The organism is Pantoea rwandensis (assembly GCF_002095475.1).
In the GTDB taxonomy this organism is placed as follows: domain Bacteria; phylum Pseudomonadota; class Gammaproteobacteria; order Enterobacterales; family Enterobacteriaceae; genus Pantoea; species Pantoea rwandensis.
Window position 1 is genome coordinate 1 of the sequence record NZ_MLFR01000017.1, and the last position, 57,671, is coordinate 57,671.

The 57,671-nt window shown below is 52.6% G+C and carries 53 protein-coding genes and 1 riboswitch (1 of these 54 running past the window's edge); of the genes, 24 read left to right on the plus strand and 29 right to left on the minus strand.

The window, feature by feature from the left end; genetic code table 11:
* Positions 1-231: 231 nt before the first annotated feature.
* On the minus strand, positions 232-1,083 hold the full coding sequence (murI, locus tag HA51_RS15985) for a glutamate racemase (RefSeq protein ID WP_084935613.1): 852 nt from the start codon (positions 1,081-1,083) through the stop codon (positions 232-234).
* A complete protein-coding gene (gene btuB / locus HA51_RS15990) occupies positions 1,028-2,899 on the minus strand; it encodes a TonB-dependent vitamin B12 receptor BtuB (protein ID WP_084935614.1) in 1,872 nt (623 codons plus the stop codon). Before btuB ends, murI begins: the two co-directional genes overlap by 56 nt.
* A gap of 70 nt (positions 2,900-2,969) precedes the next feature.
* Positions 2,970-3,150, minus strand: a riboswitch (cobalamin riboswitch).
* A 112-nt stretch (positions 3,151-3,262) separates the two neighbouring features.
* Between btuB and trmA the strand changes: the two genes are divergently transcribed.
* Positions 3,263-4,366 carry a tRNA (uridine(54)-C5)-methyltransferase TrmA gene (trmA, locus tag HA51_RS15995; RefSeq protein ID WP_084935615.1) on the plus strand — a complete coding sequence of 368 codons (1,104 nt, stop codon included), beginning with the start codon at positions 3,263-3,265 and terminating at the stop codon, positions 4,364-4,366.
* 34 nt (positions 4,367-4,400) lie between these two features.
* Here the strand turns inward: trmA and HA51_RS16000 are convergent, their stop codons facing one another.
* Together HA51_RS16000 and fabR are read right to left on the minus strand one after the other, a co-directional pair.
* Entirely contained in the window at positions 4,401-4,757 is a 357-nt protein-coding gene (locus HA51_RS16000; RefSeq protein ID WP_084935616.1) for a YijD family membrane protein, read from the minus strand.
* 18 nt (positions 4,758-4,775) lie between these two features.
* Complete coding sequence (gene fabR, locus HA51_RS16005) at positions 4,776-5,420, minus strand: HTH-type transcriptional repressor FabR (RefSeq protein WP_034823706.1); 645 nt, start codon at positions 5,418-5,420, stop codon at positions 4,776-4,778.
* 192 nt (positions 5,421-5,612) lie between these two features.
* Here fabR and sthA point away from each other — a divergent pair, with 192 nt between their 5' ends.
* Positions 5,613-7,013, plus strand: a complete 1,401-nt coding sequence (gene sthA, locus HA51_RS16010) for a Si-specific NAD(P)(+) transhydrogenase (RefSeq protein ID WP_084935617.1) — start codon at positions 5,613-5,615, stop codon at positions 7,011-7,013.
* Here the strand turns inward: sthA and oxyR are convergent.
* From oxyR to argC, 5 genes are all read right to left on the minus strand, one after another.
* A complete protein-coding gene (gene oxyR, locus HA51_RS16015) occupies positions 6,996-7,913 on the minus strand; it encodes a DNA-binding transcriptional regulator OxyR (RefSeq protein WP_084935618.1) in 918 nt (305 codons plus the stop codon). The genes sthA and oxyR overlap by 18 nt on opposite strands.
* A gap of 262 nt (positions 7,914-8,175) precedes the next feature.
* Positions 8,176-9,549, minus strand: a complete 1,374-nt coding sequence (gene argH, locus HA51_RS16020) for an argininosuccinate lyase (RefSeq protein ID WP_084935619.1) — start codon at positions 9,547-9,549, stop codon at positions 8,176-8,178.
* Positions 9,550-9,625: 76 nt separating this feature from the next.
* A complete protein-coding gene (locus tag HA51_RS16025) occupies positions 9,626-10,843 on the minus strand; it encodes an argininosuccinate synthase (RefSeq protein WP_084935620.1) in 1,218 nt (405 codons plus the stop codon).
* A gap of 15 nt (positions 10,844-10,858) precedes the next feature.
* The gene (argB, locus tag HA51_RS16030; RefSeq protein ID WP_084935621.1) at positions 10,859-11,632 is read right to left on the minus strand and encodes an acetylglutamate kinase; all 774 of its coding nucleotides are present in this window, start codon (positions 11,630-11,632) and stop codon (positions 10,859-10,861) included.
* A 15-nt stretch (positions 11,633-11,647) separates the two neighbouring features.
* A complete protein-coding gene (gene argC / locus HA51_RS16035; protein WP_084935622.1) occupies positions 11,648-12,652 on the minus strand; it encodes an N-acetyl-gamma-glutamyl-phosphate reductase in 1,005 nt (334 codons plus the stop codon).
* A gap of 169 nt (positions 12,653-12,821) precedes the next feature.
* On the opposite strand from argC, the gene argE reads away from it, so the two are divergent.
* Positions 12,822-13,970, plus strand: coding sequence for an acetylornithine deacetylase (gene argE, locus HA51_RS16040; protein WP_084935623.1), 1,149 nt, complete (start codon positions 12,822-12,824; stop codon positions 13,968-13,970).
* A gap of 246 nt (positions 13,971-14,216) precedes the next feature.
* Positions 14,217-16,868: a phosphoenolpyruvate carboxylase gene (gene ppc, locus HA51_RS16045; RefSeq protein WP_084935624.1), complete on the plus strand. Its 2,652-nt coding sequence runs from the start codon at positions 14,217-14,219 to the stop codon at positions 16,866-16,868.
* A 476-nt stretch (positions 16,869-17,344) separates the two neighbouring features.
* Here the strand turns inward: ppc and metF are convergent, their stop codons facing one another.
* The 3 genes from metF to metB all read right to left on the minus strand — a co-directional run bounded on the left by metF (position 17,345) and on the right by metB (position 22,052).
* Positions 17,345-18,241: a methylenetetrahydrofolate reductase gene (gene metF, locus HA51_RS16055; RefSeq protein WP_084935626.1), complete on the minus strand. Its 897-nt coding sequence runs from the start codon at positions 18,239-18,241 to the stop codon at positions 17,345-17,347.
* Positions 18,242-18,456: 215 nt separating this feature from the next.
* Positions 18,457-20,889 (minus strand): bifunctional aspartate kinase/homoserine dehydrogenase II, encoded by a 2,433-nt coding sequence (locus HA51_RS16060; protein ID WP_084935627.1) that lies wholly within the window; start codon positions 20,887-20,889, stop codon positions 18,457-18,459.
* A gap of 2 nt (positions 20,890-20,891) precedes the next feature.
* Positions 20,892-22,052, minus strand: coding sequence for a cystathionine gamma-synthase (metB, locus tag HA51_RS16065; protein WP_084935628.1), 1,161 nt, complete (start codon positions 22,050-22,052; stop codon positions 20,892-20,894).
* Positions 22,053-22,329: 277 nt separating this feature from the next.
* Here metB and metJ point away from each other — a divergent pair, with 277 nt between their 5' ends.
* A complete protein-coding gene (metJ, locus tag HA51_RS16070) occupies positions 22,330-22,647 on the plus strand; it encodes a met regulon transcriptional regulator MetJ (protein WP_034823729.1) in 318 nt (105 codons plus the stop codon).
* 76 nt (positions 22,648-22,723) lie between these two features.
* Here the strand turns inward: metJ and rpmE are convergent, their stop codons facing one another.
* Positions 22,724-22,939 carry a 50S ribosomal protein L31 gene (gene rpmE, locus HA51_RS16075; RefSeq protein WP_084935629.1) on the minus strand — a complete coding sequence of 72 codons (216 nt, stop codon included), beginning with the start codon at positions 22,937-22,939 and terminating at the stop codon, positions 22,724-22,726.
* Positions 22,940-23,160: 221 nt separating this feature from the next.
* Here rpmE and priA point away from each other — a divergent pair, with 221 nt between their 5' ends.
* The 6 genes from priA to rraA all read left to right on the plus strand — a co-directional run bounded on the left by priA (position 23,161) and on the right by rraA (position 30,377).
* Entirely contained in the window at positions 23,161-25,359 is a 2,199-nt protein-coding gene (gene priA / locus HA51_RS16080) for a primosomal protein N' (protein WP_084935630.1), read from the plus strand.
* Positions 25,360-25,483: 124 nt separating this feature from the next.
* Entirely contained in the window at positions 25,484-26,557 is a 1,074-nt protein-coding gene (gene cytR, locus HA51_RS16085; protein WP_425435753.1) for a DNA-binding transcriptional regulator CytR, read from the plus strand.
* A 176-nt stretch (positions 26,558-26,733) separates the two neighbouring features.
* Entirely contained in the window at positions 26,734-27,654 is a 921-nt protein-coding gene (ftsN, locus tag HA51_RS16090; RefSeq protein ID WP_084935632.1) for a cell division protein FtsN, read from the plus strand.
* Between the two features lie 205 nt (positions 27,655-27,859).
* Positions 27,860-28,390, plus strand: a complete 531-nt coding sequence (gene hslV / locus HA51_RS16095; protein ID WP_071885763.1) for an ATP-dependent protease subunit HslV — start codon at positions 27,860-27,862, stop codon at positions 28,388-28,390.
* 10 nt (positions 28,391-28,400) lie between these two features.
* Positions 28,401-29,738 (plus strand): ATP-dependent protease ATPase subunit HslU, encoded by a 1,338-nt coding sequence (gene hslU, locus HA51_RS16100; protein ID WP_084935633.1) that lies wholly within the window; start codon positions 28,401-28,403, stop codon positions 29,736-29,738.
* A gap of 153 nt (positions 29,739-29,891) precedes the next feature.
* On the plus strand, positions 29,892-30,377 hold the full coding sequence (rraA, locus tag HA51_RS16105) for a ribonuclease E activity regulator RraA (RefSeq protein WP_039328319.1): 486 nt from the start codon (positions 29,892-29,894) through the stop codon (positions 30,375-30,377).
* 53 nt (positions 30,378-30,430) lie between these two features.
* Here rraA and zapB read toward each other — a convergent pair whose 3' ends face one another.
* A complete protein-coding gene (zapB, locus tag HA51_RS16110) occupies positions 30,431-30,670 on the minus strand; it encodes a cell division protein ZapB (protein ID WP_034823745.1) in 240 nt (79 codons plus the stop codon).
* A gap of 421 nt (positions 30,671-31,091) precedes the next feature.
* On the opposite strand from zapB, the gene HA51_RS16115 reads away from it, so the two are divergent.
* The 3 genes from HA51_RS16115 (at position 31,092) to glpX (ending at position 34,589) form a co-directional block, all read left to right on the plus strand.
* On the plus strand, positions 31,092-31,940 hold the full coding sequence (locus tag HA51_RS16115) for an MIP/aquaporin family protein (protein WP_084935634.1): 849 nt from the start codon (positions 31,092-31,094) through the stop codon (positions 31,938-31,940).
* Positions 31,941-31,969: 29 nt separating this feature from the next.
* Positions 31,970-33,481: a glycerol kinase GlpK gene (gene glpK, locus HA51_RS16120; RefSeq protein ID WP_084935635.1), complete on the plus strand. Its 1,512-nt coding sequence runs from the start codon at positions 31,970-31,972 to the stop codon at positions 33,479-33,481.
* 97 nt (positions 33,482-33,578) lie between these two features.
* Positions 33,579-34,589: a class II fructose-bisphosphatase gene (gene glpX / locus HA51_RS16125; protein ID WP_084935636.1), complete on the plus strand. Its 1,011-nt coding sequence runs from the start codon at positions 33,579-33,581 to the stop codon at positions 34,587-34,589.
* Here glpX and emrD read toward each other — a convergent pair.
* Positions 34,579-35,775: a multidrug efflux MFS transporter EmrD gene (gene emrD, locus HA51_RS16130; protein WP_084935637.1), complete on the minus strand. Its 1,197-nt coding sequence runs from the start codon at positions 35,773-35,775 to the stop codon at positions 34,579-34,581. The genes glpX and emrD overlap by 11 nt on opposite strands.
* A gap of 290 nt (positions 35,776-36,065) precedes the next feature.
* Here emrD and fpr point away from each other — a divergent pair, with 290 nt between their 5' ends.
* The 3 genes from fpr (at position 36,066) to tpiA (ending at position 38,395) form a co-directional block, all read left to right on the plus strand.
* Complete coding sequence (fpr, locus tag HA51_RS16135) at positions 36,066-36,812, plus strand: ferredoxin--NADP(+) reductase (RefSeq protein WP_084935638.1); 747 nt, start codon at positions 36,066-36,068, stop codon at positions 36,810-36,812.
* Between the two features lie 105 nt (positions 36,813-36,917).
* Positions 36,918-37,508 (plus strand): YiiQ family protein, encoded by a 591-nt coding sequence (locus HA51_RS16140; protein ID WP_084935639.1) that lies wholly within the window; start codon positions 36,918-36,920, stop codon positions 37,506-37,508.
* Between the two features lie 119 nt (positions 37,509-37,627).
* The gene (tpiA, locus tag HA51_RS16145) at positions 37,628-38,395 is read left to right on the plus strand and encodes a triose-phosphate isomerase (protein ID WP_084935640.1); all 768 of its coding nucleotides are present in this window, start codon (positions 37,628-37,630) and stop codon (positions 38,393-38,395) included.
* 112 nt (positions 38,396-38,507) lie between these two features.
* On the opposite strand, the gene HA51_RS16150 is transcribed toward tpiA, so the two are convergent.
* The 5 genes from HA51_RS16150 to cpxP form a co-directional block, all read right to left on the minus strand.
* Positions 38,508-39,266: a CDP-diacylglycerol diphosphatase gene (locus HA51_RS16150; protein ID WP_084935708.1), complete on the minus strand. Its 759-nt coding sequence runs from the start codon at positions 39,264-39,266 to the stop codon at positions 38,508-38,510.
* A gap of 130 nt (positions 39,267-39,396) precedes the next feature.
* Positions 39,397-40,386: a sulfate ABC transporter substrate-binding protein gene (locus HA51_RS16155; protein WP_084935641.1), complete on the minus strand. Its 990-nt coding sequence runs from the start codon at positions 40,384-40,386 to the stop codon at positions 39,397-39,399.
* Positions 40,387-40,533: 147 nt separating this feature from the next.
* On the minus strand, positions 40,534-41,496 hold the full coding sequence (gene pfkA / locus HA51_RS16160; RefSeq protein ID WP_084935642.1) for a 6-phosphofructokinase: 963 nt from the start codon (positions 41,494-41,496) through the stop codon (positions 40,534-40,536).
* Positions 41,497-41,702: 206 nt separating this feature from the next.
* Complete coding sequence (fieF, locus tag HA51_RS16165; RefSeq protein ID WP_084935643.1) at positions 41,703-42,605, minus strand: CDF family cation-efflux transporter FieF; 903 nt, start codon at positions 42,603-42,605, stop codon at positions 41,703-41,705.
* Between the two features lie 200 nt (positions 42,606-42,805).
* Complete coding sequence (cpxP, locus tag HA51_RS16170) at positions 42,806-43,318, minus strand: cell-envelope stress modulator CpxP (protein WP_084935644.1); 513 nt, start codon at positions 43,316-43,318, stop codon at positions 42,806-42,808.
* Positions 43,319-43,468: 150 nt separating this feature from the next.
* Here cpxP and cpxR point away from each other — a divergent pair, with 150 nt between their 5' ends.
* The 3 genes from cpxR to trmL are packed head-to-tail and all read left to right on the plus strand — an operon-like array spanning position 43,469 to position 46,049.
* On the plus strand, positions 43,469-44,167 hold the full coding sequence (gene cpxR, locus HA51_RS16175) for an envelope stress response regulator transcription factor CpxR (protein ID WP_084935645.1): 699 nt from the start codon (positions 43,469-43,471) through the stop codon (positions 44,165-44,167).
* Positions 44,164-45,540 (plus strand): envelope stress sensor histidine kinase CpxA, encoded by a 1,377-nt coding sequence (gene cpxA, locus HA51_RS16180; protein WP_084935646.1) that lies wholly within the window; start codon positions 44,164-44,166, stop codon positions 45,538-45,540. The genes cpxR and cpxA overlap by 4 nt, the downstream gene beginning before the upstream one ends.
* A 35-nt stretch (positions 45,541-45,575) precedes the next feature.
* The gene (gene trmL / locus HA51_RS16185) at positions 45,576-46,049 is read left to right on the plus strand and encodes a tRNA (uridine(34)/cytosine(34)/5-carboxymethylaminomethyluridine(34)-2'-O)-methyltransferase TrmL (RefSeq protein WP_084935647.1); all 474 of its coding nucleotides are present in this window, start codon (positions 45,576-45,578) and stop codon (positions 46,047-46,049) included.
* Here the strand turns inward: trmL and cysE are convergent.
* The 5 genes from cysE to HA51_RS16210 all read right to left on the minus strand — a co-directional run bounded on the left by cysE (position 46,046) and on the right by HA51_RS16210 (position 49,155).
* The gene (gene cysE, locus HA51_RS16190) at positions 46,046-46,861 is read right to left on the minus strand and encodes a serine O-acetyltransferase (protein ID WP_084935648.1); all 816 of its coding nucleotides are present in this window, start codon (positions 46,859-46,861) and stop codon (positions 46,046-46,048) included. The two genes, trmL and cysE, sit on opposite strands and share 4 nt — an antisense overlap.
* Positions 46,862-46,928: 67 nt before the next feature.
* Complete coding sequence (gpsA, locus tag HA51_RS16195) at positions 46,929-47,948, minus strand: NAD(P)H-dependent glycerol-3-phosphate dehydrogenase (protein WP_084935649.1); 1,020 nt, start codon at positions 47,946-47,948, stop codon at positions 46,929-46,931.
* Entirely contained in the window at positions 47,948-48,412 is a 465-nt protein-coding gene (gene secB, locus HA51_RS16200) for a protein-export chaperone SecB (protein ID WP_084935650.1), read from the minus strand. Before secB ends, gpsA begins: the two co-directional genes overlap by 1 nt.
* Before the next feature lie 39 nt (positions 48,413-48,451).
* Positions 48,452-48,706 carry a glutaredoxin 3 gene (gene grxC / locus HA51_RS16205; protein ID WP_084935651.1) on the minus strand — a complete coding sequence of 85 codons (255 nt, stop codon included), beginning with the start codon at positions 48,704-48,706 and terminating at the stop codon, positions 48,452-48,454.
* Positions 48,707-48,723: 17 nt separating this feature from the next.
* Positions 48,724-49,155, minus strand: coding sequence for a rhodanese-like domain-containing protein (locus HA51_RS16210; RefSeq protein ID WP_084935652.1), 432 nt, complete (start codon positions 49,153-49,155; stop codon positions 48,724-48,726).
* Positions 49,156-49,404: 249 nt separating this feature from the next.
* Here HA51_RS16210 and envC point away from each other — a divergent pair, with 249 nt between their 5' ends.
* The 3 genes from envC to HA51_RS16225 all read left to right on the plus strand — a co-directional run bounded on the left by envC (position 49,405) and on the right by HA51_RS16225 (position 52,824).
* Positions 49,405-50,706: a murein hydrolase activator EnvC gene (envC, locus tag HA51_RS16215; RefSeq protein ID WP_084935653.1), complete on the plus strand. Its 1,302-nt coding sequence runs from the start codon at positions 49,405-49,407 to the stop codon at positions 50,704-50,706.
* A 3-nt stretch (positions 50,707-50,709) separates the two neighbouring features.
* Positions 50,710-51,615, plus strand: a complete 906-nt coding sequence (locus tag HA51_RS16220) for a divergent polysaccharide deacetylase family protein (protein ID WP_084935709.1) — start codon at positions 50,710-50,712, stop codon at positions 51,613-51,615.
* A 129-nt stretch (positions 51,616-51,744) separates the two neighbouring features.
* Positions 51,745-52,824 carry a glycosyltransferase family 9 protein gene (locus tag HA51_RS16225; protein ID WP_084935654.1) on the plus strand — a complete coding sequence of 360 codons (1,080 nt, stop codon included), beginning with the start codon at positions 51,745-51,747 and terminating at the stop codon, positions 52,822-52,824.
* Positions 52,825-52,862: 38 nt separating this feature from the next.
* Here HA51_RS16225 and HA51_RS16230 read toward each other — a convergent pair whose 3' ends face one another.
* From HA51_RS16230 to rfaD, 4 genes are read right to left on the minus strand one after another with little or no spacing between them, the layout of a single operon-like run.
* Positions 52,863-53,768 (minus strand): hypothetical protein, encoded by a 906-nt coding sequence (locus HA51_RS16230; RefSeq protein ID WP_084935655.1) that lies wholly within the window; start codon positions 53,766-53,768, stop codon positions 52,863-52,865.
* Positions 53,769-54,731 carry a lipopolysaccharide heptosyltransferase RfaC gene (rfaC, locus tag HA51_RS16235; RefSeq protein WP_084935656.1) on the minus strand — a complete coding sequence of 321 codons (963 nt, stop codon included), beginning with the start codon at positions 54,729-54,731 and terminating at the stop codon, positions 53,769-53,771. It lies immediately after the preceding gene.
* Positions 54,732-54,733: 2 nt separating this feature from the next.
* The gene (gene rfaF / locus HA51_RS16240; protein WP_084935657.1) at positions 54,734-55,777 is read right to left on the minus strand and encodes an ADP-heptose--LPS heptosyltransferase RfaF; all 1,044 of its coding nucleotides are present in this window, start codon (positions 55,775-55,777) and stop codon (positions 54,734-54,736) included.
* A gap of 17 nt (positions 55,778-55,794) precedes the next feature.
* Entirely contained in the window at positions 55,795-56,727 is a 933-nt protein-coding gene (gene rfaD / locus HA51_RS16245) for an ADP-glyceromanno-heptose 6-epimerase (protein ID WP_084935658.1), read from the minus strand.
* Between the two features lie 231 nt (positions 56,728-56,958).
* On the opposite strand from rfaD, the gene HA51_RS16250 reads away from it, so the two are divergent.
* A protein-coding gene (locus HA51_RS16250) for a glycine C-acetyltransferase (protein WP_084935659.1) crosses the window boundary here: on the plus strand, positions 56,959-57,671 show its 5' portion. 496 nt of this gene lie beyond the right edge of the window; only the first 713 of its 1,209 coding nucleotides appear in the window; the start codon lies at positions 56,959-56,961; its stop codon lies beyond the right edge, outside the window.

A 57,671-nucleotide genomic window follows, 5' to 3' on the forward strand; every position in this document is an offset into this window, starting at 1 on the left:
ATGCCGCGATTTCTCTAGCGGCGCGGGATGCGTATATTACGCTTTCCGCATTCTCAGTCAAGCATTTATTTTTGCTTTTCTGAAGGTTGCCTTGAAGACTACCTCCTGAACACTTCGCTTCGTAAGCCGTTGTTCCGTGTCAGTGGAGGCGCAGTATAGGGATTTCTTTTGGGCTGACAAGTGCTAATTACAAATTAAATTCTGAGTGTTGTTTTTTTCGACGAAACCCCACTAAATCGCCAGTTTTTCCAGCAGCGGGAAGCCATAACGCTGTAGAACTGGTGATAATTGCATCACCTCATCATCCATACGGGTGCAAAATGCCATATTTTGACCAGAAGAAACTGCATGAGGCGATTCATGCTCTAAAAGCCATACCGTACGACGAGCAATAGCCGCGCCTGAATCCACTAAACGTGTGCCTTCAGGCAACACCATTTGAAGCTCATCGCGTAATAGAGGGAAATGCGTGCACCCTAATACCACCGTGTCAGGTGGTTCTTTCATGCGCAGCCAAGGTTGTACAGCGCGACGCACATCATCCAACTTAACCTCTTCACCATGCAGCTTCGCTTCCGCCAGCTCTACCAGTTCAGCAGAACCCAGCATTTCGATTTTGCACTCGCGCGCAAACTGCGCCACCAGCTCATGAGTATAAGGACGTTTTACCGTGCCGCGTGTCGCCAACAATCCCACGACACCATTACGCGTGAGGCGCGCAGCTGGTTTGATCGCCGGCACAACACCGACAACCGGAAACTCGAATCGCTCACGCAATGCAGGTAAAGAAACGGTGCTGGCAGAGTTACAGGCGATAATCACTAATGCCAGTGGATAGCGCTGAGTAATCGCATCAACGACGGCAACCACTCGCTCGACAATAAAGTCTTCGGTTTTTTCGCCGTAAGGGAAACCTTCATTATCGAAGGCATACAAATAGTGAAGATCCGGCAATAACTGCCGGACCTCATCATGGACCGAGAGCCCACCGACGCCAGAGTCAAATACCAGCACGGTGGGACGCAGATCAGAAGCTGTAGCTGGCGCTGAGGTAGTACTCCGTTCCTGGAGTTTGATAGCCATACACTGTCTCGTAGTCTTTATCGAACAGGTTGGCAATTCTACCACGAACGGTGAGTTGTGATGTGACCGGATACGACACTGCGAGATCCCACAAGCTTACACCGCCCAATTTCACACGCTGCGGAGTATATGAGTGGTTATAGTCGTTATCGTAGCGGTCGCCGAGATAGTGATAGGTCACAGACCAGTCAAAATTATAAATTGTCCAGTCGAGTTGGTATTTCACTTGTTGCTTAGCACGGCGCACCAGCTGCTGATTGGTCTCAGCATCGCGTGCATCAACATAGTCATAAGAGATTTGATGGCTCAGCGGGCCGGTATCAAAGGACGCTGTGGCTTCTACCCCTTTAATACGTGCTTTGTCGATATTGTAGTAAACGTAGGTGCTTGGGTCGCTATCGATCAGGTTGTCGATATCATTGCGGTAACCCGATACACGCCAGTTTACCGGGCCCGTCAGGCCTTCAAAACCCCCTTCCCACTGCTTGCTCTTCTCAGGCTTCAAATCTGGATTGCCGTAGGTCTGGCTGTAGAGTTGTCCCAGATTCGGCGATTTAAATGCCGTGCCATAAGAAGCGAAGACACTGTAGCCGTCAACAAACTCCCACGCGGCGCTACTTTGCCAGGTGTTGTGCCAGCCAAACGCATCATTGTCATCGCCACGCACTGCCCCTTCCAGCGTTACGCTGCCGAACTGCTGCTGCGCAGTGGCATAAATACCTGTATTACGTTGTTCCTGGCCTTGAATAGTGGAGTTCGTACCCGGTTCCGAAGTCTGTTTCTGCCAGTCCACGCCACCACTGATTGCACCGTGTCCAACCTGTACAGTATTGCCCCACTGCAGGTTGTACTGCTGCACATCATTTAATGAGGCAGTCGCATCGTATTTACCGAGCTGCGGGCTGTAGTTGTAATCTTTGGTGTGGCTGTAGCTGGCGATCAGCTGGGAAGAGTAAATGCCCTGATTGAAGCGCAGACCCGTATCCCAGGTTTGGCTGTAAAGCTGGCGAGTATCGACAAAGGTGTTTGGCTCTACGTAGGTTGGATAACCATCGTAAGCGGTACGGTTGTCAAAGCCATAACCGCGGACGAAGCCGCTGAAATCATCGCTGAACTGATGCTCCAACGATCCATACAACGTTTTACTCATAAAACCATCACGGTCTTTCTGTGCTGGGTCACCGTAGACGTCAGGCAAGTTTGCCACGACATCGTAGCCTTTAGTGTAAGTATAGTTACCCGCCATGGTGAGCTTAGTGGCATCGCCCAACATCTGCTGCGTGGAGCCATCATAGCTTTGGTAGCCGTTTGAACCGACACCCGCCGTTAAAGTCGTACCTGGTTTATCACGACCGGTAATGATGTTAACCACGCCACCAATCGCATCCGAGCCATACACCGCAGAACGTGCGCCCCGGATATATTCGATGCGCTGCACCAGTGACAGCGGAATCTGGCTTAGATCAGATGAACCAGAAATACCCGCCTGATTGAGGCGAACGCCGTCAATTAATATCAGCACATGACTGGAGTTAGTACCACGGATAAACATCGAGCTGGATTGACCGAGGCCACCGTTCTGCGCGATATCCACGCCCGGCAAACGGCGCATCACATCAGTCAGGCTTTTGGCCTGCCAGCGATCTATCTCATCACGAGTGACAATGGTCGTCGGGGCCAGCACCGATGAAACTGGCTGGGCGAAACGGTTAGCGGTGACGATTTGCGTATCATCATCCTGAGCGTAGCCATACGCAGCCCAGAGTGAAAGCGCCGTTGCACTGAAGGCACACAGCGTAGTTTTGCTTTTATTCATTGTTGTAAGCATCCAAAAGACGAAGCAGGATGCCGCAGGCCTACAACCGATAGCACGCGATGGTTGTAGTGATTGCGACGACACACCGGCAGGTCTTCGGGCTGAGAATCATAAATGGTGAAAAACTTCCCATCCCGCAGGACAGTGTTTGTGGATACGACCACCATGACATTCTTTTACCGCTGCGCGTCAGCTCCAGATTCACACTGGATTCCCTTTTAACTCAAGGAGGCCGGCTGTCGCAGTCTACGGTTAAGAAGGCCGGGAATCCAGACTGCTCGCCATCATCTTTGCACAGAACTGGACATCAGCAGGTGAATGCCTACAATCGCCCGGCAAGTAGGCTTATTACCAGGATGAACGATGACACCCGAACAACTCCCAATTGAACAATACGACGCGCAACTGGCCGAAAAAGTCAGCCGTTTACAGGCGATGATGTCTCCCTTTGCGGCGCCTGACGTGGAGGTGTTCCGCTCACCGGTTAGTCACTATCGCATGCGCGCCGAATTCCGCATCTGGCATGATGGCGACGATCTTTACCACATCATCTTTGATCAAGAGACCAAGCAGCGCATCCGTGTGGATCAATTCCCTGCGGCGAGTGAATTGATCAATCAGTTGATGCCAAAACTGATCGACGCGATCCGTGATAACCAAGCGCTGCGTTTCAAGCTTTTCCAGATCGACTACCTGTCAACCATGAGCAATCAGATTGTGATCTCGCTGCTTTACCACCGCAAGCTGGAAGCGGAGTGGACAGAAGCCGCCACAATACTGCGTGACAAGCTGCGCGCCGAAGGTATTGATGTACAGCTGATTGGTCGTGCGACCAAAACTAAAATCTGCCTTGACCGAGACTACGTCGATGAATGCCTGCCCGTAGCGGGTAAAGAGATGATTTACCGTCAGGTAGAGAACAGTTTCACCCAGCCTAATGCGGCGATGAATATTCAAATGCTGGAATGGGCGTTGGATGTGACCAAAGGTTCACGTGGCGACCTCTTGGAACTTTATTGCGGGAACGGCAATTTCTCGCTGGCGCTGGCACGCAACTTCCATCGCGTACTGGCGACGGAAATTGCGAAACCTTCGGTAGCATCAGCGCAGTACAACATTGCAGCCAACCATATCGATAACGTGCAGATTATCCGTATGGCAGCAGAAGAGTTTACCCAGGCAATGAATGGCGTACGCAGCTTCAACCGCTTAGAAGGTATCGACCTGAAGAGCTATCAGTGCGAGACCATCTTTGTTGATCCGCCGCGCAGTGGATTAGATGAGGAAACCGTGAAGATGGTGCAGGCGTATCCACGCATCCTTTATATCTCCTGTAATCCGCAAACCCTGTGCGATAACCTCGCCACACTGTGTGAAACGCATGAGGTGTCGCGGCTGGCACTGTTCGACCAGTTCCCGTATACCCATCACATGGAATGCGGCGTCTGGCTGACGCGCAAAGCATAAACAAAAAGGGAACCTCGCGGTTCCCCTTTTTATATCAGTTCTTACTCTTTGCCCGGCGGAAGCGGGTAGCAATCCAGAACACCAGCGCCACCATCAGAATGGTCGGGATGAAGTTGGAACCGATATCCGGATACTCGGCACGTACCAGCGCGCTATACACCAGAATGCCCAGCAGGAAAAATGCCGCCGCCAGCGAAGGCATGCCATCGGGCATATTTCGGTTGAGATAACGCTGATGCAGGCACCAGGCCGCTAAGCCTAGCGCAATCAATGGGAAAATCGAAAAGGGTACAAAAGTACTGAACAGCACCGAAAAGGAGCCGTTGATAGCTAAACCGGTGATAAAAGCCAGTAACAGCGTTCCTTTATCGCGAGGGTTTTGCTCGATCATTTCATTATCCTTATCACATTACTCTTCGGGTTTTTCCAAGGTAACCGCCAAGCGTTCCTGCTCCCGGCGATACCAGTAATAAGCACCTTTGGCGATCATGCGTAATTGCAGCACCAGACGATCTTCCAATTTGCGACGTTGTTCGATGTCTACATCCAGCGCTTCCGCACCCGCACTGAACACTATCGTGACCATCGCTTCGGCTTGCGCTTCAGTGAAGCTGCGCGGCATGCGATTTTCCAGCTCAAGATAATCGGCTAATTCGGCGATAAAATGTTGGATTTCACGTGCAACTGCGGCACGAAACGCGGCGGAGGTTCCGGAGCGCTCGCGTAGTAAGAGACGAAAAGCGTTGGGATTGTTCCCGATAAATTCCATAAAAGTGGAAACCGATGTCTTGATGATGCTGCCGCCCTTCGCGATGCGCTGGCGTGCCTGACGCATCAGCTGGCGCAACATCAGGCCGCTTTCATCGACCATGGTCAGACCCAGTTCATCCACATCTTTAAAGTGACGATAAAATGAGGTAGGTGCAATTCCGGCTTCACGCGCAACTTCACGCAAACTCAGGCTGGCAAAACTCCTTTCTGCACTTAACTGACTGAAGGCTGCTTCAATCAGCGTACGTCTTGTACGTTCTTTCTGTTGCGCCCTAACGCCCATTGTTCCGGCCTTTTGAGTGATCTGAAGGGCACTATAACAAAATTTTCAGCGTACAGTGGGGCAAACTTGTGAACGTCTGTGAACCTCACGCTTTGTCAAAACTGAGCATTTTTCGCTGTTAGAATTCAGAAGTGCGCGGCGAGATGTTAGAATCTCGTTGTAAAAATGTATAGAAACATAGGACGTACTGGTATGCAAAAGTCTTACGATTACGATGCCATTGTGATTGGCTCCGGTCCGGGCGGCGAAGGTGCGGCAATGGGCCTGGTAAAGCAGGGAGCGCGCATTGCAGTGATCGAACGCTACCATAACATCGGCGGCGGTTGTACTCACTGGGGAACCATCCCTTCAAAAGCTTTGCGTCACGCTGTTAGCCGTATTATCGAGTTCAATCAAAACCCCCTTTATAGCGACCACACCCGACTCCTGCGCTCTTCATTTGCTGACATCCTGAATCACACTGAAAACGTTATCAGTCAGCAAACTGCGATGCGTCAGGGTTTTTATGAGCGCAACCGCTGCGAGCTTTATCAAGGCGATGCGCATTTTGTTGATGCCAACACCATTGAAGTGGAGCAACCGGACGGCACCCGCGAGCGCTTAACCGCAGAAAAATTCGTGATTGCATGCGGTTCACGTCCGTACCACCCTGCAGACGTCGACTTTACGCATCCACGTATTTACGACTCCGACTCCATTCTCAATCTGCATCATGAACCCGGCCACGTGATTATTTATGGCGCCGGTGTGATTGGTTGCGAATACGCGTCGATTTTCCGCGGCCTCAACGTCAAAGTTGATCTGATTAACACCCGCGATCGTCTGTTGGCCTTCCTCGACCAGGAAATGTCAGACTCGCTCTCCTATCACTTCTGGAACAGCGGCGTAGTGATTCGTCACAATGAAGAGTTCGAGAAGATTGAAGGGGTGAGCGATGGCGTGATCATGCACCTGAAGTCGGGCAAAAAAGTGAAAGCGGATTGCCTGCTGTACGCCAACGGCCGTACCGGTAACACCGATTCACTGGCGCTGGAAAATGTCGGGCTTGAAGCTGATGGTCGTGGTCTGTTGAAAGTGAACAGCATGTACCAGACTGCCCAGCCGCACATTTATGCCGTGGGTGACGTAATTGGTTATCCGAGCCTGGCATCTGCCGCATACGATCAGGGCCGTATTGCCGCACAAGCGATCATCAAAGGTGAAGCCTCCGCCCATCTGATCGAGGATATTCCTACCGGGATTTATACTATTCCGGAGATCAGCTCAGTGGGTAAAACCGAGCAGCAGCTGACCGCGATGAAAGTGCCTTACGAAGTGGGTCGTGCTCAGTTCAAACATCTGGCGCGTGCGCAGATTGTGGGGATGCACGTGGGCAGTCTGAAAATCCTGTTCCATCGCGAAACCAAAGAGATTTTGGGCATTCACTGCTTTGGCGAGCGTGCGGCGGAGATTATTCACATCGGCCAGGCCATCATGGAGCAGAAGAACGGCGGCAACACGATTGAGTACTTCGTGAATACCACCTTCAACTATCCGACAATGGCCGAGGCTTATCGTGTGGCCGCGTTGAACGGTTTAAACCGCCTGTTTTAACGAGGTGTCCAGATAACCCTTCATATGGGTTTTAATTGCTTCTGCCAGCTGCTCATAGCGGCTGCGCAGAGGTGATCCTGGACGATACACCAAAGCAATCGTGCGCTGTGGTACCGGCTTGTAACATGGCAAATAACACACGCCATCACGCACACGCTCCTTCGGCACCGCCAACGATGGCAGCAAAGTAATACCGCTTCCTGCCGCAACCATATTACGCAGCGTTTCCAGACTGGTTGCGCGGAAATGAGTATCTTCATCCGCACCCGCTTCAAAGCAGAAGCCCATTGCCTGATCGCGCAAGCAGTGACCATCTTCCAACATCAGCAGCTTTTCACCGGCCAGATCCGACATCGGCACACGATCGCGATCGTGCCATGGGTGATCTTTATAGATCGCCAGCTTCATCGGCTCGTCAAACAGCGGTACCTCAATAAAGGCTTCGCTCTCTTTCACCAGCGCCAGAATCGCACAATCCAGTTTGCCACTGTCGAGCTGTGCCAGCAGTTGCTGCGTCTGTGCTTCGTGCAGGTACATTTCGAGTTTAGGGAACGTTTGATGCAGCATTGGAATAATCTGCGGCAGCAAATACGGGCCAGTAGTCGGAATCAGACCAATATGCAGCGGTCCGGACATCGCTTCGCCCTGTTGGCTCGCCATCTCCTTCAGCACTTTGACTTCACGCAGCACAGTTCGCGCCTGATCCACCAGCAACAGTCCAGCTTGGGTAAATAACACCTTACGGCTGGTACGCTCCAGCAGCATCACACCGAGCTCATCTTCCAGCTTACGAATCTGCCCGCTTAAGGTAGGTTGGCTGACATGACAAGCATCAGCTGCACGCCGGAAATGGCGATGCTCCGCAAGCGAAACCAGATACTCCAGATCACGAATGTTCATTGATTTCCTCCAAACCACGATAGCCCGTGGCGATAGATAGAATAGCAATGAACGATTAGCCTATCAAGCGATAGACGGGAATAATACCGGCCATAGCAAGCAATGTTGAAAATGAAGTTGAGATGACATCGAGCATCACCTGCAATGAGCTCGAAAAATCATAGTGTTGGCCGGGAGTGCCAGCCCTTGATGATGTGCCTATAACAATATGTATTTCTGAAGCTAGAGGTTGGCGGGCTACCGAAAAGGAGCCCGCTTTTTTTTACGCCAAACGCTTTTTCGCTTCAGCGATGGCAAATGCCACCTGCTGTGGTGACACGCCACCTTGCGCATTGCGCTTGTCGAGGCAGGATTGCAGCGACAGAATCGGATAAACGTCATCCTCAATCACCGCACTGAACTGCTTCAATTGCGCCAGGCTTAACGCTTCCAGCGCCACGCCCTGCTTGATCGCTTCAATCACGGTTTCACCGACAATGTGGTGCGCTTCACGGAATGGGACACCCTTCGCGACCAGATAATCCGCCAGTTCGGTGGAGTTGGCGTAACCCTGCTCGGCCGCTTCCTGGCAGCGTGGGCGTTTTACCTGAATGCCATCCAGCACCAGTACCGACATGTGCAGACAGTCGACCCAAGTATCAAGCGCATCGAACAGGCCTTCTTTGTCTTCCTGCATGTCTTTGTTGTAGGCCAGCGGCAAGCCTTTCAACGTCATCATCATGCCGGTCAGTGCACCCTGTACACGACCACATTTGCCGCGAATCAGCTCCAGTGCATCTGGGTTTTTCTTCTGTGGCATCAGTGAAGAACCTGAGGTGACCTTGTCGGACAGCTCGAGGAAACCGGCTTCTCCGGTGTTGAAGAAGATCAAATCTTCAGCAAAGCGCGACAGGTGTACCATACCGATTGACGCATCTGACAGCAGTTCCAGCACGTGGTCACGATCCGATACGGTATCAAGACTGTTGCGTGTGGCAGACGCGAAGCCTAACCAGCCCGCCAGCTGCTGACGGTCGATTTCGTACGCGGTACCCGCCAGCGCGCCACAACCCAGTGGACTCACATCAAGACGCTTCAGGGTGTCCTGCAGACGGCTCTCATCACGCGCCAGCATTTCTACATAGGCGAGGCACCAGTGAGCAAACGTCACCGGCTGTGCACGTTGCAGGTGCGTATAGCCCGGCATCACTGCATCCTGATTAGCTTCTGCGGTAGCAACCAGTGCAGATTGCAGCTCACGCGTCGCGTCCAGCAATACTACAACCTGCTCTTTGCACCACAGTTTCAGATCGGTAGCGACCTGATCGTTACGGCTACGGCCTGTGTGCAGTTTTTTGCCCAAGGCACCCACTTTGTCGATCAGCTTGCCCTCGACCCAGCTATGGATATCTTCGGCATCGCTTTGCAGAATCTGCTCTGGATTGGCGCGCACTTCTGCCAGCAGTTCATTCAATGCGGCTTCCAACTGCTGCTGCTCATCGCTGCTCAATACATTGACGGTCACCAGCGCTTTAGACCACGCAATCGAACCGGTGATGTCTTGCTCTGCCAGACGATAATCAAAACGCAATGAGTCGTTGAACTGTTTGAACCGTTGGTCTGCTGCCTGCGAAAAACGTCCGCCCCAAAGTGCCATCTGCTTTACTCCTGAATGCTGTTATAGAAAGGGCGGCCCGAAGCCGCCCTTGCAAAATGTGTTATCTGCTGCGGTGTTACTTCTTCTGCTCGTTCAATGCACGAATGCGTGAAGAGAGAGAGAACAGACGGATGAAGCCGCCCGCATGGCTGTGGTCGTACACTTCGTCTTCGCCAAATGTCGCGAACTCTTCCGAGTACATGCTGTTAGCTGAAGTTTTCTGCGTAGCGATAGCCTGGCCTTTATACAGCTGCAGCACCACTTCACCGTTCACGTCTTCTGCCAGTGATTCGGCAGCAGCTTGGATAGATTTACGCAGCGGCGCGAACCAGCGACCGTCGTAAACCACGTAAGACATTTCATGGCCCAACTGCTCACGCCATTTGAAGCTATCACGATCCAGTACCAACTGCTCAACCGCACGCAGCGCGTTGACCATGATGGTGCCGCCAGGGGTTTCGTAGCAGCCACGAGATTTGATACCGACCAGACGGTTTTCCACGATGTCGATACGGCCCACGCCGTGTTTCGCACCCAGCACGTTCAGTTTTTCCAGACACTGGAACGGGCTCAGCTTCTCGCCGTTTACCGCAACCACACGACCTTTCTCAACGGTCACGGTGACGTTCTCAGGCTGATCTGGCGCTTCCAGTGGGTCAACGGTCCACACCCAGCAATCTTTGTTCGGTGCATTTGCTGGGCTTTCCAGCACGCCACCTTCGGTAGAGATATGCCACGCGTTCTCATCACGGCTGTAGATTTTTTCCAGCGACGCAGTGGTCGGGATGTTGCGCTCTTTCAGGTAGTCCAGCAGCGCTTCACGTGAACGCAGATCCCACTCACGCCATGGCGCAACCACTTTCAACTGTGGAGCCAGTGCGGTGTAGGTGGTTTCGAAACGCACCTGGTCATTACCTTTACCGGTCGCACCGTGGCACAGCGCATCTGCGCCCACTTTCAGCGCCAGCTCAACCTGCGCTTTTGCGATGATAGGACGCGCCATTGAGGTACCCAGCAGGTAAGTGCCTTCGTACAGCGCACCGGTCTGCAGTACCGGGTAAACGTATTCACTGATGAATTCTTCACGCAGGTCAGCCACGTGACACTCAGATGCACCAGACTGTAGCGCCTTCTTCTCAACGCCTTCCAGATCGGCTGGATCCTGACCAATGTTGGCCACGAAAGCGACCACTTCACAGCCACCGTAGTTCTCTTTCAACCATGGAATGATGGCTGAAGTATCCAGACCGCCTGAATAGGCCAGAACGATTTTCTTGATGTTTTGCGTGCTCATGTCTTAAATCCTTGATTATGCGAGAATCCGGGTGCCAATAGACACGCCGTTGAAAAGGGTTGGCAGCTGTTCAGCATGGCGCCAGCTGGCGATATCGACCGGGCGACCTAATGTACGCGCTGCATCGAGTGCCGCGTTAACTTTAACGATCATGCCATCAGTGATAATGCCCTGATCGATCAGCTGCTGTGCTTTCTCGGCCGTCATCTCTTCGATGCGCTGACCTTTGCCATCGAGAATACCGCTAACATCTGACAGCAGCACTAAATCAGCACCGATGGTCGCCGCCAGCGCGGTCGCCGCCTGGTCAGCGTTGACGTTCATCAGCTCGCCGCCATCGGTAATACCGATTGAGCTGATCACCGGCATATATCCGGCGCTCAGTAAGGTGTTCACCAGCGCAGCATTGCCCGGTGTGGCATTGCCCACATGGCCAAGTTCTTCGTCGAACTGCGCCACATTCACCAAGCCTGCATCGCCAAGGCACAAGCCCACCGCACCGATGCCGTATTTCTTCGCCCAAGCCAGCAGCGTTTTGTTCGCTGTGCCCGCTAAGGCACCGGTAATAATGTCAATCTGATCGGCCGGCGTCACGCGTAAACCGTTCTTCTTTTTCACTGGCAGTGCGAGCTTCTTCATCAACTCGTCAACCAGGCAGCCGCCGCCGTGCACAATGATCAGCGGGCGCTGATACTCATTGCGGTAGGCCAGCAGTGCATCAAACAGACGAGCCAGCGCTTCTTCGCTATCCAGCAGTACGCCGCCCAGTTTAATGATCAATGGATTCATTGCAGTTTCCGTCCGTTAAATCAGTGACAGCGTTTCGGGGAAGCCGAAACGAATGTTTAAGCATTGAACCGCCTGCGAAGAGGCACCTTTCAATAGGTTGTCTTCGGCAGCGACCACGATCAGGTGTTCACCCTGCATCGCAAAGCCGATGTCGCAGAATGGCTGGCCGACCACCGCTTTGAGTGCCGGTACACCTTTGTCATACACGCGCACCAACGGTTTGTCGTGGTACGCCTTGTGGAAAGCATCCGCCACATCTTGCTGCGTCACACCCGCTTTCAGGCGGCAGGTGGTGGTGGACAGAATTCCGCGTGGGAAGCTGCCCAGATGTGGGGTGAAGATCACGGGCGTACCGAGATGCGCCACGATTTCAGGATGATGACGATGATTGAACAGGCCATACGGCTGCAGGCTCACTTCACAGAAGCTGGTACCGACATTGGCTTTACGCCCTGCGCCGCTCACGCCGCTGGTGGCATTAATCACCGGCCATTGTGCATCGTTAAGCAAACCGGCTTCGATCAGCGGCTTCAATGACAATTGTGCAGCCGTTGGGTAGCAACCTGGCACAGCAACCAGCTGTGCATCTTTAATCTTGTCGTGCTGCCATTCGGCCAAACCATAGACGGCTTTATCCAGCCAATCCTGATGTTGATGGCTGAAACCATAATACTGGGTATAGAAGGCATCGTCGTTGACGCGGAACGCACCGGAAAGGTCGAACACCACGCAGCCCGCTTTAAGGAATTCAGGCGCCAGATCGTGGCTCACTTCATGGGCGGTACACAGGAATACCACATCAACTTTATCGGCCCATTCGGCGGCATCGCTCAGTGGCTGCAGAGGCATATCCACAATGCCTTTGAGCTGCGGATGCAAATCCGACAGTAATTTTCCGGCATCCGGGCTTTGCGCTGAAACCGCCAAAGCGGTTATGTTCATATGCGGATGGCGATTCAGGTAGGTGGCAAGCTCTACGCCAGCATAACCACTGGCACCAACGATCAGCGTATTCAACATCAGGCTGTATACCTTATTACAGTCACACATTCCGGGTCGCGGCCTTGCCCCGTTGCCCACGATGCCGTTTGCAGAAGATTTCATCCTTCACAAGCAAGCGACGTTATTGTATTTTTATTCACTATTAATGCATGAATATTGATACATCCTAACCCAAGGACCGTCAACAGTGAAGACAAAATTACCACCTTTTATCGAACTCTACCGCCAGTTGATTGCCACACCATCGATCAGCGCTACCGACAGCGCGATGGATCAGAGCAATGAAACTTTAATCAATTTACTGGCAAGCTGGTTCCGCGATTTGGGCTTCAGTGTTGAGGTGCAACCGGTGCCTGGCACACGCCATAAATTCAACATGCTGGCGCGCAGCGGATTGGGTGCGGGCGGCCTGCTGCTAGCCGGTCATACCGACACCGTTCCTTACGATGATGGCCGCTGGACGCGTGATCCTTTCACCCTGACTGAACACGACAACAAGCTATACGGTTTAGGTACCGCAGACATGAAAGGCTTCTTTGCCTTTATTCTGGATGCGCTGCGTGACGTTGACGTGACCAAACTCAGCAAGCCGCTGTATATCCTCGCCACCGCCGACGAAGAAACTACCATGGCCGGTGCGAAATATTTTTCAGAAACCACCCAGCTGCGCCCGGATTGCGCCATCATCGGTGAGCCAACGTCACTGAAACCTGTGCGTGCGCATAAAGGCCACCTGTCACATGCCATCCGCATTCAGGGCCAGTCTGGTCACTCCAGCGATCCCGCGCGCGGTGTAAACGCCATTGAATTGATGCATGAGTCGATTACTCACTTGATGCAGCTGCGTAACACGCTGAAAGAGCGTTACAACCATGATGGTTTCGCTATCCCCTATCCGACCATGAACTTTGGCCACATTCACGGTGGCGATGCAGCGAACCGTATTTGCGCCTGTTGCGAATTACATATGGATATTCGTCCGCTGCCGGGATTAACCCTGAGCGATCTGGACGGCCTGCTGAACGAAGCGCTGGCGCCAGTGAGCGAGCGTTGGCCGGGGCGTTTAACGGTTGGTGAGTTACATCCACCGATTCCTGGCTACGAATGTCCGGCCGATCATGAATTGGTGAAAGTGGTGGAGAAACTGCTGGGTGTGCCGACTGAAGTGGTGAACTATTGCACCGAAGCGCCTTTTATCCAGCAATTGTGTCCAACCCTGGTATTAGGACCAGGATCGATCAATCAAGCCCACCAACCTGATGAGTTTATTGATACCGCATTTATTAAGCCAACTCATGCGCTTATCACGCAGGTTGTGCAGCATTTTTGTCGCTGATGAATAATGGATGGGGCAATTCACTGTGAAAACAGCAAATTGCCCGGTCATTGTTCGGGATTTGATAATAAGAATAACTTATCTCGCTTCACCTCAAGTTAATTCTATGAATTTCCGTGAGTTAGCAGCGAATTATTGTCAATTTAAGTCAATTGACGAACAGTCAGAACCATGGCTAGATAAAAGACGATGTTATGCCCGTTGGGTGTAAGGGTACTTTCAAGACGATAAGGGTGTCAGGGTCAAATGAACGAACAATATTCCGCAATGCGAAGTAATGTCAGTATGCTCGGCAAACTGCTCGGGGATACGATTAAGGATGCACTGGGAGAGAACATTCTCGACAAGGTGGAGACGATCCGTAAGCTCTCTAAGTCATCCCGCGCAGGCAATGACACCGATCGTAAGGAACTGCTGCACACGCTGCAAAACCTGTCTAATGACGAGTTACTGCCTGTTGCACGTGCCTTTAGCCAGTTCCTCAACCTGACCAACGTGGCCGAACAGTACCAGACCATTTCCCGCAGCGGCGATGGCGCAAATAACCCTGAGCTGTTGAAAAAAACCTTTGAGCACCTCAAGCAGCAAGGCGATCTGAGCGAAGCGGCTATTCGTAAAGCCATTGAATCACTGTCGCTGGAGCTGGTGCTGACTGCGCACCCAACCGAAATTACGCGCCGTACGCTGATCCATATGCTGGGCGAAGTTAACAGCTGCTTGCAGCAACTCGACCACAGCGACATCTCCGATTATGAGCGCACGCAGGTGATGCGCCGCTTGCGTCAACTGGTGGCACAAGCCTGGCATACCGATGAAATCCGTAAGTATCGCCCAACGCCTATTGATGAAGCGAAATGGGGGTTTGCCGTGGTTGAAAACAGCCTGTGGCAAGGCGTACCTGCTTTCCTGCGTGAGCTGAACGAACAAGTCGAAGAGACCTTTGGCATCAAACTGCCTGTGGATTTTGTGCCGGTGCAATTCACCTCATGGATGGGCGGTGACCGCGACGGTAACCCGAACGTGACTGCGCCTATCACGCGCCACGCGATGCAACTGAGCCGCTGGAAAGCCGCCGATCTGTTCCTGCGTGATGTCGGTGTGCTGATCTCAGAGCTGTCGATGGCAGAATGCAACGACGAAGTCCGTGAACTCTGTGGCGATCCTGAAGCCATGGAACCTTATCGCATGATCCTGAAGCGCATCCGCAGCCAGCTGATGACCACCCAAGCCTATCTGGGCCGTCGTTTGAAAGGCGAGCGCCTGCCGCGCCCTGCCGATCTGCTGGTCTCCAACGATCAGCTGTGGCAGCCGCTGTTCGCTATCTATCAATCGCTGCAGCAGTGCGGCATGGGCATTGTCGCCAACGGTCAATTACTGGATACGTTGCGCCGCGTGAAGTGCTTTGGTGTGCCACTGGTGCGCATCGATATTCGTCAGGAAAGCACACGCCATACTGAAGCCATTGCGGAAGTCACGCGTTACCTCGGCCTTGGTGATTATGAAAGCTGGTCAGAAGCCGATAAGCAGGCATTCCTGATCCGTGAACTGAATTCCAAGCGTCCGCTACTGCCACATCAATGGGAGCCAAGCGACAACACCCGTGAAGTGTTGGATACCTGTAAAGTGGTGGCCGAAGCGCCACAAGGTTCCATCGCTTCCTACGTGATTTCGATGGCCAAAACACCATCAGACGTGCTGGCGGTTCATCTGCTGCTGAAAGAAGCGGGCATTCCTTATGCAATGCCAGTTGCACCGCTGTTCGAAACGCTCGACGATTTGAACAACGCCAATGACGTGATGACGCAGTTGCTGAATATCGACTGGTATCGCGGTTTCATCAACGGCAAACAGATGGTGATGATTGGCTATTCCGACTCAGCGAAAGATGCCGGTGTGATGGCGGCGAGCTGGGCGCAATACGAAGCACAAGATGCGCTGATCAAAACCTGTGAAAAAGCGGGCATCACCCTGACGCTGTTCCACGGACGCGGTGGTTCGATTGGCCGTGGCGGCGCACCTGCGCACGCAGCACTGCTGTCGCAACCGCCGGGCAGCCTGAAAGGCGGCCTGCGCGTCACCGAACAGGGCGAGATGATTCGCTTCAAGTACGGTTTGCCAGAAGTCACCATCGCCAGCTTGTCTCTTTATACCGGCGCGATTCTCGAAGCCAACCTGATGCCACCACCAGAACCTAAGCGCGAGTGGAAGGAGATCATGAACGGTCTGTCTGCCCATTCCTGCGCCATGTATCGCGGTTATGTGCGTGAAAATCCGGACTTCGTGCCGTACTTCCGTTCGGCAACGCCAGAGCAGGAGTTGGGCAAATTGCCGCTCGGTTCGCGCCCGGCGAAGCGTCGTCCAACCGGTGGTGTTGAATCACTGCGCGCGATTCCATGGATCTTTGCCTGGACACAGAACCGCCTGATGCTGCCTGCGTGGCTCGGTGCCGGTGCCGCGTTGCAGAAAGCGATGGATGAAGGTCATCAGGATCAGTTAGAAGCGATGTGCAGCGAGTGGCCGTTCTTCGCCACGCGTCTGGGCATGCTGGAGATGGTATTCTCGAAAGCCGACTTGTGGCTGGCGGAATACTACGATCAGCGTCTGGTGGATAAATCATTGTGGCCGCTGGGCCAGCAGCTGCGCGATCAACTGGCTGCCGATATCAAAGCCGTGCTGACCATCGCCAACGATGCGCACTTAATGGCTGACCAGCCGTGGATTGCCGAGTCGATCGCACTGCGTAATGTCTACACCGATCCGCTCAACGTGCTGCAGGCAGAACTGCTGCATCGTGCGCGTGCGCAGGAAGCGCGTGGTGACGAACCGGATGCGCGTGTTGAACAAGCGCTGATGGTGACCATTGCGGGTGTCGCGGCGGGTATGCGTAATACTGGCTAGTTGCGGGAAACGCTAATCATGAAGGGGCCAATGTGCCCCTTTTTTCATGGGCGGTGCGCGTCGCGGGAAGAGGCGACAAATTACGTAAAGTCGCTGTCTCGTCCCTGATCGCTTAGCGGGCGCCATAAATGGCGCCCCTACGAAGTTCAGCATGGTTTTCGTAAGGTGCGAGAGGCCCAGCATGGTTTTCGTGGGGTGCGCGAGGTTCAGCATGGTTTTCGTAGGGTGCGAGAGGTTCAGCATGGTTTTCGTAGGGTGTGCGAGGTTCAGCATGGTTTTCGTAGGGTGCGAGAGGTTCAGCATTGTTTTCGTAGGGTGCGCGAAGTTCAGCATGGTTTTCGTGGGGTGCGCGAGGTTCAGCGTGGTTTTCGTAGGGTACGCATTCATGCGTACCGGGTTCAATACGCACTCATTGGCTTAAGTGCGCGGCATTAGGGCGCTTTGGCCCCACTTCTTCATAATTCCATTTTAGCTAATCAGGCCGAGGCAGGCGGACGCACACCCAGCGTGTGGCAGATCGCGTAGCTTAGTTCTGCACGGTTCAGCGTATAGAAGTGGAAATCCTTTACCCCTTCACGCGACAGGATTTTCACCATGTCCATCGCGATATTGGCGCCGACCATTTTGCGCGTTTCTGCATCGTTATCCAGACCTTCGAACATCGTGTTCATCCAGCCCGGCACACGCACATTAGTCATGGTGGCGAAGCGCTGTAGCTGTTTGAAGTTCGATACCGGCAGAATTCCCGGAACGATTTCTACATCAATGCCTGCCGCGACGCAGCGGTCACGGAAGCGCAGGTAACTTTCAACATCGAAGAAAAACTGCGTAATGGCGCGATTGGCACCGGCATCAACTTTACGTTTCAGGTTGATCAAATCCGCCTGCGCGCTTTTCGCTTCAGGATGCACTTCCGGATAAGCCGCTACTGAGATATCAAAATCGCCCACTTCTTTCAGCAATTCGACCAAATCAGCACCGTACATCTCTGGCTTGCCACTGCCGGGCGGTAAATCGCCGCGCAGGGCCACGATGTGGCGAATGCCGTTTTCCCAGTAGTCACGGGCAATACCGCGCAGCTCATCACGTGTCGCATCAATACAGGTCAGATGCGGAGCCGCTTCCAGACCGGTGCGATCTTTAATGCCTTTAATGATGCTATGCGTACGATCGCGCTCGCCAGAGTTCGCACCGTATGTCACGGAAAGGAATTTCGGTTTCAGGATGCTCAGCCGATCGATTGAACTCCACAGGGTTTCTTCCATTTCACTGGTGCGCGGCGGGAAAAATTCAAAAGAGACGTTAATTTGCCCGTTCAGCTCAGCCAGGCTTTGGTTCAACGCTTCGCGCTGATTGGCGTGAAAGAAACTCATCCAGATTACCTCGTCGTCACATATCGATTAACTTGCGGCCTGTGAACATCCATACGTTTAGACGTCCAGATGCTCAAAATGAACTATTCGCGCGTTAGCGTCAACTTAAAATTAATGTACAGGCGTGACAAATATTCAACCAGGTTGAAAGTGTTTCATGCAAACCGAAGGGATAAAAGCGCAGACGGCGGGCACCGTCTGCGCTGCAAGGCAGGTTACAGCAGCTGTGCGAGGCGATTAATATCCGACTGCAGCGCACCGGCGGTCACATCGCGGCCTGCTCCAGGCCCACGGATCACCAACGGGTTATCACGATACCAACGGCTCTCGATAGCAAAGACGTTATCGCACGGCAGCAGTGACGCAAGCGGATGTTCCGGACGCACCGCTTCCACACCGACACGCGCTTTGCCATTCGCATCAAACCGTGCCACATAACGCAGCACCAGGCCCATCTCTTGTGCCGCTTCGTAGCGTTCGAGCATCTGCGTATTCAGCTCGTCGGCATTCTCGAAGAAATGGTCGATCGACTCATCTTCACAGTCTGACGGCACTAACGACTCCACACGTACCTGATCCGGTTCGATGTCATAACCCGCTTCACGCGCCAGAATCACCAGTTTACGCATCACGTCCTGGCCAGATAAATCCACGCGCGGATCTGGCTCGGTGAGGCCTTGCTGCCATGCCTGATCCACCAGCTCACTGAACGGCACCGTGCCATCAAACTGCAGGAATAGCCAGGACAGCGTCCCGGAGAAGATACCGCTGATGGACAGAATACTGTCACCGCTCTCGCGCAAATCGCGCACCGTATGATTCACAGGTAATCCCGCACCCACAGTGGCGTTGTACAGCCAGTGGCGTCCGGTTTTCGCAAACGCATCACGAATTTGACGCCAGCTCTGGCTGCTTGATGCGCCCGCCACTTTGTTTGCGCTGATGACATGGAAACCGTGACTGGCGAAATCAAGATACTGTTGCGCCAGTGGAGCGCTGGCGGTCACATCCAGCACCACCAAGTCATCGAACGGATGTGCACGCATCCACAAGAACAGCGACTCTTCATCGCGCGCCTCAGCTTCGTCGTCAAAGAAGGCCAGTGCACGGCTAGCATCCACCCCTTCATAGCTCAGTAGGCTACGGCTGCTGTCTACTACGCCTGCCAAGACATATTCAAAACCGGTGCGTGCCGACAATCCTTCCTGTTCACGCGCAAACAGTTCCAGCCAGCGTGAACCGATGTTACCTTTGCCGAACAACATCAACCCAATACGTTTTTCCGCACGGAACAGGGACTGATGCAGTCCCTGAATCAAATGCTGCGTCGGGCCAACGCGCAACACAGCAACGATGCTGATGTGGTCTTCCGATTGCCAGACAAATTCAACGGGCTGATCTTTGATTTGCTGCCAGAAACGATGGCTGTGCAGTGGATTGCGCGTAACACCTGCACCTACCAGCGCCACCAGCGCTAAGCCATCACGCAATTGCAGATGGCCCGGCAGCGCAGCGTCCTGCAACAGACTGAATGCGCTGTTCACCACTTCCGAGGTGTAGCAAAGCTGTAGCAGACGACGATCGGGATGAACACCCATGGCAAGCGGACGCAGCTGCGCCCGTTTCAACAGCAGATCGATCTCTTTCTGCTGCGTTTTAAAATCGTGATTGTCCGGTATCTGAATCTCTATCAGACACACATCGTCGTGGCTGGTCACAATACGCGCACCCGTGCCCGAAGCCAGCACGCGTTCAATGCGCGTGGAGCCTTGCTCGGGTTGGTAACTACAACGCAATTGCAGATCGATATCGCTGTTGGAGACGGGTTGTAGCGTGCGGGTATGCAGCACCGGTGCAGCCAGACGCGCCAGCTCACTGGCTTCATCGAGACGCAGCAGCGGCAAAAGACACGCATCCGAAACCTTACGGGGATCAGCGCTGTAAACACCCGCCACATCACTCCAGATCGTCACACGACCGACACCCGCCAACGCACCAATCTGGGTGGCTGAGTAATCCGAACCATTACGACCTAACAACACGGTTTCACCCGCATCACTCCGGCTGATAAAGCCCGTCACGACCAAACGCTTATGCGGATGCTGTGCTAACAGCGCCTGCAACAGCGGCCAGGATTTTCCTTCATCAACCTGTGGCTGGGCAGCACGCTCGGCACGCAGAAAATCACGTGCATCTAACCATGCCGCTTCAATATCTCGCTGGCTCAATACCGCAGCCATTAATCGCGCCGACCAGATTTCACCGTGGCCCACGACTTCGGCATAGACTGCATCCGAAATGACGCCATCAAGCAGCACTGCCAGCCGCTCCAGATCGCGGATAAATGCGGCTGTCAGGGTTTCAGCAAATTCAGCAGGCAATAACGCAGCGATCAGCTCGCTGTGATAGCGCCGTAATGCTTGTTGCACCTGATGAGCAGATAAGCGATCGCTTTGGCTCAGCTTGAGCCAGCTAATCAGCTGATTGGTGGTGCTGCCCGCGGCAGAAACCACCATTAAGTCGCCTGGCTGGCTGTAATCCGCCATGATGCTGGCGACGCGTTGATAGCAACGGGCATCGGCCAGGCTACTGCCACCAAATTTATGCAACTGCTTGTTAGGCGTTCCCGCGCCTGCTGAACTCGTCATGCTTACTCCTCGGCTGCGATCCGGAATGCATTATCCAGATCGGCGATTAAATCTTCGTGATCTTCAATTCCGACAGAAATACGCAGCAGCGTTTCCGAAATACCCGCTGCCGCACGTGCTTCAGCAGACATGCCTGCGTGTGTCATCGTGGCAGTGTGCGAAATCAGACTCTCAACGCCACCCAGCGATTCCGCCAAGGTGAACAACTGCAGCGCTTTCAGGAAGCGGCGCAGACGTGCTTCATCAGCGTCGAGTTCAAAGCTGAGCATCGCACCAAAGCCACGTTGTTGACGCACCGCATACTCATGTCCGGCATTTTCCGGCAGAGACGGATGATACAGTTTTTTGACCAGCGGTTGTTGCTTTAGGTAATCAACAATCGCCAGTGCATTACGTTGTGCTGCCGCCATACGCGGAGCCAGCGTGCGCAAACCACGTAGCAACAGGTAGCTATCAAACGCTGCGCCGGTTACACCAATATTATTGGCCCACCAGGCAAGTTCTGTCGCCATCGCTGGGTCTTTAGAAATCACCGTTCCTGCCACCACATCAGAGTGGCCATTCAGGTATTTGGTACAGGAGTGGAGCACCAGATCGGCACCCAGCGCCAGCGGGTTTTGCAATGCCGGGCTCAGGAAAGTGTTATCCACCACACTGATTGCACCCGCTTCACGTGCCGCCTGGCAAATACCGGCGATATCCACCACGCGCAGCAGTGGGTTACTTGGGCTTTCAATTAACACCAGCTTGGGTTTCTCTGCCAGTGCTGCCGCCAATGCGGCTTTATCACCCTGATCGACAAACTTCACGCGATAGGCTCCGCGCTTGCTCATGCTATCGAACAGGCGATAGCTGCCGCCGTAACAGTCATGTGGAGCGACCAACAGATCGCCCGGCTTCAGGAACACGGTGGTCACCAGATGAATCGCTGACATCCCGGTGTTGGTCAGTACCGCCCCTGCCCCCCCTTCCAGCTCCGCCAGCGCGCGCTGTACCACATCGCGCGTTGGATTCCCGCGACGTGAATAGTCATGTGCACGCGGCTCATTAAAGTCGAGGAAGTTATAGGTGCTGGAGAGATGAATCGGTGGGACAACGCAGCCATATTGCTCGTCATCATTCAAACCGCTGCGCACTGCGATGGTTGCCTGTTTACGCGTCATGGTGCTTACTGTTCCTGAAGAGTAATAAGAAGTGGCAACAGAATAACATTCAGCACATAGACGTCAATACATCTGGACATCTAAATGTCTTTGCGTATAGATTGAGCAAACGGTCAATACCCGCTAAAATTACGCGTCATCGCCTGGTGTTCAGCGCGCTTTCCTGTGAAAAGCGATGTTTAAGCATAAAACCGGCAGTATGAGCGGTCAGGCATCGAAAAATCGGGCATAATCAACGGATTTCCCCATATTCAACTTTTATTGATTAAGGTAACCCATGGCTGAGTGGAACGGCGAATATATCAGCCCTTACGCTGAACACGGTAAGAAGAGCGAGCAGGTTAAGAAGATAACCGTATCTATCCCGCTGAAAGTGCTGAAAATTTTAACGGATGAGCGCACCCGCCGTCAGGTGAACAACCTGCGTCACGCCACAAATAGTGAGTTGCTGTGTGAAGCCTTTTTGCATGCTTTCACCGGGCAGCCTCTGCCGAATGATGTTGATCTGCGCAAAGAACGCAGTGATGAGATTCCGGAAGAAGCCAAACAGATTATGCGTGAGATGGGCATCGATCCCGATACTTGGGAATACTGATTCCAGAAACAAAAAAACCCAGCCGTGGCTGGGTTTTTTCTTGCTTCCGAATCCGAAGATTCGATGGCAAATAATCTTATTTCTTGCTGGTTGGCACGCTGAAACGCTTGTTGAAGCGATCAACACGACCACCTGAATCAACTACACGCTGTTTGCCAGTGTAGAACGGGTGGCATTTGCCGCACACGTCCAGGTTCAGGCTACCGGTCATGGTTGAACGGGTGTTGATCACGTTACCGCAAGAGCAGTTGATGGTCACTGCTTCGTATTTCGGGTGAATACCTTGTTTCATGGGAGAACCTCATAAAAGGCCGTGTCGCTCTCTATGCCAGGCGAACCTGCACAGCACCACACGCGGTTAATAATTAAGTGTATCTCTGACGAGCGATCTCATCAAAGGCGGCATAGTATACAGAAATTGACCAGCTCTGGCAAATCTTAGCCAACCATACCCGGCAATGGTATCAGCGTGTACACTACTTCTCCTTATTACAGAATCGGATAGAGATCGACATGCCCGTTGTTCAGGTTGCCCTGCCCGTTCCGCTGCCTCGCTTGTTTGACTACTTGCTGCCCGCCGATGCGCCGCAGCCCGTTGTCGGCGCGCGCGTCAGTGTTCCGTTTGGCAACCGTAAAATGATTGGCATTGTGGTGAAGAATCAGGAAAGCAGCGATCTGCCTTTGGCGCAGCTGAAGCAGCTTGAGAGTGTGCTAGACGATAAAAGCCTGTTCTCCCCCGCTTTGTGGCGCATCCTCAACTGGGCGGCCGGTTATTATCACTCTCCACTGGGCGAAGTGCTGAACCATGCCTTACCGGTACTGCTGCGTCAGGGAAAACCGGCCCAGGAAGCACCGCTCTGGCAATGGGTGATTAACGAAAGCGGACGCGAAGTGGCGATGGAGAGCCTGAAGCGTGCACCAAAGCAGCAGCAAGCACTGGCCGCCTTGCGCCAGCACCCCCTTTATCGCCATCAGGTTAGCGAACATGACCTGACCGACGCGGCACTGCAATCGCTGCGAGCCAAAGGTTTATGTGATTTGCGCGAACACGCGCCGCAGATGCATGACTGGCGCACCACTTTCGCCGTGAAGGGCGATCGTCTGCGCCTCAATACCGACCAGGCGATGGCGGTGGGCGCGATTCGGAGCGAAGATGAAAGCTATGCCGCCTGGCTTCTGGCCGGTATTACGGGCTCGGGCAAAACAGAGGTCTATCTCAGCGTCTTAGAGAACGTGCTGGCACGCGGTAAACAAGCGCTGGTGCTGGTTCCAGAAATTGGTCTGACACCACAAACTATCGCTCGCTTTCGCGAACGCTTTGATGCCCCCATCGATGTACTGCACTCCGCACTCAATGACAGCGAACGCCTGGCGGTATGGTTACGCGCGCGGAGTGGCGAAACGGCGATCATCATCGGAACACGTTCCGCCTTGTTCACGCCGCTGGCGCGGCCGGGTGTGATCATTATTGATGAAGAGCACGACAGCTCATACAAGCAGCAGGAAGGATGGCGTTATCAGGCGCGTGACTTAGCCGTGTTCCGCGCTCATGAAGAGAACATCCCCATCGTTATGGGCTCCGCTACCCCTGCGCTGGAAACTCTGCACAATGTCCGCGTCGGAAAATATCGCCAGCTCAATCTCACCAAACGTGCCGGTAACGCCAAACCCGCACTGCAGCAGCTCATCGATCTCAAGGGCCAGCAGCTGAAAGGCGGTCTTGCGCCTGCGCTGTTGGGTAAAATGCGCCAGCATTTACAAGCCGATAATCAGGTTTTACTGTTTCTGAACCGTCGTGGATTCTCCCCGGCGTTGATGTGCCACGACTGCGGTTGGTTAGCCGAGTGCCAGCGCTGCGACAGTTATTACACGCTGCATCAGCAGCATCGCCAGTTGCGTTGTCATCATTGCGATAGCCAGCGACCGCTGCCCAATCAGTGTCCGGGTTGCGGCTCGACGCATTTGATGCCGGTCGGTGTCGGCACCGAACAGCTGGAACAACAACTCAGCACCCTTTTCCCCGGCGTACCGGTTTCACGTATTGATCGCGATACCACCAGCCGTAAAGGCGCGCTGGAGCAACATCTTGCTGATGTCCATCGAGGTGGCGCACGCATTCTGGTGGGCACACAGATGCTGGCCAAAGGCCACCATTTCCCTGATGTCACGCTGGTATCCCTACTCGATGTGGATGGCGCCTTGTTCTCCGCTGATTTCCGTGCCGCCGAGCGCTTTGCTCAGCTTTATACCCAAGTGGCGGGCCGTGCAGGACGCGCAGGCAAGCAGGGCGAAGTGCTACTGCAAACGCACCATCCAGAACATCCGTTATTACAGACACTGCTGCATCGCGGTTATTTCGCTTTTGCTGAAGAAACGCTGCTGGAGCGGCAGTCGGTCCAGCTTCCACCCTGGACAAACCATGCACTGTTTCGCGCGGAGGACATGGACAATGCCCAGGCCGCCGAATTCCTGACGCAATTGCGCAATTTACTGGAAGCCAGCCCCTTAAAAGATGAAGCGATGTGGCTGATGGGGCCGGTACCGGCACTGGCACCCAAACGGAGTGGACGCTGGCGCTGGCAACTGCTGTTGCAGCATCCTTCACGCAAACGCCTGCAACAACTGCTCAGCAGTTCGCTACCCCTAATGACTACCTTGCCGGCTGCGCGCAAAGTCAAATGGACGCTGGATATTGATCCCACCGAGAGCTAAGCCGCTCTGCATCTGCGAGCCAGATCGAAAAAAGTCGCACAAGTCACAATTTTTATGCAAATTAAGTAACAACCTCACCCGGCGTTGGGTTATCAATAGTGCCCGTCCCGGCTGAAGCCCGGCAATGTCTGAAATCAATGCGCTGTACCGCGTCAGGAGTTATACGTTGGACCAGAAGCAACCCTCATCCGCAGCCACCATGAAAGATGTGGCCGAGAAAGCGGGCGTCTCAACCGCCACGGTTTCTCGCGCGCTGATGAATCCAGAAAAAGTCTCAGCTGCTACCCGGCAGAAAGTGGATCAGGCAGTGATTGATGTGGGCTATGCGCCACATGGCCTGGCGCGCAATGCCAAACGCGGTGAAACACAAACCATTCTGGTGATTGTGCCGGACATCTGCGACCCCTTCTTTAGCGAAATCATCCGTGGCGTTGAAGTCACGGCGGCAAAAGAGGGATATCTGGTGCTGATTGGCGACTGCGCGCATCAGGACCAACAGGAAAAAACCTTCCTCAACCTGATGCTGACGCGCCAGATCGATGGCATGGTACTTCTCGGTTCGCAGCTGCCCTTTGACGCGGGTATTGAAGAACAACGCAATTTGCCCCCGATGGTGATGGGTAACGAATTTGCACCTGAAATGGCGTTGCCGACCGTGCACATCGATAACCTGACCGCCGCGTTTGAGGCGGTAAACCATCTGTTGCAGCTCGGCCATCGCCAAATCGCCTGCATTACCGGGCCAGAGCATATCCCGCTGAGCCAGTACCGTTTACAGGGCTACATCCAGGCCCTGCGCCGCAGCAACATTGCCATCGACCCCACGATGATTGTCCATGGCGATTTCACCTTTGAAGCGGGCGCCAATGCGCTTAAACACTTGATGAGTCTGCCTGTACCGCCGAAAGCCCTTTTCTGCCATAGCGATTTAATGGCGTTAGGCGCTATGAATCAGGCAAGAAAACTGGGCATGCGCATTCCACAGGATCTTTCCGTGGTCGGTTTTGACGATATCGAGCTGGCCCAATATTACGATCCCCCCTTAACCACCGTTGCGCAGCCGCGCTTTGCCATAGGCCGTGAAGCCATGCTGCTGTTGCTGGACGAGTTGCACGGCAAACGCGTCAATAACGGCTCACGCCTGCTAGACGCGGAACTCCGTGTACGTGGCAGCACGGCGCCGGCCACAAAACGCTAAAAATAATCAGCGGTACTCTGCATTTTCAGCAGATTCTGAAGGCAGACTCTGCTGGTCAAAGTTCCAGCCCTTGAGTAACATGGCGCATTCGTTGCCGGGCATTTAACAGTACTTTTACACCCATTGTTTTAGGGTATTCGCCCAATGGCATTTTTTAAAAGGGTATCAGAACGAAAGTGGCACAGAGAGATTATGTAGGCCGCGGGCGTTCAACAGGGACGCGTCGCAAAAAACCCGCAGCGGGCCGCAGCAAGAAAAGCAAAGGCGGCTCAGGTACTTCTAAGTTGATGATAGTACTGGCTGTGGCCGTGCTGGTCACCTTTGCCGGTGGTTTATGGTTCATCTCTCATCACAAGAAAGAAGAGACTGAGGTTATCCCGAATCATAAAGCCAACGGCAACGGCCTTCCGCCTAAGCCGGAAGAGCGCTGGAAATACATCAAAGAGCTGGAAAACCGTCAAATCACTGTGCCGACGCCCACTGAGCCGTCTGCAGGCGGGGGCGTGCAATCGCAAACACAGTTGACGGATGAGCAACGCCAGCTGCTTGAGCAGATGCAGGCTGATATGCGCCAACAACCTACGCAGCTGAATGAAGTGCCGTGGAACGAGCAGACTCCCGCACAACGCCAGCAAACGTTGCAGCGTCAGCAACAAGTGCAGGTTCAGCAGCAGCAATCACAACGCCAGCAGCTACAGCTACAGCAACAATCACAGCGTCAGCAGCAACAGCTACAACAGCAGCGCCAACAGCAGGTTCAGCAACAGCAGGCCGCGCGCCAGCAGCAACAACCGGCACCGATCACCCGCGAGCCGGTGCAACAGCCGAAACCGCAGGAAACCGCAAAAGCGAAACCGGAAGAGAAAGCCACTTCGCAGCGCTGGATGGTGCAGTGTGGATCGTTTAAAGGCACTGATCAGGCGGAGTCTGTTCGCGCGGGTCTGGCATTTGAAGGTTTCGAAAGCCGTATTACCACTGGTGGTGGATGGAATCGTGTGGTTATCGGGCCGTTCAAAGACCGCAGCAGCGCTGACAGTACCGTCAAACGCTTGCACAGTTCCGGCCACGGAAGCTGTATTCCCCTCGCTCTACCCTGAATCAATCGACTCGCGGCAAGTGCGTGAATCCCCTGAGCTTACAGCAGTAAGTCACAGGGGTGAGCGCACCTCGCCATCGCACCCGCTCTATCAAGTAAGACAAATCTCGGGGTTGAAACCCTCCAAACCTACCCCATATCTGGTTGCATGATACTCCGCGCTCTGTGCGCGATGTTCCTATTCCACTGCAACAAGGGGTCTGCCCGTGACAACAATAGTAAGTGTTCGACGCAACGGCCGAGTCGTGATTGGCGGTGATGGCCAGGCAACGCTCGGCAACACCGTGATGAAAGGCAACGTGAAAAAAGTGCGTCGTCTTTACAACGACAAAGTAATCGCGGGTTTTGCTGGCGGTACCGCAGATGCCTTCACCCTATTTGAACTGTTCGAGCGCAAGCTGGAGATGCACCAAGGCCATTTGGTGAAAGCAGCGGTTGAACTGGCAAAAGACTGGCGTACTGACCGCATGCTGCGTCGCCTTGAGGCGCTGCTGGCGGTGGCTGATGAGAACTCCTCGTTGATCATCAGCGGCAACGGCGACGTCATTCAGCCTGAAAATGACCTGATTGCTATTGGTTCTGGTGGGCCTTACGCCCAGGCAGCGGCACGCGCCCTGCTGGAGAACACCGACATTGGTGCGCACGATATTGTTGAGAAGGCGCTGAATATCGCCGGTGATATCTGCATTTACACCAACCACAACATCAACTTCGAAGAATTACCGTCTAAGGCGTAAGGATCAAAACATGTCTGAGATGACTCCCCGCGAGATTGTCAGCGAGCTTAACCGCTTTATCATTGGCCAAGATGGCGCAAAGAAGGCCGTCGCCATTGCACTGCGTAACCGCTGGCGCCGCATGCAGCTCGATGAAGAGCTGCGCCATGAAGTAACGCCAAAAAACATTCTGATGATTGGCCCAACCGGTGTCGGTAAAACCGAAATCGCACGTCGTCTGGCGAAACTCGCCAACGCGCCGTTCATCAAAGTCGAAGCGACTAAATTCACTGAAGTGGGTTATGTCGGTAAAGAAGTCGATTCGATTATTCGCGATCTGACCGATTCTGCCATCAAGATGGTGCGCAGCCAGGCAATCGAGAAAAACAAATATCGTGCCGAAGAGATGGCAGAAGAGCGCATTCTGGATGTGCTGATTCCTCCCGCCAAAAACAACTGGGGCCAGGCTGAGCAAGCCGCTGAACCGTCTGCAGCACGTCAGTCTTTCCGCAAAAAACTGCGCGAAGGCCAGCTGGACGACAAAGAGATTGAGATCGACCTGGCCGCCTCTTCAGCCGGTGTTGAAATCATGGCTCCTCCTGGCATGGAAGAGATGACCAGCCAGCTGCAGTCCATGTTCCAAAACCTGGGTGGTCAGAAGCAGAAACCACGTAAGCTGAAAATCAAAGAAGCGTTGAAGCTGCTGATTGAAGAAGAAGCGGCAAAACTGGTGAACCCAGAAGAGCTGAAGCAGGATGCGATTGATGCCGTCGAGCAGCACGGCATCGTGTTCATCGATGAAATCGACAAAATCTGTAAGCGCGGCGGCCAAAACGCCGGTGGTCCTGATGTGTCACGTGAAGGCGTTCAGCGCGATTTGCTGCCACTGGTAGAAGGCTGCACCGTCTCCACCAAGCACGGTATGGTGAAGACTGACCACATCCTATTTATTGCTTCTGGCGCATTCCAGGTGGCGAGTCCATCCGATCTGATTCCAGAGTTGCAGGGTCGTCTGCCGATTCGTGTTGAGCTACAGGCGCTGACCGTGAATGACTTCGAGCGCATTCTGACTGAGCCAAACGCTTCTGTGACTGTGCAGTACAAAGCGCTGATGGGTACCGAAGGCGTAAACATTGATTTCACCGAAGATGCGGTTCGTCGTATTGCTGAAGCTGCGTGGCAGGTGAACGAAACCACTGAGAACATCGGTGCACGTCGTCTGCATACGGTGCTGGAACGTCTGATGGAAGACATTTCCTACGATGCCAGCGATCGCAACGGTGAATCCATCACCATCGATGCAGAATATGTGAGTCAACATCTGGATGAATTGGTGGCCGACGAAGATCTCAGCCGCTTTATTCTGTAATCATCCAATCATCATGCGATGCCCGGCCACTGTGTCGGGCTTTTTTTTACGCAGGATATTGATGCAGCGCTTTTTTTGACGGTTGATGATTTTGCCAACAATCCTCAGATAGCGATATACTTACCGCTCCTGTGGCAAACAGACGATATCCTCATGAAATACGATACTTCCGAACTCTGTGACATCTACCATGAAGAAGTGAATGTGGTTGAACCGCTTTTTTCTAATTTTGGCGGACGCACCTCATTCGGTGGGCAAATTACCACAGTGAAATGCTTCGAAGACAACGGTCTGCTCTACGATTTACTCGAAGAGAATGGTCGGGGTCGTGTGCTGGTGATTGACGGCGGTGGCTCAGTACGTCGTGCATTAGTGGATGCACAGTTGGCGCGTCTTGCAGCACAAAATGAGTGGGAAGGACTGGTGGTTTACGGCTCAGTGCGTCAGGTTGACGATCTGGAAGAGCTGGAAATCGGCATTCAGGCGATTGCCGCAATTCCTGTGGGTGCTGCCGGTGAAGGGATTGGCGAAAGCGACGTGCGCGTTAACTTTGGCGGCGTGACCTTCTTCTCTGGCGACCATCTGTATGCCGATAATACCGGCATCATCTTGTCGGAAGACGCACTCGATATCGAGTAAGCCACAACAAAAACGGGTGCCGCAGCACCCGCCATGGGTTTAAGCATAGACGCTTAAACCTCTTCCATTTTTCCCAACAGTGCACGCAGACGCTCCTGCCACACGTGCTGTTCTTCTTTAAGATGCTGGTTTTCACGCACCAGGGCATCCTGGTTGCCAGAAGCCTGGCTGGCTTCGTTGCGCAGCGTATTATTCTGATCTTTCAGCTCTTCAATTTCCATCTGCAGCAGGGTGATGGTATCAATCGCCTGCTGTACTTTCGCTTCCAGTTTCTCGAACACTTCAAATGACATCTTTCTGACCTCTCCTAAATCTTTTGCAAGGCGTTGATGGTGCTGGGACTGCCTTGTTATGGTGCGTCCAGCCACGATGTCTCGATTGTATGTAGCCAAACCCCGCAAGTCCAGCGGCGCAAGGCCTGCTAGGGCGGTCTGTAACACTTTTCAGTTAATGCTTAAAAAAACGCTCATGTTCGCGCATTTTTGCGCGCGGTCACGATATTGGACTTAGGTAAAGCAGGGTTAATGGGTCTTAAAGAAAGGTAAAAGACGCGAAAACGCGCATTTTTATGACACAGTACACATATTTCGATTTCGCTATTTCTCGTTTATGCTCGTTAACGATAAATTCACAACAGCCCTACATAAGAGCTGGGTGACTCATGGATTGAGAACAAAAACTGATAAAATTTAACCTCGCTTCAGGAATGCCATTATGAGTCAGACAACGAACACACTTAAAGGTCAGTGCATAGCCGAGTTTCTCGGTACCGGTTTGATTATCTTTTTTGGTGCGGGCTGTGTCGCTGCACTGAAACTGGCTGGTGCCGCATTCGGTCAGTGGGAAATTTGTATCATCTGGGGTCTGGCTGTCTCCATGGCAGTTTATCTCAGTGCTGGTGTGTCAGGCGCGCATTTGAATCCGGCCGTTACGGTCGCGCTGTGCCTGTTCGCTAACTTTGAAGGCCGTAAAGTTCTGCCTTACATCCTGGCGCAGGTTGCCGGAGCCTTCTGTGCGGCAGCGCTGGTTTACGGTCTCTACTACAATTTGTTCTTTGACTACGAAGCCAGCCATCAAATGGTGCGTGGCAGCGTGCAGAGTCTCGACCTGGCCGGCATCTTCTCCACCTATCCGAACCCACATATCAGTGTAGGTCAGGCATTCTTGGTTGAGATGGTGATTACTGCAGTATTAATGGCCGTTATCATGGCGCTGACCGATGACGGCAATGGTGTGCCACGTGGTCCACTGGCACCGCTGCTCATTGGTCTACTGGTTGCCGTCATTGGTGGTTCAATGGGTCCGCTGACCGGCTTCGCACTTAACCCAGCGCGTGACTTCGGTCCGAAACTGTTTGCTTTCATCGCAGGTTGGGGTCAAGTCGCCTTTACCGGTGGTAAAGATATTCCTTACTTCCTGGTTCCGATCTTTGGCCCATTAGTCGGTGCCTGCCTCGGTGCCTTCGGTTACCGTTCACTGATTGGCCGTCATCTGCCTGTCAGTGTGGTGGAAACCAGCACAACAGAAAAACCGGTCGCCCGCGCTGAGCAGCGTAAAGCGTAAGTTTCATCGTTAATCATCAGGAAAATAAAATGACTACGACTGATAAAAAATACATTCTCGCGCTCGATCAGGGCACTACCAGCTCTCGTGCCGTTGTTCTCGATCATGACGCGAACATTGTCGCCGTCTCACAGCGTGAATTCACTCAGATCTACCCAAAAGCGGGTTGGGTTGAGCATGACCCAATGGACATTTGGGCATCACAAAGCTCGACCTTGGTTGAAGTACTGGCACATGCCGACATCCGTTCTGATGAGATTGCCGCGATTGGTATCACCAACCAGCGCGAAACGGCCATTGTATGGGATAAAGAGACCGGTAAGCCGATTTACAACGCCATTGTCTGGCAGGATCCACGTACTGCGGACTACTGTAACAAGCTGAAAAAAGAGGGTCTGGAAGAGTATATCCAGCACACCACCGGTTTGGTGATTAACCCGTACTTCTCAGGCACTAAAGTAAAGTGGATTCTCGATCACGTTGAAGGCGCACGTGAGCGTGCAAAACGTGGCGAGTTGCTGTTCGGAACAGTAGATACCTGGCTGGTGTGGAAAATGACCCAAGGTCGTGTTCACATCACCGACCACACCAACGCCTCGCGTACCATGATGTATAACATTCACGATCTGAAGTGGGATGATCGCATGTTAGAGATTCTGGATATTCCGCGCGAAATGCTGCCGGAAGTGAAAGGCTCTTCTGAGATCTACGGTCAGACTAACATTGGTGGTAAAGGCGGTACGCGTATTCCAATCGCGGGTATTGCGGGTGACCAGCAGGCAGCACTGTATGGCCAACTGTGCGTACAGCCGGGTATGGCGAAAAATACCTACGGCACAGGTTGCTTCATGTTGATGAACACCGGTACTGAAGCCGTCACCTCCACTCATGGTCTGCTGACCACCATCGCTTGCGGTCCGCGTGGTGAAGTGAACTATGCGCTGGAAGGTGCGGTATTTATCGGCGGTGCATCCATTCAGTGGCTGCGCGATGAGATGAAGATGATCAGTGACTCTACTGACTCCGAATACTTCGCCCTGAAAGTGAAAGACTCCAATGGCGTATACATGGTGCCCGCCTTTACCGGCTTGGGTGCGCCCTACTGGGATCCGTATGCGCGTGGTGCCATCTTCGGCCTGACGCGCGGTGCGAATGCTAACCACATTATCCGCGCTACGCTGGAATCGATCGCGTACCAGACGCGTGACGTACTGGAAGCGATGCAGAATGATGCGGGCACCCGTCTGCAATCTCTGCGCGTGGATGGCGGTGCGGTCGCCAACAACTTCCTGATGCAGTTCCAGTCTGACATTCTGGGTACGCGTGTTGAACGTCCAGAAGTGCGTGAAGTCACGGCGTTGGGTGCCGCATACCTTGCTGGTTTGGCAGTGGGCTTCTGGAACGATCTCGAAGAAGTCCGCGCGAAAGCCGTGATTGAGCGTGAGTTCCGTCCAAGCATCGAAACCACCGAGCGTAACGTGCGTTATGCCGGCTGGAAAAAAGCGGTAGCTCGTGCGCAGGCATGGGAAGACGCAGAGTAAAAACCTTCACACCCGCGGCGCTCTGCCGCGGGTTTTTCTCCCCGCCCTGTTTTCCCCCCGTGCTACACTGCTTGCCTGTTTTTTATCAGGTGCCACCATGAAACGAGAACTCGCGATTGAATTTTCCCGTGTGACCGAAGCCGCTGCATTAGCGGGCTATCACTGGTTAGGACGCGGCGATAAAAATGCGGCCGACGGCGCAGCCGTTCACGCCATGCGCATTATGCTCAACACCATCGATATCGACGGCCAGATTGTGATTGGCGAAGGCGAAATCGACGAAGCGCCGATGCTGTATATCGGAGAAAAAGTCGGTACTGGTCGCGGCGATGCCGTGGATATCGCGGTTGATCCGATTGAAGGTACACGCATGACAGCGATGGGCCAGGCTAATGCGCTGGCGGTGTTGGCGGTGGGCGATAAAGGCAGTTTTCTGCACGCACCTGATATGTACATGGAAAAGCTGATAGTTGGGCCTGGCGCACGCGGCGCCATTGATCTCAACTTACCGCTGGAAGCCAATCTGAAAAATATCGCGATGGCACTCGATAAACCGCTTAGCCAGTTAACCGTCTCCATTCTGGCAAAGCCACGTCATGACGCGATCATTGCCCAACTGCAGCAGCTTGGCGTGCGCGTATTCTCTTTCCCAGATGGCGATGTGGCCGCGTCAATTTTGACCTGCATGCCGGATAGCGAAGTCGATGTGATGTACGGCATCGGCGGCGCGCCGGAAGGCGTGGTATCAGCAGCGGTGATCCGCGCGATGGATGGTGACATGCAGGCACGTTTACTGGCACGCCATGAAGTCAAAGGCGACAACGCAGAAAATCGTCGTCTTGGCGAAAACGAGCTGCAACGTTGCGCTGAGATGGGCATCAAAGCCGGGGAAGTGTTGAAACTCGAAGAGATGGCGCGTAACGATAACGTCATTTTTGCGGCCACCGGCATTACCACCGGTGACTTATTGAAAGGCATCACACGTAACGGCAACATCGCCACCAGTGAAACCCTGCTGGTGCGCGGCAAATCACGCACCATCCGCCGCATCCAGTCGATTCACTATCTGGATCGCAAAGACGCGGCGCTGCATCAATTCATCCTGTAATCGCCTGTTTGCCGCTCTCCGGATGGCGTGAGAGCGGCCACCAGCACAGCAGCATCACCAACGACGTAACAAACATCAGCATGCCAAGGCTCGACTGATCGTGCTGTGGCAACAGCGCCGAAAGCCACGCAATCACACCAGAACCTAAATTCTGCAATCCACCAATCAGTGCACCCGCGCTCCCGGCTAACCACGCATACGGCTCCATCGCGCCGGAAGTGGCCAGTGGGAACAACATACCGGCACCGAAGAAGAACAGCGCAGCAGGCACCAGTAACGTCCAGATATTCATCACGCCGAACCAGGCTGGGATCCACATCAGTAAGCCCGCTAATAAGCAGCTATTCACGCCATACCACATCAGCGTATGCCATGATTTTTGTTCGCGTCCGGCAAACCACGCACCAAAGAACGCCGCTGGAATCGGCAGGATAAACAGAATACTGACGGTCAGCCCATCCAGACCCAGCACTCCACCCAGCAGCACGCCACAGCTGGCTTCAAACACCGCAATACCCGCCAGTGCGCCAATCAGCAGCAGTAGAAACCGTACAAAGTTACCGTCACCTAGCAAGGTGGCATAACGACGCAGAAACGGCGTGACGGGCGTCTCAACTGGGCGCGTTTCCGGCAGCCAGCGCGCCATCGAGCCCGTTACTGCGACGCACAACAACAGCAGGAAGGCAAAACATGCGTGCCAGCCAAATAGGTGCGTTAGCAACGCACCAATCACCGGTGCCAGCAATGGGCTCACTAAAATGCCCATATTCAGCAGGCTGTTGGCTTGGCGTAGCGCAATCCCTGAATACAGATCGCGCGGCATGGTACGTGCCATCACACCCGCGACGCCCGTGCCTAAACCCTGCACCGCGCTACCCAATACCAGAATCTGCAAGGATGGCGCGAACATGGCGATCAACGCACCCACGGCAAAGATCGTCATGCCCACCAGGATCACCGGACGGCGGCCAAAGCTGTCTGACAATGGCCCGTAGATCAGCTGCGATCCACCGTAGGTCATCAGATAAGCGGCCATCACCTGCTGCATAGTGCCGCTACGCACATTGAGTGCCTCAGCCATGTTCGCCATCGCCGGCACATAGATGGTTTGCGCCATCTGCCCCACCGCCACTAAGACGATCAGCATGAATAACAGGAAGCGGTTTTGCGTTTTATTAGTCAACATGGAACAAAATGTCTGCCTGAGAAACAAAATAAAGACAGCATGAAAAAATGCCGCCAACAATGAATGGCGGCAAAAATATCAGGATTCAGTGACAAATCGAGAGGCGAGCGGAAAGCGGTAGCGTCTAAGGTGTCAAGATTACGTACCGGGTCGTAACCCGACCGCTACAGTTGATGTGGAGTGCGCACTATTTGTCGTTGAGAGCCCTTTGCCCACCATGGGGGTAGAAATCTATTGGATGGCTGGCGATGATAATCACATGCCTGAATAATCAACAATAAGGAGCGAACATGGCAGAGTGGATTAATGCTGAAGTTGAAGAGGTCAAGAACTGGACCGATGCCCTGTTCAGTCTGCGCGTCAGGGCGCCAATCGATGCCTTCACCGCGGGGCAGTTTGCCAAGCTGGCGTTGGAAATTGACGGCGAACGCGTGCAGCGCGCCTACTCTTACGTCAATGCGCCGCAGGATCCGCTGCTGGAGTTCTACCTGGTCACGGTACCTGAGGGCAAACTCAGCCCGCGTTTACAGACGTTACAGCCCGGCGATCAGGTGATGGTGACCAAAGAAGCCGCCGGATTCTTTGTCCTCGACGAAATTCCTGACTGTAATACCCTGTGGATGTTGGCAACGGGCACTGCTATCGGCCCTTATTTGTCGATTCTCCAGCAGGGAGAAGGTCTGGAGCGCTTCGATAATATTGTGTTGGTGCATGCCGCTCGCTTTGCCGACGATCTGAGCTTTTTACCGCTGATGCAACAGCTACAACAGCGCTATCAAGGCAAATTGCATATCCAGACCGTTGTCAGCCGCGAGGACATTGCCGGCTCCTTGCATGGCCGTGTACCCCAGTTAATTGAAAGTGGCGAACTGGAGCGCGCAGTGGGTTTGCCGATGACTGCCGATACCAGCCATGTGATGCTGTGTGGCAACCCGCAGATGGTACGTGATACCCAGCAATTACTGAAAGACTCACGTGAAATGCGTAAACATTTCAAACGCAAACCGGGCCATATGACCAGTGAACATTATTGGTAATTGGCCAAGTGTGAATAATCTGAAATTTTCGCAGTACGAGTTTTGACTTTGGTCGGTAAAAACCGTTCTAATCGTGGGCTAAGTGAATGATTTAGGGCCGATGCAATGAAGAACCTGCCAGTCGCGCTGCTTGTTAGCCTCGCACTGACATTTCCCGTCTGGGCGGAAGACGCTCCTGCGCAAGATCGTAGCGATCATCTGCCTGCTGCGCCCTATTTGCTGGCGGGCGCGCCCACCTTTGACATGACCATTGCACAATTCCGCGAAAAGTATAATGCGGCTAACCCCGATCAGCCGCTATTGGAATACCGCGCGATAGACAATCGTGACGACAAAAGTAACCTGACACGTGCTGCCAGTAAGATCAGTGAAACGCTTTACGCTTCCACTGCGTTGGAACAAGGCACCGGGAAAATCAAAACGCTGCAAATCACTTGGCTTCCGGTTCCCGGTCCCGATATGAAAGCTGCGCAGGCTCGCGCCATGGACTATATGACCGCCCTGCTACGCTTTTTCGTTCCTGGATTGTCGGCTGAAGATGGGCGTAAAAAACTCGATTCACTTCTCAGTGCGGGCAAAGGCGTACGCTATTTTGCACGTACCGAAGGTGCACTGCGTTTCGTGGTGGCGGATAACGGCGACAAGGGTTTGACCTTCGCCGTCGAACCGATAAAACTGTCGCTCGCGACCCCCTGATCCCCCGGCAAAAATGACGAAAAGCAAAGCCAGCGGCACATTTGATCTCTATACTGTCTGGCAGACATCGCTGCCCGATGGCAGCGCTATTTCATGAATCGCGTTATGCGGAGGAAAGAATGCGACATCCACTGGTTATGGGTAACTGGAAGCTGAACGGCAGTAAGCACATGGCGGGCGAGCTGATCGAAGGTCTGCGCAAAGAACTGTCTGGTGTGGAAGGTTGTGGTGTAGCGATTGCCCCACCGGCTATCTATCTTGACCTGGCAAAACACGCCATTTCCGGTAGCCACATTGCACTGGGTGCTCAGAACGTAGACGTAAATTTGTCTGGCGCATTCACCGGTGAAACCTCCGCAGACATGCTGAAAGACGTCGGCGCGAAATACATCATTATCGGCCACTCTGAACGCCGTACTTACCACAAAGAAAGCGACGAGTTCATTGCGAAGAAATTTGCTGTGCTGAAAGCAGCAGGTCTGATCCCTGTGCTGTGCATCGGCGAAACTGAAGCAGAAAACGAAGCGGGCAAAACCGAAGAAGTCTGTGCACGTCAGATCGACGCTGTATTGGAAACTCAAGGTGCTGCTGCGTTTGAAGGTGTGGTGGTGGCTTATGAGCCAGTTTGGGCTATCGGCACCGGCAAATCAGCTACTCCAGCTCAGGCACAAGCCGTGCACAAATTCATCCGTGATCATATCGCGAAGAAAGATGCTGCGATTGCTCAGCAGGTCATCATTCAGTACGGCGGTTCGGTTAACGACAAAAACGCCGCAGAACTGTTCACCCAGCCAGATATCGATGGCGCACTGGTGGGCGGTGCTTCATTGAAAGCAGATGCCTTCGCAGTGATCGTTAAAGCCGCTGCTGCAGCGAAAAACGCGTAAGTTTTCCGCTTGGCAATAAGGCGGCTAATCAGCCGCCTTTTTTTGTTCATCATAAACGGCGACACTGCGGGTACTTTTCCTGCGCGTTGCACGTCCACGATGAAGCCAGCGACTAATGATCTAAAATCTTGCAGTTATGATCCTGCAACTCCTCGGCCGACCCGCTATTCAACTTTAGCCAATTCCGCTCTAACGCCAGCAGGGCCAAACGCCCATCCGACAGTTCTGCCAACGCTAATCCATATTTGCCCATTTCCATGCGCGCATTCGGCACCTCTTCCGCTAAACGGATAAAGGCACTTTGCTGCGCCAGCTCCGCAGTGGACAGTGTGCGAATCAGATAATGGTGTTTTCGCAACGTGGCGGATTGCCACTGTTCATTTAATCGTGCCGTCAACTGATCCAACTGCTGACGCACATCAGGCCGCAGGCAGGATATGTGAATATGCAGTTGATTCTGCGAACGACCATATTGCGCGTTAATCGCCAGCGACAATGCACTATCAGCGATCGGCTCACCACGTTTTTTTGCCAATAAACTCCGCTGCTGCCAGGCGGCGGCAAACAGGTTTGGCGTTGTGGGTTCAAGAATGATCGGGCTTTCCATGCCGGTGATTTTCTCGATCGGCATCAGCAAATACTGCAAGGGCCCGTTGAGGTCCTTTAGCGTAACGTAGCCCTGTGCAGTATTGACCTGCTGGCAAGGGGCCGGCTGGCCACTCTTTGCCATATTGGGCACACACTTCTCACTGATAATTTGCCAGAGCGCGTTGGAATTTTTCTGGAAGTGGAAGGCACTCACGATCAGCCCCACAATCAACACCAGCAATAAAACGGTTAGCAACTTCAGGGTACGACGACTTCCCTGCATGGCTGAATTCCTCAGATCATCATCTGCCAGCATCCTCGCCTGCCGTCTGGGTAAAGTCACGGACTTTTACTGCCACACAAAGCAAAACGGGCAGCACATGGCTGACCGTTTCATTCTGATGGTAATACGATTACGGTTTCATCACTTGATCGTAAGTACCACCATCGGCGAAGTGGGTCTTCTGGGCTTGCGTCCAGCCACCAAACTTGGAGTCGATAGTGAACAGTTTCACTGGTGCAAAGGTGCTGGCAAACTTCTTAGCGACTTCTGGATCACGCGGACGGTAGAAGTTTTCAGCCGCAATGGTCTGTCCTTCCGGTGAGTAGAGGTACTTGAGATACTCGTCGGCCACTTTACGCGTGCCCTGCTCATCCACCACTTTATCGACCACAGAAACGGTAGGTTCCGCCAAAATCGACTCGCTCGGCGTGATGATGTCGAATTTATCTTTGCCGAGTTTGTTCACTGCCAGATAGGCTTCATTTTCCCAAGCGATCAGCACGTCACCAATGCCACGTTCTACAAAGGTGTTGGTGGCGCCACGTGCACCGGAATCCTGAACTTCCACATTCTTAAACAGCGCTTTTACGTATGCCAGTGCTTTAGCCTGATCGCCGTTGTTTTGGTCCAGTGCCCAGCCCCACGCTGCCAGATAGTTCCAGCGTGCGCCGCCTGAAGTTTTCGGGTTCGGAGTGATGACTGAGACGCCCGGCTTAATCAAATCATTCCAATCATGGATGCCCTTCGGGTTGCCTTTACGCACCAGGAACACGATGGTGGAAGTATAAGGTGCGGAGTTATCCGGCAAGCGCTTAATCCAGTTTTTGTCGATACGACCGCGCTCAGCAATCGCATCTACGTCAGACTGCAGCGCCAACGTCACCACATCAGCACGAATGCCATTGATTACCGAGGTTGCCTGTTTACCCGAGCCACCGTGCGACTGACGAATCACTACGTTGTCGCCCGTTTCTTGCTTGTAGTGGGCGCTGAACGCTTTGTTGTATTGCTCATACAATTCACGCGTTGGATCGTAAGAAACGTTTAACAGCTGGATATCCTTGGCCAAAACACTGGTGGAAGCCAGTAACAGGGTGAAACCAATACTCCACTTGTTCATTGCTTGCTCTCCCGAGGTCGTTATAGAACAAGACTGACATAAACCAATCCAATGATTAAAGAATTAAAAATAAGTGGTTATAACTGGAGGGAATATAAGTGGAGACAAATAAGGGCACGGTGAAAGCCGCGCCCTTATTCAGTTTGATTAATAGAGTTTTTTTGCCGTATCTAACCAATCGCGCTTAAATGGACGCTTCATGTTTTCGATCGCGTCAATGATGTCATGATGCACCATCTTCTCGTTCTGGATACCGACGCAGCGACCGCCGTAACCTTGCAATAACAACTCAATGGAATAAGCACCCATGCGAGATGCCAGAATACGGTCATAGGCACATGGCGCGCCGCCACGTTGAATGTGACCCAACACGGTTGCACGCGTTTCGCGTTTGGTTTCCGCTTCGATGTAGTGCGCCAAATCGTCGATATCACAGATGTGCTCAGTAATAGCCACAATGGCGTGTTTTTTACCTTTAGCGATACCTGCTTTGATCTCCTCCACCAGTTCTTCACGGGTGTAAGGGATTTCAGGCAACACGATAAACTCACATCCGCCGGCAATCGAAGCAGCCAGTGTCAAATCGCCGCAGTAGCGGCCCATGACTTCAACAATAGAGATACGCTGGTGTGAGGATGAAGTATCACGTAGACGGTCAATGGCTTCCACTACGGTTTCCAGTGCAGTGAAATAGCCAATGGTGTAGTCAGTACCGGCAACGTCATTATCGATGGTGCCAGGCAAGCCAATGCATGGGAAGCCCATTTCGGTCAGACGTTTGGCGCCCATATAGGAGCCATCGCCGCCGATGACCACAAGTGCATCGATACCCCGTTTCTTCATGTTCTCAATGGCGATCTGACGAACTTCTTCATTGCGGAAGTCAGGAAAACGCGCGGAACCAAGGAAAGTACCACCACGGTTGATCATGTCTGACACGCTGTAGCGGTCGAGATTGATCATGCGATCTTCATACAATCCCAGATAGCCGTCGTAGATACCAAAAACTTCAAGGCCTTCACTCAGCGCGGAACGGACAACTCCGCGGATGGCTGCGTTCATGCCTGGGGCGTCACCGCCGCTGGTCAGTACTCCGATTTTTTTGATCATGACAACCTCTGGATTGTTCAAAACTAAGGATTATGTCTGCCAGCCGATCAGTGTAACCCGCTCACGATCGTGCGGCTTAATAGTTGCAGATAGTATATCAAAGGCTTGATGCTGAATTGATTCAGGTCAGACAAGTTTTCGCTAATTTTTTACAGAGTTGTTAGCGTTACGTCATTTCTAACATGCAACGCCCTGATAATTAAACGCTAAAACTGGAAAAAACCTTGCTGATTTTCTGGCACCACTGAACAGGGATCCTGATGGATGATCACATCCGAGCCGGGGAATTTTTTTCGCAGTGCTTGCTCTATCTGGTCCGCGACCTGATGTGCCTGTACTAGCGGCAGGTGGTCGTCCATTTCCAGATGAAGCTGAATAAAGCGCGTCGGCCCGGATTGACGCGTGCGTAATGCGTGAGCACCGCGAACGCCCGGCCAGTCACTCACCACATTAATGATTGCCTGCTTTTCTTCTTCCGGCAGGGCGCGATCCAATAACGATTGCACGGCTTCGTAGCCCATACGCAGTGCGTTATAGAGAATATAGACGCCAATACCCAGCGCGAAGAGTGCATCAGCCCTGACAAAACCATAGCTGCTTAATACCAGTGCAACCAGAATTGCGCCATTCATCACCACATCGGATTGATAGTGCAGCATATCAGCCCGAATCGCCTGGCTGCGTGTATGCCGCACAACCCAGCGTTGGAACGTCACCAGTAACAGCGTAGAGAACAAAGCAACCACCGTCACTACGATACCCACCAGTGGCGAGCGCAACGTATTGGGGGAAGCCAGATGCTGAATGCCCGTGAGGAATAAAAACAGCGCAGAACCAGAGATGAACATGCTTTGTGCTAATGCAGCCAAGGATTCTGCTTTGCCATGGCCAAAGGTGTGATCATTATCAGCGGGTTGTAACGAGTATCGAACCACCAGCAGATTGGTGAGTGAGGCGGCAATATCCACCAGCGAATCAACCAATGCCGCTAACATGCTCACTGAACCCGTCAGCCACCAGGCGAAAATCTTCACGATCAGCAGTAACGTCGCCAGTGTAGTTGCAGCCAATGCCGCACGATTAACGAGCTTTGCATATGAGGGATCCATGCCTTGCCTCATCGAAAAGTGCGCCCACAGGCAGCACTTATAGTCATATGATGGCTAAAGTCTAACATTCCCATGCTTAGGCTGCGTGAATTGAATATTAAGCTGCTGATGCAGTAGTGAAATGATGGGCAAAAAAACCCCCGCATCATGCGGGGGAAGACAGGGATGGTGTCTATGGCAAGGAAAACAGGGATACTATGTTACTGGTTACTGCTGGTACTACTCACTGCATGCAGCGGTGATGATGGCTGCAATCCGGAGAGCTGACGTGCATCATTAAGACGTCGCTCATAATTCTTCTGCAATGTCGCTTGCTGTGCAGGCGTTAGCAGGTGATACATTTGGTTGCGAACCCGGGCCATCTCAACTTGCAGTTCAACCTGCGCGCGGGCTTGTTTCTCTGCCTGCTGCCGAATGGCCGATTCGTTAAATTTGTCTGCAATGACAAGGTCATGCATAGTTTCTATGTCTTGAACGCTTAGAACCGGGCGTTCGTGTCGCGCTTGCTGCATCAGGTCTCGCATCTGTTGCCGCTGTTGTTCAGTCAGCTCAATGCCATCGAACATGTGGCTTTGCGGATTTTGCGTCATACTGCCTGTCGTCAATCCGCCGTTCTGATGCATCTCGTCAATCGTCGTCGTGTCTGCTGCTTCTGCGCTGGCGTGACTGAGAACCATCGCTGAGGCAATGACGACGGCGGTTAAGTAGCGCATCGTTTACTCCCAGTTCGTTCCGTTTTGCGATTCAACGAGAGCTAGTGTACGGCGATGGCTGCAAACATCCGTCAGGGGGTGTAAAACTACGTAAAGCGTTGGATTGCAAGTCAAGGATCACGGTATTTTGCCTGCGGAGGGCAATAAAAAATGAATAAAATCCTGTTGGTTGATGACGACCGCGAATTAACTTCGCTGCTTAAAGAACTGCTTGAGATGGAAGGTTTTGAGGTGATTGTCGCCAGTGATGGCGAGCAGGCGCTCAACCTGTTGGATAACACCGTTGACCTGTTATTACTCGACGTCATGATGCCGAAGAAGAACGGTATCGACACATTAAAAGAGCTACGCCAGCAGCATCAAACACCGGTCATCATGCTGACCGCACGCGGCAGTGAATTGGATCGTGTTCTCGGCCTTGAGCTGGGTGCGGACGACTATCTGCCTAAACCGTTTAACGACCGCGAACTGGTCGCGCGTATCCGTGCGATTTTACGCCGTTCTAATTGGAGCGAGCAGCAACAACAGCACGACAATAGCTCACCCACGCTGGAAGTGGATTGCCTGCGCCTGAATCCCGGCCGTCAGGAAGCCAGTTTTGATACTGAAACGCTGGATCTCACTGGTACCGAATTCACCCTACTCTATTTGCTGGCGCAGCATTTAGGCCAAGTGGTTTCACGTGAACATCTCAGCCAGGAAGTGCTGGGCAAACGCCTGACGCCATTTGACCGTGCTATTGATATGCACATCTCTAACCTGCGTCGTAAATTGCCGGAACGTCGTGATGGTCACCCGTGGTTTAAAACCCTGCGCGGACGCGGCTATCTGATGGTTTCGGCATCATGATTGGAAGTTTGACCACCCGCATCTTCGCCATCTTCTGGCTTACGCTGGCGCTGGTGTTGATGCTGGTTTTAATGGTGCCCAAACTCGACTCTCGCCAGATGACATCATTGCTGGAAAGTGAGCAACGACAGGGCACCATGATTGAACAGCACGTGGAAGCAGAGCTGTCACAAGATCCCCCCAACGATTTGATGTGGTGGCGCCGGCTGTTTCGCGCGATTGATAAGTGGGCACCACCAGGCCAGCGCTTGCTGTTGGTGACCAGCGAAGGACGCGTGATCGGCGCACAGCACAATGAAATGCAGGTGATTCGTAACTTTATCGGCCAGTCTGATAACGCCGACCATCCGCAGAAAAAGAAATATGGGCGTTTAGAGATGGTGGGGCCTTTTGCCGTCCGTGACGGTGAAGATAACTATCAACTTTACCTGATTCGCCCCGCAACCAGCTCGCAGCTTGATTTTGTTAATCTACTCTTTGATCGGCCTTTACTCCTGCTGATTGTGACGATGCTGATTAGCTCACCGTTGTTGCTCTGGCTAGCGTGGAGTCTCGCTCGTCCAGCACGCAAACTTAAATATGCGGCGGATGAAGTAGCGAGCGGTAATTTACGCCAGCACCCAGAACTGGAATCCGGTCCACAAGAGTTCCTTGCAGCAGGCTCGAGCTTTAACCAAATGGTCAGCGCACTCGAACGCATGATGACGGCTCAACAGCGCCTGCTGTCCGATATCAGCCATGAACTGCGTACACCATTAACCCGACTTCAGCTGGCAACTGCGCTGTTACGTCGTCGCAATGGTGAAGGAAAAGAGCTGCAGCGCATCGAAATGGAAGCTCAGCGTCTCGATGGCATGATTAACGACCTACTGGTCTTGTCACGCACGCAACACAAGAATGCGCTCGTCAGTGAAGCAATGAAGGCTAATCAGCTGTGGAATGGCGTGCTAGAAGACGCCAAGTTTGAAGCCGAGCAGATGGGCAAAACCATGGATGTACCCTATCCGCCGGGTCCCTGGCCGCTGTACGGCAACCCGCACGCGCTGGAGAGTGCGTTGGAAAACATTGTGCGTAATGCGCTGCGTTATTCCCATAACCACATCAGCGTCAGCTTCTCAGTGGATATTCAGGGTATTACCGTTCATGTCGATGATGATGGCCCTGGCGTCAGTGCTGAGGACCGCGAGCAGATCTTCCGTCCATTTTATCGCACTGATGAAGCACGCGATCGCGAATCTGGCGGAACCGGCTTAGGTTTGGCTATCGTTGAAACCGCTGTTCAGCAACACCGTGGCTGGGTAAAAGCCGATGACAGCCCACTCGGCGGCCTGCGGCTGACACTCTGGTTACCGCTGTACTCCGCCCGTAAATAATTTGCTATGCTTCGGCCCTCGTTTCCGGGGGCCTTATGCTAAATATCGTTTTATTTGAACCTGAAATCCCGCCTAACACGGGTAACATTATTCGTCTATGTGCCAATACCGGCTTTCAATTGCATTTGATTGAGCCGCTGGGCTTTGCTTGGGATGATAAACGCCTGCGCCGTGCAGGGCTGGATTATCACGAATATACCTCGTTAAAAAAACACCCCAATTACGCCGCATTTCTCGCGTCAGAAGCGCCACAGCGCCTATTTGCTTTGACGACCAAAGGCACACCAGCACACAGTGCCGTGAGCTACCAGGAAGGGGATTATTTACTGTTTGGCCCGGAAAGCCGTGGATTGCCAGCGGAGATTCTCAACGCTCTGCCCGCTGAGCAGAAAATTCGTATTCCGATGATGGCGGAAAGTCGCAGTATGAACTTATCGAACGCCGTATCGGTGGTGGTTTATGAAGCCTGGCGCCAGCTTGGGTACGCTGGCGCACTGATCAAGGATTAGATACCGTCGCCATATTCAAAGCCAGCGCCAGTAAAGTGCTGGTCCATATCCATTGACGGTTTATCACTGGTAGGTTTGCCGACAATACGCGCCGGTACGCCTGCCGCGGTGGTGTGCGGTGGCACGGGTTGCAGTACGACAGATCCGGCGCCAATTTTTGCGCCGCGGCCGACTTCGATATTGCCCAGAATTTTGGCACCGGCACCAATCATCACACCTTCACGGATTTTCGGATGGCGATCGCCACTGGTTTTCCCCGTGCCCCCTAGCGTAACTGATTGCAAAATCGACACGTCGTTCTCGACCACTGCTGTTTCACCAATAACAATGCCGGTTGCATGGTCAAGCATGATTCCGCGACCAATACGTGCAGCCGGGTGAATGTCGACAGCGAAAGAGACCGAAATCTCATTCTGCAAATAGACGGCCAGTGCGCGACGTCCCTCTTTCCACAACCAATGGCCAATGCGGTACGCCTGCAGCGCATGAAAGCCCTTCAGGTATAACAGTGGCGTGGAGTATTTATCGACCGCTGGGTCACGCTGACGCACCGCCTGAATATCATAAGCCGCAGAGACGATCATCTCCGGGTCTTCACGGTAAGCTTCTTCAACGATTTCGCGTACGGCGATGGCTGGCATGATGGGATTAGCGAGCTTATTCGCCAGCATATAGCTCAGCGCGCTACCGAGATTTTCATGCTTGAGCAATGTCGCGTGATAAAAACTGGCCAGCATAGGTTCACAATCAGCCAGCGCTCTGGCTTCAGCTTTGATGTTGTTCCAGACCAGTTCTAACTCTTCTGACGACATTGCTATGTGCTCCCGATAAAAAAAGCGCCTGAGAGGCGCTGCAGGTGGTTTAGCTGAGCATCTTGCTTCAGCTTTGGCTGTTTTCGTCCTTCCTTGCACGGCCAAGTAAACTCAATGCTGCCTCCCGCGCCGATTTTTCGCAATACAGGACCTGATAAATCTGCTCGGTGATGGGCATTTCAACCCCCATGCGTGCCGCCAACGCTTTGACTTCTTTAGTGTTTCTATAGCCTTCTACAACTTGTCCGATAATGCGCTGCGCCTCATCAACACTTTCGCCCTGTCCCAACATCATGCCAAAACGTCGATTGCGTGATTGATTATCGGTACAAGTCAGCACTAAATCGCCCAGTCCTGCCATTCCCATGAAGGTGGTCGGGTCGGCACCCAATGCGGCGCCCAGGCGGCTCATTTCTGTTAATCCACGTGTAATAAGCGCAGTACGCGCGTTAGCGCCAAAACCAATCCCATCGGAAATACCCGCACCTATAGCAATCACGTTTTTCACCGCGCCGCCAAGCTGTACGCCAATGAAATCTGGATTGTTGTAGACGCGGAAGCTTTTGCCACAGTGAAGCTTTTGCTGCAGATCTTCAGCAAATTGAGCATCGGTTGCAGCTAGCGCAATCGCAGTCGGTAATCCCGCAGCTAATTCTTTTGCAAAGGTTGGCCCAGAAATCACCGCCAGAGGAATGCTATCCCCCAGGATTTCACGGGCGACGTCCTGCAATAAACGGCCAGTCTCTTTTTCGAGTCCCTTAGTCGCCCATACGATACGAGAATCAGCGCGTAAGTGCGGCTTAAGCTGAGTCAGCACATCGCCAAAAACATGGCTGGGCACGACAACGAGCAGGTCGCGACTGGCACTGACGACAGTCGCCAGGTCGGCTTCTGGGGCAAGATTGTCGGGGAACGGAACATCGGGAAGGAATGCGGTATTGCAGCGGTCAGCCTGGAGTTGAGCCACACTTTTCGGGTTGTGGCCCCAGAGCAAAACAGGATGACCATTGCGGGCCAATGTGATGGCCAGAGCGGTGCCGTACGAGCCGGCACCGATGACGCTAATCGAAGCGTTGAGTGTAGTCATCAGGCATCCTGACGTGGCGCTTCGCCTTCACCTTGCTGCTGCAGATAGTTCATGAACAGGGCATCAAAGTTGACTGGCGCCAGATTGAGCTGCGGGAAGGTACCGCGAGACACGAGGCTGGTGATGCATTCACGTGCATACGGGAACAGGATGTTCGGGCAGTATGCACCAAGGCAATGCGCCATCTGAGTGCCTTCGATACCGCTAATAGTGAAAATACCTGCTTGCTGTACTTCGCACAGGAATGCAGTGTCTTCACCCACAGTAGCTGTCACGGTAACGCGCAGAACCACTTCATACACTTCATCAGCCAGCTGTGAAGAGGCAGTGTCCAGGTCCAGCTTGACTTCGGGTTCCCACTCTTTCTGGAAAACCTGAGGTGCATTCGGTGCTTCGTAAGAAACGTCTTTGGTGAAAACACGTTGAATCTGGAACTGCATTTCGTTAGTGCTATGTTCTGACATGTTACTAAATCCTGTGAGTTAAATTGTCTGACCGAAAAATTATGCCTGGAGTAAGGGATCAAGTCCCTGACGCCCATCCAGCGCGTAAAGATCGTCACAGCCACCAATGTGCTGCGCATCAATAAAAATCTGCGGAACTGTCGTACGACCACTACGCTGGATCATCTCTTCACGTTTCGCCGCGTCCCCATCAATGGGAATCTCTTGGTACGACACGCCTTTCTGATCCAGTAGCGCCTTTGCCCGATGGCAATAGGGGCAAGTGACTTTGGTGTAAATCTCAATATTAGCCATGTGGTTACCTCTGGGAATTATTTGCCACGTACCAGCGGCAGATTCTCGCCACTCCAGCCACTCACGCCATCTTTCAGCACGGAGACTTTCTCGAAGCCTTCGGCACTCAGTTTCGCAGCGGACTCACCTGCGCTCTGACCCGTCGCGCATACCACAATTATGGGTTGCGACTTGTGCTTTTCCAGCTCGGCAAAGCTTCCTTTTTTGATATCAGCTGCTGCAATGTTCAGCGCCCCTGAAATGTGTCCTTTGCGATAATCATCACGCGAACGCACGTCTACAACCACCGCGTCCTCTTTGTTGATCAGGTGGGTAGCTTCACCACGGCTGACGGTTTTTACCTTTGAGAACATTCCTTTAACGGTAGTCACAATCACCAGAACGAGTAAAACAACCCATGCCAGACTCAGGATGGTGTGATTGCTTGCAAACTGCATAATTTCTTGCATGAGGGGTAACGACTCCAGACCGGGCTAATAAGCTAAAACAAGGGTTCTGAGTATACCTGCGCCACTTCGCATGTACAGTCGCGAAGGGGACAGAGTTACGATTTGTGCGTCATTTTCCAAAAAAAGTGTTCTAATCGCAAAATTAAGACAAAGTTTATGCCAGTAAGCTTGGCACCGACATCTTTCGTAAAGCAAAACCCGCCCGGGATAACTGGTAAGCGGCTGTTCATCGTGGAATAATTATCGACTATGAAGGGAAAAGCGACCGTTTCATACACAAGGACCCGTTACAACGGCCCAGCGCATCCGTTGTTATTTCGCTGGTCCGAAATCTCCCTAAGCCTGCTCTGTGCGGGCGCGCTGTTGTTGCCTGTTGCCGCTCAAAGTGCAGATGACAGCAAAACCCAGCTAAAATCCATTCAGCAGAATATCGCCGAGAAAGAAAAAAGCGTTAAAGCGCAAAAAGTGCAACGCAGCAAGCTGCTGGATCAGCTGCAAAGTCAGGAAAAAGTGATTGCACAGGCCAGCCGTCAACTACGCGAAACTCACAATAGTTTGGCGGCACTCAATGGCGAAATTGCGCAAACCACCGCCTCGATATCTCGCCTGGAAAAACAGCAGGCACAGCAGGAAAAACTGCTCGCTCAGCAATTGGACGCGGCTTTCCGTCAGGGCCAGCACAATGGTTTACAGTTGCTGCTTGGCGGTGAAGAAGCACAACGCAGCGAACGCATTCTGGCTTACTTCGGCTACCTTAATGCTGCACGGCAGAAAAATATCGACGACCTCAAGCAAACTCAACAGCAGTTGGCCGATCAGCGTAAGGCATTGCAGGACAAACAAGAGCAGCAAAAATCCCTGTTAGCCCAGCAGCAGTCACAGCAAACCAAACTGGAAACCGCCAGTGCCGCGCGTAAAAAAACCCTGACGGTGCTGGAGAGTTCACTGGAAAAAGACCAAGCGGACCTGGTCGAAATGCGTGAAAACGAAAGCCGCCTGCAGGATAAAATTGCCAAAGCAGAACGTGAGGCGCGTGAGCGCGCAGAACGTGAAGCGCGCGAAGCTGAAAAAGTTCGCCAACGTCAGGCTCAAGCGAAAGCCAAGGGATCCAGCTATCAACCTACGCAGAGTGAACGCGAGTTGATGGCGCGTACCGGCGGGCTTGGCAAGCCAGGTGGACAAGCCGTTTGGCCGGTGAACGGACGTATTGAACATCGTTTCGGTGAATCCATGCAGGGTGAACTGCGCTGGAAAGGTCTGGTAATTGATGCACCAGAAGGTACCGAAGTGAAAGCCATCGCCGATGGACGCGTACTGATGGCCGATTGGTTGCAAGGCTACGGTCTGGTTGTGGTACTGGAACACGGTAAAGGCGACATGAGTCTTTACGGCTACAACCAAAGTGCGCTGGTGAGCGTCGGTACTCAGGTGAAGGCAGGACAGCCTATCGCGCTTGTGGGTACCAGCGGCGGCCGCGGCACGCCATCGCTCTACTTTGAAATCCGACGTCAGGGACAGGCCGTCAATCCACTACCGTGGTTAGGAAGATAAGTGTTGTTTCAGCCCCGAAAGCTCTCTATCGCACTCTGTGCGCTGTTTTTCACACTTTCTGCTCAGGCAGGTAAGCTCTCGATAGTGATTGATGACTTTGGTTATCGGCCCGTTGAAGAGAACAAAGTGCTGCAGATGCCGGCGGCGATTTCTGTCGCCGTACTGCCCAATGCGCCACACGCCCGCGAGATGGCAACGAAAGCCCATCAAGGTGGGCATGAGGTTCTGATCCATCTGCCAATGGCACCGCTCAGTAAACAGCCGCTTGAGAAAGATACCTTAACCCCGGAGATGAGCAGCGAAGAGATTGCTCGCATCATTCGTGATGCAACGGGTAAAGTCCCTTTCGCTGTGGGTCTGAACAACCATATGGGCAGCAAAATGACGTCGAGCTTGTCCGGTATGCAGAAAGTGATGCAGGTACTTAATCAGTACAATTATTACTTTCTCGATAGCATGACAATCGGCAACAGCCAGTCCATTCCAGCGTCACAGGGCACCCACGTTAAAGTTTTGAAACGCAGAGTGTTCCTGGATGACAGCCAAAATGAGGCATCGATTCGCGAACAGTTTACCCGCGCGGTTAAACTGGCCCAACGTGATGGCTATGCAATTGCCATTGGCCATCCGCACCCGACGACCGTTCGCGTATTACAGCAGATGCTACCTACTCTGCCCGGCGATATTACGTTGGTACGGCCTAGCCAGTTACTGAATGAGCCGTTGCATCAAGGGCCAGGTTTGAGGCCCGCGACGCCAACAAAACCGCTACCACCGAAATTTAGCGCGCCAGGTGTGTGTAAAGTCAGAAAACCACTGCCACCCGTACCCCAGCGTCGTGCGGTAGACCTGGTGATTGAAAAGGTATCAGAAAGCCCACTAATCAAACAGTTAGGCTCTCTATTCTAAGCTAATCATCAACGACACGAAAAATTAACGTTAGTCCCATTCGGGACTCGCGTTTTTTTCGCTATGATAGCGAAATTATTTCCCGCAACTAATGTCCAATCTGCCGGGTTCTTAGGGTAAATAGTCTTAATGAAAAAGATTTGGAAAATAAATTTAATCAATAGCATACTGAGTTTGCATGCCAAACTGAGTCAAATTGATAAAAATAAAACGCCGCTCAGCTCAAATCATGAATTTGAGCGAATTGTTATTTTTTCAACCACCGCATTAGGGGATTTGCTTTTTAACACCCCAGCAATCAAGGCTATCAAGCTGCGTTATCCAACCGCAAAACTCATGTTAGTTTCCAGTGATAAAAATCGTGGTCTGGTCGAAAACAGTGACTGGTTTGATGAAGTGGCCATATGGGATAACAAAATCGTTCGCGCCCCCAACCTGATTAGAAAAATCCGGCGATTCAAGCCTGATGTGACTTTTCTTTTACACTCCAGCCTTGGTTACGATATTCTTTGCTCCCGACTTGGCGGTTCAAAGTATATTTTGCGTGATAATTTTCGCCATGATAACCCGGTATTCAATCATTGGCTGGATAAATATTCCACGGGTGTGGATGGCCATATTATTCAACGTAAAATGGATTTAATTAGCACCTTGGGCTGTGATGTTTCTGATATCACGATGCAGTTCCCGATAGCAATCAATAAAACATCTAGCAATAGCACTGGTCCAACGATTGGATTCCAAATGGGTGCATCAGGAAAAAACCGCTGCTGGCCTGTTGAACATTTTGCACAATTAGCTGAGCGTATCCTTTCTGAAAGCGTCGAGGCTAAAATTATATTAACAGGGGCGGGGCAAGATCAGCCAATTGAGCACGCATTCCTCCAATTGCTACCTGAAGAATATCATTCTCGCGTGATCTCCTATATTGGAAAAACCCATCTTCCTGCATTGATTGAGCTTATCCATTCTATTGACGTTTTAATCACAGGTGACACGGGGCCGCTGCATATCGCCATTACTGCTCGGACTCCAACAGTCAGTCTTTATGTCAGTGCGAACCCACGCCATACGGGACCCTATCAGGATTTGTTGATTCACAAAACGATTCGTATTGAACCGGAAGCAGGTGATGATGCCGTTTATCCGCTGCGTAAGATAAGTGTCGATAGCGTTTATGAAGCGTTAAACAGTGTGATCAGGAAATAATCATTTATGCCAGGCAGCCATCGCAGCCTGGCATATTGTTACTCGGAAAAAAGTAATTCAGGTGTTATTTTTTCAAACACATCTTCGCCCAAACCACTATTCAGACAGAGATTATACGTTTTGATTTTGGCGCGCTCTAACTCTTTACTCGCGTGGAGAAAAGCCGGTCTGATAACATTTTCAAAATTCGATGAAAGAAAACTGGGAAGTTTATCCCCCTCAGTTTCATAAAATCTTGGCGCAGCAAAGTTATTCATATCGACACCGGCTAATAAAATACGATTAGCCCCTAGCCAAGCCGCAATCTGCAGTGCCCAGTATGCCACCGTCCCCGCATCGAAAATACCCTGCCGAATATCCCAAGAAAATCCTGCACGCGGTTCAGTTGGGAATAATACAATGCCTTTTTTATCGTGGTAGTTTCGTTCATATTCGTGTGGCATGACCTTTCCACGAAAAACCTTAAAGCTCAGATCTTCGATAATCGCTAACCGACACTTTATCTCATTTAACGCTGTATTTTTAAGAATGTCATTGAGGCAATGCACGGTTGTAAAAAATACCAGCGCCTCGTCGTTTAGAACTTCTTTTACGAGGTCGGCGCGCTGCTTAACGAATCCACGATCCACAATAACATAATACGAAAACCTGACATTTTTACGTAAATGATAGGCGCCATTGACCCCAATAAACGTCGTTCCCGATAGCTTGTGCAAATCAAGTGTATTAACAGAAGGCCCCGTGGCCAGGATGGTAATATCACCACTGGCCTTGGCACGTAGTAAATTCAGGTTTTCAAGGGGAACATTCTTTCCGCAGTAAGTTAACTTCTGTATTTGGTCTTCACTGGCGCGGCGAATCGCTATGTACGGCCAAAAGTTTTCATTGTGCCGCATCACTCGGTGGTGGGTATAACGATAAAGCTGCTTGAAGATGGAAACCATTCAGAGTAATTCCTGCAATTTTCCCATCACCTTATCGGCAGAAATGGCCTGCATGGTGCCATTTTCACCCCGTAGCTCATGCTGATTCTTGCCATAACCCCCAATCAATCCCGGATCGGTTGGACCAAATAACGTGATATTTGGACGATCGAGCGCGGCAGTCAAATGACTTAATCCCGTGTCCACAGAGACCACGGCTCGCGCGCCAGCGAGTTGCTGTGCAACCTGTTCTAATGTGAGCTTTGGCAGTACTTCAACATGGCCAAATCCTTCAGCCATTCTTAGTGCTCTTTGATGTTCATGCTCTGCACCCCAAGGCAATTTTATTCGCAGCCCCGTGGGTTGGACTAATTCAATCAGTTCGCGCCAGTGTGCCTCTGGCCAGTGTTTGTTGTCGCGCGTGGTCGCGTGCAGGAACACCAGATACTGATGAGCATCTTCCGGCAGTGTGGCAAAGAAATGGCTGGCAATCGCGTAATCACCTTGCATCGCGGGTTGCTCATAGCCAAGGCTTTTTGCAAACAGTTCACGCGTACGCTCAACGGCATGCTGCTGTTTATTAATTTCGTGCCGTTTGTCATACCACCAGCTGGCAAACGGCTCGCGCGCACTGCGGCTATCTTGCCCATGCTTAACGCCCTTTGCTAATCGCGTGACCAGCGCTGCACTTTTGATGAGCCCTTGTGCATCAATCACCACATCATAGTCTCGCGATTGCAAGTCGCGCTTGAACAGCACGCGCTCTTCACGCTGCTGGCTGCCAAACCAATGTTTGCGCCAGCGACGAATCGCCACCGGCAGCACTTTGTCCACAGCGGGATGCCAACTGGGGATCTGAGCAAAATTCTCTTCTACCACCCAGTCAAAACGGATGTCAGGGATCGCCTGCATGGCATCAGTGAGCGCCGGTAACGTATGCAGCACGTCTCCCATAGAGGAAGTTTTAACGATTAAAACGTGCATGGCTACTCCTGCACCGGATGCAGCAGCGCGCTCAGTTCCTGATGAACTCGAGCAGGCTGAATATCAATTAAACTTTGGTGATACCCTTCTTCAGCATCACCTTTACGCACTTTGTGGTAGCCAGTGATTAAGCGGATAACACGGGCATGATGGGATAATGGCGGAGTAAAATCAGGGCTGCTTGGACCATATAAAGCCACTAATGGACGATTCAACGCAGCAGCAATATGCATTAACCCTGAATCATTGCTGACGACTGCAGCACAGTGGGCAATCAAAATAACCGCCTGTTCTAATTGTGTATCACCCGCCAGATTCTTGCAGTGAGCACGTGCCGAATCAGAGAGGGTTTGCACAATGGTATCGCCGGTTTCACGATCTTTCGCCGAACCAAACAACACCACCTGATAACCTTCGCCAATCAGTTGTTCGGCAAGGGCCGCATAATGGTAGTGCGGCCAGCGCTTTGCCGGACCAAATTCAGCACCAGGGCAGAAACCAATCACAGGACGGTCGGCTGACAGCGAAAATTGCGCGGCTGTCATGCGTTTCTCATCATCCTCTACGCGCAGTTGCGGCCATAACAGAGGCTGAGGCAACTGTTGTGCAGTAGAGACAGGCTTATCGTATCCGAGTGCCACATAACGCTCTACCATTAGTGGAAATGCGGGCTTATCCAACACACGGATATCATTTAACAAGCCATAGCGCATCTCACCACGCCATCCGACGCGGCGTTTTATTCCAGCAAAAAAAGGCACCAGCGCCGATTTAAAGGAGTTCGGCAGAACATAAGCCCGATCGTAACCACTGGACTTGAGGGATTTCCCCAAACGACGCCGCTCGCCCAGCCCTAGCGCGCCATGTCCCAGCGGCATCGACAATGCCTGGTTCACTTCCGGCATGCGTGACAGTAGGGGGCGGCACCAAGCCGGCGCCATTACATCAATCACAGCATCCGGATGCTCTGCCTTGAGCGTGCGATAGAGACTTTGCGACATCATCATATCGCCGACCCAGGAAGGGCCAATAACCAGAATTTTCATCGCTGGTGCCGGTTTCCTTATGCGTTACGATTCAGCCAAGCCATGTATTCACCCACACCCTGAGCGACGGTTTTGAAAGACTTGTCGTAGCCAGCCGCACGCAGATTAGTCAGGTCAGCTTGGGTAAAGGCCTGATAGCGACCTTTCAGCTTGTCCGGGAAGGGAATGTACTCAATCTGGCCTTTCTGGTGGAACTTCAGCACCGCATCCGCGACTTCCTGGAAGGATTCGGCACGGCCCGTACCGCAGTTGTAAATACCAGAGACCCCGTTTTCCCAGCACCACAGATTGACGGCAACCACATCATCAACGTGGATGAAGTCACGTCGGAAATCGTCGCTACCTTCAAACAGTTTTGGATTTTCACCACCGCTGATTTGTGTATTCAGGTGGAAGGCTACGCTCGCCATGCTGCCTTTGTGGCCCTCGCGCGGACCGTAAACGTTGAAGTAACGGAATCCACACACCGGCGAGTTTGCTTCTGGCAGGATTTGACGCACGTAGTGGTCAAACAGCATTTTGGAGTAACCGTAGACATTCAGCGGCTCCTCGTACTGGCGTTCCTCAATAAAATTCTCGTTGCGGCCGCCGTAGGTGGCTGCTGAAGAGGCATAAAGGAAGGGAATTTCGCGTTCCAGGCAGAAATGCAGCAAATCTTTAGAGTACTGATAGTTGTTGTCCATCATGTACTTGCCATCCCACTCGGTGGTCGCTGAGCAAGCACCTTCATGGAATACCGCTTCAATCGGACCCAGATCTTCACCGGACATGATGTAAGAGAGGAATTCCTCTTTATCCATGTAATCGGCGATATCCAGATCGGCGAGGTTCACGAATTTAGTGCCATCTTTCAGATTATCCACGACCAGGATATCGGTATGACCGCGATCGTTCAGCGCTTTAACAATGTTGCTGCCAATCATGCCAGCGCCACCGGTTACGATAATCATATGCTTTGCCTTTAAACAGTTGGGGTGAAACAGGAGGTTTCACGCACTAATGCCTTACATCATAACATTTCAGCCCGAGACAGGCAGCCAGATGACTCCGCAACCGCTGCACAAATTGCAATCATCACGTGAACTATGCTGCAAAACTGAGATTTCTCTGGCGGAAATGTCGGCACGATGCTTTTTGATCAGTAATATGTGCCAAAATTTTGCTATCTGAGGAGCAGAATCATGTCCAGTCAGTTTTATTCGCAAATCCGTCAACAGCTTGAGACAACGCGTCAGGACGGATTGTTCAAACAAGAACGCACTATTACGTCGGCTCAGCAGGCGGAAATCAACGTCGCGAATAGCCCCCCTGTGATTAACTTCTGTGCCAATAACTACCTTGGCTTGGCTAATCATCCTGCGCTCATTCAGGCAGCCAAAGAGGGCATGGATTCGCACGGCTTTGGCATGGCATCGGTCCGCTTTATCTGCGGCACCCAGGATATTCATCAGCAGTTAGAACACAAGTTGGCTGAATTTCTGGGAATGGAAGATGCCATTCTGTTCTCCTCCTGCTTTGACGCCAACGGTGGCTTGTTTGAGACGCTCCTGAGTGCAGAAGACGCCATCATTTCTGATGCTCTTAATCACGCCTCAATCATTGACGGCGTGCGCCTGTGTAAAGCCCAGCGTTATCGCTATGCCAATAACGATATGAATGAGCTGCGCGCTCGCCTACAAGAAGCCCGTGATAAAGGAGCCCGCCATATCCTGATCGCCACTGATGGTGTGTTCTCAATGGATGGGGTCATCGCTAACCTTCAGGGCATTTGCGACTTAGCCGATGAATTTGGCGCGCTGGTGATGGTGGATGATTCCCATGCCGTTGGCTTTGTGGGGGCCGCTGGACGCGGGACACACGAATATTGTGGCGTTATGGACCGCGTCGATATCCT

Bases quoted from the DNA above. Each gene is read 5' to 3' on its own strand.
- murI (WP_084935613.1), bottom strand. From the start codon at position 1,083: ATGGCTATCAAACTCCAGGAACGGAGTACTACCTCAGCGCCAGCTACA.
- btuB (WP_084935614.1), bottom strand. From the start codon at position 2,899: ATGAATAAAAGCAAAACTACGCTGTGTGCCTTCAGTGCAACGGCGCTT.
- trmA (WP_084935615.1), top strand. From the start codon at position 3,263: ATGACACCCGAACAACTCCCAATTGAACAATACGACGCGCAACTGGCC.
- HA51_RS16000 (WP_084935616.1), bottom strand. From the start codon at position 4,757: ATGATCGAGCAAAACCCTCGCGATAAAGGAACGCTGTTACTGGCTTTT.
- fabR (WP_034823706.1), bottom strand. From the start codon at position 5,420: ATGGGCGTTAGGGCGCAACAGAAAGAACGTACAAGACGTACGCTGATT.
- sthA (WP_084935617.1), top strand. From the start codon at position 5,613: ATGCAAAAGTCTTACGATTACGATGCCATTGTGATTGGCTCCGGTCCG.
- oxyR (WP_084935618.1), bottom strand. From the start codon at position 7,913: ATGAACATTCGTGATCTGGAGTATCTGGTTTCGCTTGCGGAGCATCGC.
- argH (WP_084935619.1), bottom strand. From the start codon at position 9,549: ATGGCACTTTGGGGCGGACGTTTTTCGCAGGCAGCAGACCAACGGTTC.
- HA51_RS16025 (WP_084935620.1), bottom strand. From the start codon at position 10,843: ATGAGCACGCAAAACATCAAGAAAATCGTTCTGGCCTATTCAGGCGGT.
- argB (WP_084935621.1), bottom strand. From the start codon at position 11,632: ATGAATCCATTGATCATTAAACTGGGCGGCGTACTGCTGGATAGCGAA.
- argC (WP_084935622.1), bottom strand. From the start codon at position 12,652: ATGTTGAATACGCTGATCGTTGGTGCCAGTGGTTATGCTGGCGTAGAG.
- ppc (WP_084935624.1), top strand. From the start codon at position 14,217: ATGAACGAACAATATTCCGCAATGCGAAGTAATGTCAGTATGCTCGGC.
- metF (WP_084935626.1), bottom strand. From the start codon at position 18,241: ATGAGTTTCTTTCACGCCAATCAGCGCGAAGCGTTGAACCAAAGCCTG.
- HA51_RS16060 (WP_084935627.1), bottom strand. From the start codon at position 20,889: ATGACGAGTTCAGCAGGCGCGGGAACGCCTAACAAGCAGTTGCATAAA.
- metB (WP_084935628.1), bottom strand. From the start codon at position 22,052: ATGACGCGTAAACAGGCAACCATCGCAGTGCGCAGCGGTTTGAATGAT.
- metJ (WP_034823729.1), top strand. From the start codon at position 22,330: ATGGCTGAGTGGAACGGCGAATATATCAGCCCTTACGCTGAACACGGT.
- rpmE (WP_084935629.1), bottom strand. From the start codon at position 22,939: ATGAAACAAGGTATTCACCCGAAATACGAAGCAGTGACCATCAACTGC.
- priA (WP_084935630.1), top strand. From the start codon at position 23,161: ATGCCCGTTGTTCAGGTTGCCCTGCCCGTTCCGCTGCCTCGCTTGTTT.
- cytR (WP_425435753.1), top strand. From the start codon at position 25,484: ATGTCTGAAATCAATGCGCTGTACCGCGTCAGGAGTTATACGTTGGAC.
- hslU (WP_084935633.1), top strand. From the start codon at position 28,401: ATGTCTGAGATGACTCCCCGCGAGATTGTCAGCGAGCTTAACCGCTTT.
- rraA (WP_039328319.1), top strand. From the start codon at position 29,892: ATGAAATACGATACTTCCGAACTCTGTGACATCTACCATGAAGAAGTG.
- zapB (WP_034823745.1), bottom strand. From the start codon at position 30,670: ATGTCATTTGAAGTGTTCGAGAAACTGGAAGCGAAAGTACAGCAGGCG.
- HA51_RS16115 (WP_084935634.1), top strand. From the start codon at position 31,092: ATGAGTCAGACAACGAACACACTTAAAGGTCAGTGCATAGCCGAGTTT.
- glpK (WP_084935635.1), top strand. From the start codon at position 31,970: ATGACTACGACTGATAAAAAATACATTCTCGCGCTCGATCAGGGCACT.
- glpX (WP_084935636.1), top strand. From the start codon at position 33,579: ATGAAACGAGAACTCGCGATTGAATTTTCCCGTGTGACCGAAGCCGCT.
- emrD (WP_084935637.1), bottom strand. From the start codon at position 35,775: ATGTTGACTAATAAAACGCAAAACCGCTTCCTGTTATTCATGCTGATC.
- fpr (WP_084935638.1), top strand. From the start codon at position 36,066: ATGGCAGAGTGGATTAATGCTGAAGTTGAAGAGGTCAAGAACTGGACC.
- HA51_RS16140 (WP_084935639.1), top strand. From the start codon at position 36,918: ATGAAGAACCTGCCAGTCGCGCTGCTTGTTAGCCTCGCACTGACATTT.
- tpiA (WP_084935640.1), top strand. From the start codon at position 37,628: ATGCGACATCCACTGGTTATGGGTAACTGGAAGCTGAACGGCAGTAAG.
- HA51_RS16150 (WP_084935708.1), bottom strand. From the start codon at position 39,266: ATGCAGGGAAGTCGTCGTACCCTGAAGTTGCTAACCGTTTTATTGCTG.
- HA51_RS16155 (WP_084935641.1), bottom strand. From the start codon at position 40,386: ATGAACAAGTGGAGTATTGGTTTCACCCTGTTACTGGCTTCCACCAGT.
- pfkA (WP_084935642.1), bottom strand. From the start codon at position 41,496: ATGATCAAAAAAATCGGAGTACTGACCAGCGGCGGTGACGCCCCAGGC.
- fieF (WP_084935643.1), bottom strand. From the start codon at position 42,605: ATGGATCCCTCATATGCAAAGCTCGTTAATCGTGCGGCATTGGCTGCA.
- cpxP (WP_084935644.1), bottom strand. From the start codon at position 43,318: ATGCGCTACTTAACCGCCGTCGTCATTGCCTCAGCGATGGTTCTCAGT.
- cpxR (WP_084935645.1), top strand. From the start codon at position 43,469: ATGAATAAAATCCTGTTGGTTGATGACGACCGCGAATTAACTTCGCTG.
- cpxA (WP_084935646.1), top strand. From the start codon at position 44,164: ATGATTGGAAGTTTGACCACCCGCATCTTCGCCATCTTCTGGCTTACG.
- trmL (WP_084935647.1), top strand. From the start codon at position 45,576: ATGCTAAATATCGTTTTATTTGAACCTGAAATCCCGCCTAACACGGGT.
- cysE (WP_084935648.1), bottom strand. From the start codon at position 46,861: ATGTCGTCAGAAGAGTTAGAACTGGTCTGGAACAACATCAAAGCTGAA.
- gpsA (WP_084935649.1), bottom strand. From the start codon at position 47,948: ATGACTACACTCAACGCTTCGATTAGCGTCATCGGTGCCGGCTCGTAC.
- secB (WP_084935650.1), bottom strand. From the start codon at position 48,412: ATGTCAGAACATAGCACTAACGAAATGCAGTTCCAGATTCAACGTGTT.
- grxC (WP_084935651.1), bottom strand. From the start codon at position 48,706: ATGGCTAATATTGAGATTTACACCAAAGTCACTTGCCCCTATTGCCAT.
- HA51_RS16210 (WP_084935652.1), bottom strand. From the start codon at position 49,155: ATGCAAGAAATTATGCAGTTTGCAAGCAATCACACCATCCTGAGTCTG.
- envC (WP_084935653.1), top strand. From the start codon at position 49,405: ATGAAGGGAAAAGCGACCGTTTCATACACAAGGACCCGTTACAACGGC.
- HA51_RS16225 (WP_084935654.1), top strand. From the start codon at position 51,745: ATGAAAAAGATTTGGAAAATAAATTTAATCAATAGCATACTGAGTTTG.
- HA51_RS16230 (WP_084935655.1), bottom strand. From the start codon at position 53,768: ATGGTTTCCATCTTCAAGCAGCTTTATCGTTATACCCACCACCGAGTG.
- rfaC (WP_084935656.1), bottom strand. From the start codon at position 54,731: ATGCACGTTTTAATCGTTAAAACTTCCTCTATGGGAGACGTGCTGCAT.
- rfaF (WP_084935657.1), bottom strand. From the start codon at position 55,777: ATGAAAATTCTGGTTATTGGCCCTTCCTGGGTCGGCGATATGATGATG.
- rfaD (WP_084935658.1), bottom strand. From the start codon at position 56,727: ATGATTATCGTAACCGGTGGCGCTGGCATGATTGGCAGCAACATTGTT.